Genomic DNA, 51,087 nt, shown 5'->3' on the forward strand with positions numbered 1-51,087 from the left:
GCGCCGCATCGAGTCCTCCGGCGTCGCCGACCTGTCCATCGAGATCACCGAAGAACTGCGTGGGGAGATCCGTCGCCATGTCCAGCACTGACACCACGCTGCACCGCCCCGACAGCGACAGTGCCGACGTCGGCGCCGGCCTGGATGTGCTGGACAGGGTCGCCGCCCGGCGCGTCCCGATCGCCCGGATCGTGCGGGAGCGGGCGCTTCCCCCGTTGATCGTCGTCGGTCTGGTGCTCGGCCTGTGGCAGCTTGTCTTCGTCCTCGGGCTAACCACCGCCGACAAGCTGCCCGGTCCCGCCATGGTTTGGCACTCACTGGCCGAACTCTGCCGCCAGGGAACGCTGTTGCCGATCATCTGGACCAGTGTGTGGCGCGGCCTGTCCGGCTTCCTGCTCGCCGTCCTCATCGGCACCCCGATCGGGCTGGTGATCGCCCGGGTCAAGCCGATGCGCACCGCGATCGGCCCGGTGCTGCAGGGCCTGCAATCGCTGCCCTCGGTCGCGTGGGTGCCCGCGGCCGTCATCTGGCTCGGCACCGACAACGCGGCGATCTATGCCGTGATCCTCCTCGGCTCGGTCCCATCCGTCGCCAACGGACTGGTCGCGGGCATCGATCAGGTGCCGCCGCTGTTCCTGCGGGCCGGGCGCACCATGGGTGCCACCGGCCTGGCCGGTACCCGGCACGTGCTCAGCCCCGCCGCGCTGCCCGGCTACCTGGCCGGACTCAAGCAGGGCTGGGCGTTCTCCTGGCGCTCCCTGATGGCGGCCGAACTCATCGCGTCTTCCCCGGAGCTGGGTCTCGGCCGCTACCTGCAGAGCCGACGCGAGGCCGCCGACATGCCCGGCGTCCTGCTCGGTATCCTCCTCGTTCTCGTGGTTGGTATTGCCATCGAACTAGCCTTCATGGCTCCGATCGAGCGCCGCCTGTTGCGCCACCGCGGTGCGCAGGACACCGACCGCTGACGGCGAAGCAGAGCTTTCCGAGCACCTCAGACGCTCTGTTCAGGCGGCACGTTGGTACACGTGGGGGAGCCGCCGAGTCGGTCGGTTCGGCGTATGTCGAGGCGAGCGATCTGCTCCGGGGATGCGACTGTGAGGCAAGTCACTCTCGAAGCCCCGTTGCCGGGTGCCTCTCACGCGCCTCTCACGGATTGGGCGTCCCGAAATGCCATCAGGCGTCATGCGGCCTGGATGTGACAGGCCCTGACCTGCGGGTTCTGGACTGAATGGATAGGTCGTCACGACCTTTCGACCGCTGGGGGTCTTCGCAGGTTCAAATCCTGTCGTCCCAACTTGCATAATCGCAGGTCGTAGGCCGTTTCCGCTTCTGGCGGGAGCGGCCTTTCTGTTGCTTGGCCAGTTGGTGGTCGCATGGTGGCCGCAGGTATCTCTGGAGCGGCGCGCGCAGCGGTTCAAGCCGTCGCTGATGCCACGTCGTCCCAGCGGGTGGCGTCGCGCAGGACGGCTGTGCTGATCCGGCCGCGGCGTGGGTCTCGGTAGGGGCGGGCGCCGGGGTCGCCGCGAGTGGCCCGGAGTTGGCCGGCGATCAGTGGCCGCAGTGGCTCGATGACGGGGATGGGCCGTGCGGTAGTGCCCTTGGTGTGGTTGTCGATGAGGCCGCCCGGGCCGGGGGTGGTCTGCTGGTGGCAGGTCAGGGTCCAGTGGGCGGTGCCGATATCGGCGGCCCGCACTCCGGCGACTTCGCACACGACACACGAGGGTCGACCCGGTTCCCCATGCGTTCCCCACCAGCCGGTACTGCGGCGGTGGCACACGTGTCGCGGAGATTCCACCACATCGCGCGGCCCCAGGGGCGTCCCACTTTCTAGGGTCGTCGGAGACCTGTCGATACCTCTTGGAAGCATCGAATAATCGGTTCACCGCATGCCTTGTGCCGGGGAATCGAACCCGGAGCTGGGGCGTGCCGGCGTCAGGCCGATGCCTTCCAGGAAGAAGAGGTTGCTCAGCGATGACCGATACGATCGACCAGGAATACGATGTCGTGGTCGTGGGTGGCGGCCCCGGCGGCTCCACCGTTTCCACCCTGGTGGCCATGCAGGGACACCGGGTGCTTCTGTTGGAGAAGGACCAGTTCCCGCGGCATCAGATCGGCGAGTCGCTGCTCCCCTCGACCGTGCACGGGATCTGCGAGCTGCTCGGCGTGGGCGAGGAAATCGCGGCAGCCGGCTTCCAGAAGAAGCACGGCGGAATCTTCCGTTGGGGTCTCAACCCGGAGCCGTGGACCTTCGATTTCGCGATTTCCGAGAAGTTCTCCGGTCCTACTTCGTACGCGTATCAGGTCGAGCGGATGAAGTTCGACAAGATCCTGCTGGACAACGCCCGCCGCAAGGGGGTCGACGTCCGCGAGCGCCACACCGTCGTCGACGTCCTGGAGGAGGAGGGGCGGGTCTGCGGGGTGCGGTACACCGACCCCGAGGGCGTCCGCAAAAAGGTCCGGGCCAAGTTCGTCGTCGACGCCTCGGGTAACCTCAGCCGGATCCACACCCGGGTCGGCGGGGAGCGGATCTACTCGGAGCACTTCCAGAACATCGCGCTGTTCGGCTACTACAAGGGCGGCAAGCGCCAGCCCGAGCCGAAGCGCGGGAACATCACCTGCGCCTCCTTCGGCCGCGGGTGGTTCTGGCACATCCCGCTCTCGGACGAACTGACCAGCGTGGGCGCGGTGTTGCGCCGCGAGGAGGCCGCCGGGCTGATCCAGGGCGACCGCGAGGAGGCGCTGACCAGCCTGATCGCCGAGTGCCCGCTGATCGAGGACTACCTCGACGGCGCCAGCCGGGTGACCGACGGTCCGTACGGGGAGATCCGGGTCCGCAAGGACTACTCGTACATCCAGGAGGCGTTCTGGCGGCCGGGCATGATCCTGGTCGGCGACGCGGCCTGCTTCATCGACCCGCTGTTCTCCTCGGGCGTGCACCTCGCCACCTACAGCGGTCTGCTGGCGGCCCGGTCCATCAACACCGCGATGCTGGGGGAGATTTCGGAGGAGACCTGCCTCCGGGAGTACGAGGAGCGCTACCGCCGCGAGTACGGCCTGTTCCACGACTTCCTGCTGGAGTTCTACGACGTGGAGCGGGACGAGCGGGCCTACTTCGAGCAGGCCAAGCAGATCACCAAGGACTCCAGCACCGAGGAGAAGTCCTTCGTCACCCTGGTCGGCGGCGGCGCCTCGGACGAGAAGGGTCTGCTGGCGGCCGGCGCCATGGTGTCCGAAAGCCGGAAGGCGGACCTGCTGGGCCGGCTGCCGGAGGTGCACCGGGAGGGCTCGCGGATTCAGACGCAGGCAATGTTCGGCGAGAGCATCGGCGACCAGCCGCTGCGCGAGGGCAGCCTGGTCGAGTCGCCGGACGGCATGCACTGGGCCGTGTTCGATCCGTCGGCCGTCTGAAGGGGCCGCCGTGACTGAGCACCAGGTGGAGTGGATGTTCCTCGGGCTCGGCGCGGTGCTCGCGCTCGGCAGGCTCTTCGGAACCGCGGCCCGGCGGCTGGGGCAGCCCGAGGTCGTCGGCGAGATCGTCGCCGGCATCCTGATCGGCCCCACCCTGTTCGGTGGGGCCCTGTCGAAGGTGCTGCTGCCGACGGACATCCGCCCGATGCTGTCCGGGCTGGCCAACCTGGGCCTCGCGCTGTTCATGTTCGTGATCGGGTACGAGCTCCGGTACACGATGCTGCGGGAGTCCACCAGGGTGGCCGTCCGGGTCTCGGTCTCCTCGATGGTGCTCCCGTTCGTGCTGGGCGCGGTGCTCGCGCTCCAGCTCGCCGGGGACCACCCGTCCAAGAGCCGGACGGGCTTCGTGATCTTCATGGCCGCGGCCATGTCGGTGACCGCGTTCCCGGTCCTGGCCAGGATCCTCAGCGACCGCGGCATGGACCGGACCCGGCTCGGCACCGTCGCGCTGGCCAGCGCGGCCATCTGCGACCTCGCGGCCTGGGGGCTGCTCGCTCTGGCCGCCTTCGCCGCCGGCGGCGCCGGACCCCAGCGGCTGCTGTTCGTGCCGGTCTACCTGGGGGCCGTGTTCTTCGTCGTCCGTCCGCTGCTGGGCCGGCTCTTCGCGAGCGCCGACGCCAAGGGCGCCTCCGCCACCCAGGTCTGTGTGCTGCTGTGCTGCCTGCTGCTGTCCTGCTGGGCCACCGAGTGGATGGGGATCCACTTCATCTTCGGTGCGTTCCTGCTGGGCGCCGTGGCGCCCCGCGGCACCCGGCGGGATCTCGGCGCCGAGATCAGCGGCCAGGTCCAGACCTTCGGCAGGCTGCTGCTGCTCCCCGCGTACTTCGTGCTCGCGGGGACGAAGGTCGACCTCTCCTCGATGGGCCTGTCCGGCCTAGGCGAGCTCGTGCTGATCCTGCTCACCGCCGTGACCGGGAAGTTCATCGGGGCCTACGCGGGCGCCCGCTCCAGCGCGGTGCCGCCGCTGCAGTCGACGGCGCTGGCGGCGCTGATGAACACGCGCGGTCTCACCGAGCTGGTCTTCCTCACGGCGGGGCTCCAGTTGGGCGTGATCGACGTGCCCATCTACTCGCTGATGGTGGTGATGGCGCTGGTGACGACGGGTCTGGCGAACCCGGTGCTGCGGCTGCTGGAGCGCCACGCGGGGGGCGGCAGCCAGCTGCTCGGCAGCCTCACCTGAGAGCACGAACCGTATGACGGCTGAGGGCCGGCCCGGTGATCCACCGGGCCGGCCCTCAGCCGTTGTGCCGTTGTCGCTACTCCATCGCGCCCAGGACCAGCGCCAGCAGCGCCATCCGGACGACGACCCCGTTCGCCGACTCCTGCCAGAGCCGCGACCAGCGGGTGCGGTCGACGTCCGGCGGGAGCTCGTCCATGCGCGGCAGCGAGTGGAGCAGGATCGCGTCGCTCTTCGCGCGGCTCGCTAGCAGCTCGCGGGTGATCCGGTAGTTCGCCGGGGTGGTGGCCTTCGGGGCCCCGTCCACCTCGTGGTAGGCGAGGGTGTAGTCGGGCTGCACGACCGGCTCGACGAGGATCACGTCCGCCTCGGCGATCGCCTCCTCCACGTGCTCCGCCTCGGACACCAGGAGCCCGTCACGGGCGAAGGCCTCCTTGTAGCGCTCCGGCATCCGCATGTCGGGCGAGTCGGGGAAGAGCGCGCCGGCCGGCGGGGCGACCAGGGTGAGCGGGCAGTCGAACTGCGCGAGCGCGTGCCCGAGCGAGTGCATGGTGCGCATCCGCATGTCGCCGACCGCGAGCCAGCGCAGCCCGTCGAGGCGGCCGCGCTCGCGCTGCACCGTGTAGAGGTCGGTGAGCACCTGGGTCGGGTGCTCGCCCCAGCCGTCGCCGGCGTTGATCACCGGAACGCTGGACCACTGCGCGGCCTCGCGCGGCGCGCCCTCCTGGAAGTGGCGCATCACGATGACGTCGCCGTAGTTCTCCAGCATCCGTACGGTGTCGGCCAGGCTCTCCTGGTAGTAGTCGCCGGCCCGGGTGCTGCGGGCGTTGCTGAAGCCGGTGACCGCGCCGCCGAGCCGGTGCATCGCCGCCTCGTGCGAGAGCCGGGTGCGGGTGCTCGGCTGGTAGAAGGCCGTCACGAGGGTCTTGTGCCGCAGCAGGTCGGTGTTGCGGCGGTTGCGGGCGTGCGGCGCCAGCTGGTCCGCCACCTCGAAGATCCGCTGGATCTCCTGGCGGTCGAAGTCCTCGAGCGACAGGATGTCGCGTCCCTGAAAACTGCGCATCGGCGCAACTCCTCTGTCTCTGATGGGGGTTGAAGGTGGAGCGAAGGGGGCCCGGAACGTTCCGGGGGAACGTTCCGGGCCCTGGTGGGTGGGTTCAGGCGCCGAGTTCCCGGGACTGCCCGGCCCAGCGGACCACGAGCGGCATGGCCAGGCCGGCGGCGACGAAGAGGCCGCCCATGACCAGCCAGCCGGGGGCGCCCCAGGTCAGGCAGAGCAGGCCGAGCAGACCGGGGGCGACGGTGTAGCAGAGGCCCATGCCGATGCCGAACACGCCGGAGTACTGTCCCTGCGCGTGCGCGGGGGCCAGTCGGAACCGCAGCTCCATCGACCCGGCGGCGTGCCACAGCGAACCGACCGTGTGGACGGCGACGCCGGCCATCATGACCGCCGTGGCGGCCCAACCGGGCAGCCCCGAGGCCGTCGCGATGACCGCCATTCCGACCAGGAACGCCAGTCCGGCGCGCCGGGTGGCCCGGCCGGCGACCTCGCCGCCCTTGATCCCGCGACTGGTGCGGATCTGGAGGAAGACCACCATCACAGTGTTGACGGCGAGCGCGACGCCGGTGAACCAGCGCGGTGCATGGGTGTGCAGGACCACCCAGAGCGGCAGGGCGTACGTCACCACCTCGCCCTGGATCCACAGGAGGCCGTCCAGGACGACGAACGCCATGTACGGCTTGTCCTTCAGCGCCAGCCACCGGTCCGACTCGGCTGTTGCCGACAGCGGCTCCAGCTTGGGCAGCCGGAGCATGACGGCCACGCAGACGACGAAGGTCAGGGCGTTGGCCAGGATCAGCGCCCGGTAGGCGGAGGCGGAGTCGAGCTGGATCACCACACCGGCGGCCAGCGCGCCGAAGGTACTGGCCAGGAAGGCGATCGAGCGCAGGTAGGAGCGGAACTTCGGCACCTCGTCCCCGCCGAAGCGGCGAATCATCGGGCCACGCGCCGCGCCCCCCGAGGCGCCGGCCAGGTCGGTCACCGCCACCGCCACCATGAACGCCACGAAGGAGTGGGCGAACAGCAGCGACACCATGGCCATGGCCTGGATCAGTAGGGTGGTCCGGAAGACGCCGTTCGGGCCCCGGCGGTCGGCGAGGTGGCCGACGGGCGGGCCGGCCAGCAGGCCGACCACTCCGGCGACCCCGAGGCCGAGGCCGACCTGTCCGATGGACAGGCCGATCACCTTCATCGCGTACAGCGGGGCCGTCGCGAGAAAGGCCGCGGTGCCGAGCTGGTTGACGAAGCCGCCGAGGGCGAGTCGGCGCTGGGGGGCGGATTCGAGGATCAGCCCCCGTCGCACCAGCCAGGACCGACGGTCCGGGGCGGCGGCCTCCTGGAGGTCGTCGTCGGGGGAGAGGGTGCTGGGCTGGTTCACCTGGTTCACCTGGTTCTTGTCGTGCTCGATCACGGCTGGGTCGGGGCGGACGGCGCAGCGGTGTGCTTCGGGGCGAGCCGCGCGTTGAGCGCCTCGGCGATTACGGCGAGGGGCTTCGCCGCGGCCGCCTCCCCGATCACCGCCAGAGGTGCCATGTCGAGCAACTGGTAGTGGCCGCAGTCGATCTGTACTTCGTCGATCCGGCCGTCGACGTAGCGGCCCCAGGTGCTCTCCGCCGACACGGCCTCCTCCTTGTCCGCCGTGGCCCGCACGAACAGAAGGTCGCCGCGGTACACCTCGGGCACGTGGCGCGGCCTGACCTGCTGGTGGTACCGCAGGGCGTTCACCACCATCGGCTGCTCGTCGCCGTCGAGGGCGTTGAGCACCGGCACGCCGTCCGGCCCGCCGGCGGCCAGCTCCGCGATCTCGGCGGCCACCGTCTCCGGGTCGCCCGCCGCGTAATGCAGGACCTCCGGGGGCACCGGCGTGCCGACCCGGTTCCAGTCCGGCACCATGTCGGTGTCGAGGATGCCGACCAGGGTCACCTCCTCGCCCGCGGCCTGCAGTTGCACCGCCGCCTCGTGCGCCATGACACCGCCGAGGGACCAGCCCATCAGCCGGTACGGGCCGTGCGGCTGGACCGAGCGGATGTGGGCGACGTACTCGCGGGCCATGCCGCGCAGGCTGTCCGGGCGGCGGGACATCATGGCGAGGCCCAGCGACTGGATGCCGTAGAGCGGGATCTCGGGGTGCAGGTGGCGGAGCAGACCGCTGTAGACCCAGGCGAGACCGCTGCCCGGGTGCAGGCAGAACAGCGGGGCCTCGGACCCGGTGGTCCGCATCGGGTACACCACCTCGAAGGCGTTGCGGATGCCGCCGGTGACCAGGTACCGGGCCATCGACCCGGGCGTCGGTGCCTCGAAGAGCGCCCGCACCGAGACCTCGCAGTCGAAGGCCGTCCGGATCCGGTGGACCAGCTGGGTGGCGAGCAGCGAGTGCCCGCCCAGGTCGAAGAAGTTGTCCTCGACGCCCACCCGGTCCACGCCCAGCTCCCGGGCGAACAGCTCGCAGAGCAGCTGCTCCTGCGCGTTGCGCGGGGCGTTCTGCGCGGAGCCGGCGGACGCGGTGGAGCGGCCGAACTCCGGTTCCGGCAGGGCATTCTGGTCCAGCTTGCCGTTGGACATCAGCGGCAGCCGGTCGAGCACCAGCACCGCCGCCGGCACCATGTGGGCGGGCAGCCGCTGCGCCGCGAACCGGCGCAGTGCGGCGGGCAGCGCGGCGCCGTCGGCCTCCGGCTGCGGCACCACGTAGGCCACCAGTCGGGTGTCGCCCGGACCCTCCTCACGGGCCGTCACGGCGGCCTGCCGTACGCCCTCGAAGGCCGCCAGGACGCCGCGGACCTCGTCGAGCTCGACCCGGAAGCCGCGCACCTTGACCTGGTCGTCGGCGCGGCCCAGGTAGTGCAGCTGCCCGTCCGCCGACCAGCGGACCAGGTCGCCGGTGCGGTACATCCGGGCGCCGGGCTCGAACGGGCAGGCCGTGAAGCGCTCCGCCGTCAGGTCCGGTCGGCCGACGTAGCCGCGCGCCAGACCGGCGCCCGCCACGTACAGCTCGCCGGGCGCGCCGATCGGCACCGGCTGGAGGCGCTCGTCCAGGACGTACACCCGGGTGTTCGCCAGCGGGCCGCCGATCGGCGCCGGGCCGGTCGCGACCGACGCGGCGGTCAGTTCGGCGGTCAGGACGCCGACGGTGGTCTCGGTCGGCCCGTAGTGGTTGAAGACCCGGCGGTCTCCGGCGGCCGCGACCAGCTCGCGCAGCCATCCGGCGGTGGCGGCCTCCCCGCCGAGCACCAGCGAACGGGCGGGGAGCACCCGCTCCACCCCGTCCACCGAGAGCGCCGCCAGGTGCGAGGGCACGGCCTTCAGGTAGTCGATGCCCTGCTCGGCGAGGCAGTCGGCGACCGCCCCCGGGTCCATCGCGGCATCGGCGTCGAGCAGGTGCAGTTCGCCGCCGGTGGCGAGGGAGGTGAAGAGCGTGGTGTTGCCGAGGTCGGTCACCTGCGCCTGCAGCAGCGCGTAGCGACCGCCCGGACGGCCCAGGGCGAGCCGCTCGGCGGCCGAGCCGACGTAGTTCGCCAGCGCGGCGTGGGTGACGGCGACGCCCTTGGGGCGCCCGGTCGAGCCCGAGGTGTAGATCACGTAGGCGAGGGACTGGGGCGGCACCTCCCGCTCCGGCCGCCCCTCCTGACGGTCGGCCGGTTCGGCGCGGAGGTCCGGGTCGTCGAGGGCGAGCACCGCCACCCCGTCCGCCCAGGGAGCGTCGAGCTGGTCGCGCGCACCGAGGACCGTGGTCACACCGCTGTCGCCGAGCATGTAGGAGATCCGGTCGGCCGGGAACGCCGGGTCGATCGGCAGGTAGGCGGCGCCGGCCTTCCACACCGCGAGGATGGCGGCGACGGTGTCCGCGCCGCGCGGCAGGCCGATGCCCACCACCGACTCCGCGCCGACCCCCCGGTCGATCATCCGGTGCGCCAACCGGTCAGACAGGGCGTCGAGTTCGGCATACGACAGTCGCACCTCGCCCGCGACGAGCGCGGTGGCCGCCGGGGTCGTCCGGGCGGTCTCGGTGAACCGGTCGACCAGCGTCCCGGCCGGGACCGGCGCGGCGGTGTCGTTCCAGTCGGCGAGCAGCTGCCGGCGCTCCGCCGGGTCGAGCACCTCCACCGACCCGAGCCGGGTGCCCGGCTCGGCCGCCATCGCGGTGAGGACGCGGACGAACCGCTCGACCAGCCGCTGGACGGTCGCCCCGTCGTACAGGTCCGTGGCGAACCGGACGAAGGCGCGCAGATCGGCCGGCGCCCGATCGGCGTCCACCGCCGCCTGCAAGGTGATGGACAGATCGAACTTCTCCATCAGCGGCGCGGTCGGGACCTCCTCGGTCCGCAGGCCGGGCAGCGCGGCCCGGTCCTCGCCGGTGTCGAGGCCCGCCTGGAGCATGATCTGGAAGAGCGGGTTGCGGGCGGCACTGCGCGGCGGGTTGACGGCCTCCACCACCCGTTCGAACGGCACGTCCTGGTGGGCGTAGGCCGTCAGGCTCGCCGCCCGCACCCGGGCCAGCAGCTCACGGAAGGTCGGGTCGCCGCCGGTGTCCGTACGCAGCACCAGGGTGTTGACGAAGAACCCGACCAGGTCCTGCAGTTGCTCGTCGCCACGGCCCGCCGTCGGGGTCCCGATCGGAATGTCCGTACCGGCACCCAGACGGGTCAGCACCACGGCCAGCGCCGCGTGCGCCACCATCGACAGGGTGGTGCCGGTCTCCCGGGCGAGTGCCATGAGGTCCCGGTGCAGTCGGGCGCCGAGGTCGACGGTGAAGACCTCGGCCTCGCCGCTGGCCACGGCGGGGCGGGGACGGTCCGTCGGGCAGTCGAGTTCGGCGGGCAGGTCGGCCAGCGTCTCGCGCCAGAAGGCGAGTTGGGTGTTGATCAGCGAGTCGGTGTCGTCCTCGGTGCCCAGCAGCTCGTGCTGCCAGAGCGCGTAGTCGGAGTAGCGCACCGGCAGCGGTGTGAACTCCGGTGCCTCCCCGGCCAGTCGGGCGCCGTAGGCGGCCGCCAGGTCGCGGCGGAACGGAGCCATCGACTCGCCGTCCGTGCCCACGTGGTGGAAGAGCACCAACAGGACCTGCCCGCCCTTGGCGAGGTCGATCAGGGAGACCCGCAGCGGCGTCTCCTCGGCCAGGTCGAAGACGTGAGCGGTGAGCTCCTTCAGGACGCCGTCGAGGCTCTCCTCGGTGGCTTCGACCGCGTGGACCGTCACCGGCCCGGCCGGCCGGACCACCTGGACCGGCCGCCCGTCCTCCTCCCGGAGCACGGTGCGCAGCGGCTCGTGACGGGCCACCACATCCGCGAGCGCCTGCTCCAGGACCTCGTGGTCCAGCGTCCCGTCGGTGACCCGGAACGCGAAGGAGACGTTGTAGGCCGTGCTCGCGCCCTCCAACTGCCCTAGGAACCACAGACGCTGCTGCGCGAACGACATCGGCGCACTGTCACCGTCGCGCTCCACCGCCACCAGCGGGGCCACCGTCCGAGCGGACTTCCCCGCCGCGGCCAACCGCACCGCCAGCTCCGCGACCGTCGGTGCCTCGAAGACCGCCCGCACCGACAGCTCGACCGCGAAGACGGTCCGGATCCGGTGCACCAGGCGGGTGGCGAGCAGCGAATGCCCGCCCAGGTCGAAGAAGTGGTCGTCGATGCCGACCTTCTCCACCCGCAGCAGCTCGGCGAGGAGCGCGCAGAGGGTCTCCTCCTCGGGCGTGCGCGGTCCGCGACCGGCGGCCGCCCCGGCGGCGAGGTCCGGCGCGGGGAGCGCCCGGTAGTCGACCTTGCCGTTCGCCGTCAGCGGCAGGGCGTCGAGGAGCAGCGTGGCGCTCGGCACCATGTAGTCGGGCAGGCTCGCGCGCAGGTGCCGGTCGAGGGCGTCGAGTTCGAGGCCCTGATCGGCCACCACGTAGGCCACCAGGCGCTTGTCACCCGGCCGGTCCTCCCGGGCCCGGGCGACGGCCTGGCGCACGCCGGGGAACCGGGCCAGCACCGACTCGACCTCCGGCAGCTCGATGCGGAAGCCGCGGATCTTCACCTGGGTGTCGGAGCGCCCGACGAAGTCCAGCAGCCCGTCCTTCGTCCACCGCACTCGGTCACCGGTGCGGTACATCCGGGTACCCGCCGGACCGAACGGGTCGGCGACGAACCGCTCCGCCGTCAGGTCGGGCCGGTTCAGGTAACCGCGGGCCACACCGGTACCGGCGAGGTACAGGTCACCCACCACACCTCCCGGGACCAGCCCCAGCGCGTCGTCCAGCACGTACGCGGCCATGCCGTCCAGCAGCCGGCCGATCGGCACCGACACCGGCACCTGCTCCGGGTCCTCCCAGAGGGCGGTGGCGGCGAACAGGGTTGTCTCGGTCGGGCCGTAGGCGGTGCGGACCCGCGTTCCGGGGCAGGCTTCGAGCACCCGTCGGACCGCGACCGGCGAGGCCACGTCACCACCGGTGAAGACCTCGCTCACACCGGTGAAGACCTCCGGGTTCTCCTCCGCGATGACGCGGAACAGCCCGGCGGAGACGTCCAGCGCGGTGATCCGCTCGGTCGTGATCAGCTCGGCGATCTCGGTGACCGTCAGGTCGGTGCTGGGGGCGATGACCGCGGTGCCGCCGTGCAGCAACGGGTACCAGAGCATGTAGGTGGAGGGGTCGAACTCGTAGGGGGTCACCATCAGGACCCGATCATGCCGTCCCACGTCGAAGAGCGAGTCGCTCAGCAGGTCGAACACGTTCTGGTGGGTGACGGCGACGCCCTTGGGGCGCCCGGTCGAGCCGGAGGTGTAGATCACGTAGGCCAGCTCGTCGCGGCGGCCGGCGATCCCCGGCTCCGTGGTGGCGGCGCCGTCGTCCTCGTCCGCCGCGACCATGGCGGGTGCGTCCGGCAGGCCGCGCTCGCGCATCTCGGCGTCGGTGACGAGCACCGCAGTGCCGGACTCGGCGATGATGCCGGCCATCCGGTCGAGTGGGAAGGCGGACTGCAGCGGCAGGTAGCAGGAACCGGCCTTGTGGATGGCGACCAGCGCGACCACCAGGTCGACGCTGCGGCCCATGAGCACCGCGACCGTACGGTCGGCGCCGGCGCCTGCGGTCAGCAGGCGGTGCGCGAGGCGGTTGGCCCGGGCGTCCAGCTCGGTGTAGGTGAGGCTGCGGCCCGCGCAGCGCACCGCCACCGCGTCGGGGGTCCGAGCGACCTGGAGGCGGAAGGCCTCCTGCAGCGAGGGCGCCGCCGCGAAGCGGTCCGGCGCGGCCTCCGGTCCGGCGCTCAGCAGCTCCAACTGCCGTCGCTCGTCGGCGCCGAGGAGGTCGACGGTGCCGATCCGCTGCTCGGGGTCGGCCGCACCGGCGGCGAGGACCCGGGTCCAGCGGTCGAACATGGTCCGCGCGGTGGACGTGTCGAGCAGATCCGTGGCGAAGCTCACGAACGCCCGGATCGGGCCGGGCTCGCCGACGGACAGTCGGGCTTCCAGGTCCAGCGCGAAGTCGAACCTGGACAGATCGACGGCGCGGGCGACCGGCTCGGTCCCCAGACCGGGCAGCGCGAGGTCGTCGCCGCTGTCGTTGATGCCGACCTGGAGCATGATCTGGAAGAGCGGGTTGCGGGCGGCGCTGCGGGGCGGGTTGACCGCCTCGACCACGCGCTCGAAGGGCACGTCCTGGTGGGCGTAGGCGGCGAGGCTGGCGGCCCGTACGCGGGCGAGCAGTTCGCGGAAGGTGGGGTCGCCGGCGGTGTCGGTGCGCAGGACGAGGGTGTTGACGAAGAAGCCGACCAAGTCCTGGAGTTGCTCGTCGCCACGGCCTGCGGTGGGGGTGCCGATCGGGATGTCGGTGCCCGCGCCGAGGCGGGTGAGGACGACGGCGAGTGCGGCGTGGGCGACCATCGACAGGGTCGCCCCGGTCCGACGGCACAACTCCAGCAGCTGCGCGTGCAGTTCGGCGTCCAGGTCGACGGTGAAGCCGCTGCCACGGCCGCTGGCCACGGCGGGGCGGGGGCGGTCGGTGGGGTAGTCCAGCTCGGTGGGCAGGTCGGCCAGGGTGTCGCGCCAGAAGGCGAGTTGGGCGTTGGCGAGGGAGTCGGCGTCGGTCACGGTGCCGAGCAGTTCGCGCTGCCAGATGGCGTAATCGGTGTAGCGGACAGGCAGGGGCGTGAACTCCGTTGCCTGTCCGGCCAGTCGGGCGCTGTAGGCGGTGGCCAGGTCGCGACGGAAGGGAGCGATCGACTCGCCGTCGGTGCCGACGTGGTGGAAGAGGGCGAGGAGGACCTGTCCGCCGTCGGGGAGCTCGACCAGGGTGACCCGCATCGGGGTCTCCTCGGCCAAGTCGAAGACGTGGGCGGTGAGTTCCTTCAGGACGTCGTCGAGGGTGTCCTCGGTGGCTTCGATCGTGTGGACGGTCACCGGTTCGGCCGGTTGGACGAGCTGGATCGGCTGTCCGTCCACTTCCCGGAGGACTGTGCGCAGGGGTTCGTGGCGGGCCGACACGTCGGCCAGGGCTGCGGCCAGGACCTCGCGGTCCAGCTTTCCGTCGGTGACCCGGAAGGCGAAGGAGACGTTGTAGGCCGTGCTCAGGCCCTCCAACTGCCCGAGGAACCAGAGACGCTGCTGGGCGAAGGACATCGGCGCGCTGTCGCCGTCCCGCTCCACCGCCACCAAGGGGACCACCGGCCGAGCGGACTCTCCGGCGACGGCCAGCCGCAGTGCCAGCTCCGCCACCGTGGGCGCCTCGAAGACCGCGCGCACCGACAGGTCGAGCGCGAAGACGGTCCGGATCCGGTGGACCAGGCGGGTGGCGAGCAGGGAGTGCCCGCCCAGCGCGAAGAAGTCGTCCTCGGCCCCGACCTGCTCGGTGTCCAGCAGTTCGGCGAAGAGCGCGCAGAGGGTCTCCTCCGTCGCCGTGCGCGGTCCGCGACCGGTGGCCGCCGAGGCGGTGAAGTCCGGTGCGGGGAGCGCCCGGTAGTCGACCTTGCCGTTCGCCGTCAGCGGCAGCCGGTCGAGCACGACCACCGTGGCGGGCACCATGTGCGCCGGGAGCCGGCGAACGAGGTGTTCCCGCACCTCGGCCGCGAGCGAATCGCCCGCGCCGTCCGCCGCCGCGACGACGTACGCCACCAGCCGCTTGTCGCCGGGCTGGTCCTCGCGCGCCATCACCGCGGCCTGGGCGACCGCGTCATGGGACTCGACCGCCGCCTGCACCTCGCCGAGTTCGATCCGGAAGCCGCGGATCTTCACCTGCTGGTCGGCCCGGCCGAGGAAGGTGAGCGTTCCGTCGGCGTTCCACCGCGCCAGGTCGCCGGTCCGGTACATCCGCCGGCCACCGGTCTCGAACGGGCAGGCGACGAACCGCTCCGCCGTCAGGTCCGGGCGGCCGTGGTAGCCGCGCGCCAGCTGCGCCCCGGCGAGGTACAGCTCCCCGACGACGCCGGTGGGAACGGGGCGCAGGCCCCCGTCCAGCACGTAGGCGCGGGTGTTCCAGACGGGACGGCCGATCGGCGGGTCCTCCCGCTCGCCGGAGGTCACGTAGGTCGCGGTCGAGTTCACGGTGACCTCGGTCGGCCCGTACGTGTTCGACAGCCGGACGCGGTCGCCGTGCCGCTCCTGCCACAGGGCCAGCGAGTGCCGGCGCATCGTGTCGCCGCCCACGTTGACCACCCGGAGCTTCGCCGGCCAGTCGATCGCGTCGCCGGCCGCCACCAGCTCGTGCCAGTAGCCGGTCGGCACGCCGATCATGGTCAGCTCGGCGCCGACCGGGGTGCGCATCAGCTCGGGCAGCCGGCCGGAGGGGTCGCGCGGGACGAGCAGCGAGCCGCCCGCCAGCAGGACGGGGTAGATGTCCTCCACGTGCGGGTCCCAGCTCACCGAGGCGAACTGCACCAGCCGGTCCGCAGGGCCCAGCCCGAAGAAGTCCTTCACCCAGAGGACCTGGTTGACCATCGCGGAGTGCGGGATCACCGTGCCCTTGGGGCGGCCGGTGGAGCCCGAGGTGTAGATCACGTAGGCGGCGTGCCCGGGCCGCAGCGGGGCGAGGCGGTCGGCGTCCGTCACCGGACGGGCGTCGCGGGCGCGCAGGTCCTCGGCGGTCGCGGGGTCGTCGAGCACCAGGAGCGGCAGGCCGGGGGTGAGCGCCTTCGCGGCCTCGCGGACGGTGACCGCGCAGACCGGTGCGCAGTCCTCGATCATGAAGGCGGTCCGGGCAGCCGGGTAGTCGGCGTCCAGCGGCAGGTAGGCCGCTCCGGTCTTGAGCACGGCGAGCAGGGCGGCGATCAGCTCGGGCCCGCGCGGCACGCAGATCGCGACGGTCCGGTCCGGCCCCGCGCCACGGGAGACCAGCAGCCGGGCCAGGCGGTTCGCCCGCTCGTCCAGTTCCGCGAAGCTGACGGCGAGGCCCTCGTCCACCAGGGCGACGGCGCCCGGCGTCCGCTCCACCCGCGCCGCGAACAGCTCGGGCACCAGCGGGCTGTTCAGCGCCTGCGGCGCCGTCGTGGCGTTCCACTCCGTGAGGGTGCGGCGCAGCTCGGCGCCGTCGGCGAGGCTGAAGGCGCTGATCCGCTGCTCCCCGTCGGCGGCGGCCTGCAGCGCCCGTTCGAGGTAGCCGGTGAACCGCCGGACGGTGGACTCGTCGAAGAGGTCCGTCAGGTAGCTGGCCTCGACGCGCAGCGGCCCGGCGGCCCCGTCCCGGCCGACCACGGAGTAGAGGTCGAAGGAGAGGTCGAACTTCTGCATCGGCGGGTACCCGCGGACCGGCTCGGTGCGGAGGCCGGGCAGGGCGAGGTCGTCGACGCTGTCGTTGATGACCTGGATCATCAGCTGGAAGAGCGGGTTGCGGGAGGCGCTGCGGGGCGGGTTGACCGCCTCGACCACGCGCTCGAAGGGCACGTCCTGGTGGGCGTAGGCGGCGAGGCTGGCGGCCCGTACGCGGGCGAGGAGCTCGCGGAAGGTGGGGTCGCCGCTGGTGTCGGTGCGCAGGACGAGGGTGTTGGCGAAGAACCCGATCAGGTCGTTGAGTTGCTCGTCGCCACGGCCTGCGGTGGGGGTGCCGATCGGGATGTCGGTGCCCGCGCCGAGGCGGGTGAGGACGACGGCGAGTGCGGCGTGCGCGACCATCGACAGGGTCGCGCCGGTGCGTCGGCACAACTCCAGGAGCCGGGCGTGCAGTTCGGCGTCGAAATCGACCACGAAGGCGTGGCCGCTGCCGCTGGGAGTGGTGGGGTGGGGACGGTCGGTCGGGTAGTCCAGCTCGGTGGGAAGATCGGCCAGCGTCTGCTGCCAGAAGGCGAGTTGGGTGTTGACCAGGGAGTCGGCGTCCTCCTCGGAGCCGAGCAGTTCGCGCTGCCAGACCGCGTAATCGGAGTAGCGGACGGGCAGGGGCGTGAACTCCGGTGCCCGCCCGGCGAGTCGGGCGCCGTAGGCGGCAGCGAGGTCGAGGCGGAAGGGAGCGATCGACTCGCCGTCGGTGCCGACGTGGTGGAAGAGGGCGACGAGGATCTGTCCGCCCTCGGCGAGTTCGATCAGGGTGACCCGCAGCGGGGCTTCCTCGGCCAAGTCGAAGACACGGCCGGTGAGTTCCTTCACGACCGCCTCGGCGGTGGCCTCGGTGGCTTCGGCCGTGTGGACGGGGACGGGGCCGGCCGGGCGGACGACCTGGACGGGCCGCCCGTCCTCCTCGCGCAGGACGGTACGCAGCGGCTCGTGGCGGGCCACCACGTCCGCGAGCGCCTGCTCCAGGACCTCGCGGTCGAGGGCGCCGCCGGTGATGCGGAAGCCGAAGGAACCGTTGTAGGCGGTGCTGGCGCCTTCGAGCCGGCTGAGGAACCAGAGGCGCTGCTGGGCGAAGGACATCGGTGCGGTGTCCCCGTCGCGCTCGGCCCGCACCAGCGCGACCGTCGGCCGTTCGGGCTCCTGGTCCGCGGAGATCCGCTCGGCCAGCTCGGCCACCGTCGGGGCCTTGAAGACCGTCTCCACCGGGATCTGGATGCCGAGGACGGTGCGGATGCGGTGGACCAGGCGGGTGGCCAACAGCGAGTGCCCGCCCAACTCGAAGAAGTGGTCGTCGACGCCGACCTCCTCCACGCGCAGCGACTCGGCGAACAGGGCGCACAGCTTCTCTTCGAAGGGCGTGCGCGGGGCCCGCCCGGTGCCGGCCACCGTCTCCGGCGCGGGGAGCGCCTTGTGGTCGACCTTGCTGTTGGCCGTGAGCGGGAGCTGCTCCAGGAGCACGGTGGCGCTCGGCGCCATGTAGTCGGGGAGGTGGCTGCGCAGGTGCCGGTCCAGGGCCTCCAGGTCGAGGCCCGCGTCGGCCACCAGGTACGCGACCAGGCGCTTGTCACCCGGCTCGTCCTCCCGGGCGACGACCGCCACCTGGCGCACCCCGGGGAACCGGGACAGCACGGACTCGATCTCCGACAGCTCGATCCGGAAGCCGCGGATCTTCACCTGGGCGTCGGAGCGCCCCGCGAAGTCCAGCAGCCCGTCCTTCGTCCACCGCGCCCGGTCGCCGGTGCGGTACATCCGGGTGCCCGCCGGGCCGTACGGGTCGGCGACGAACCGCTCCGCCGTCAGGCCCGGCCGGTTCACGTAGCCGCGCGCCAGGCCCGCGCCCGCGACGTAGAGGTCGCCCACGACGCCGGCCGGCGCCAACTCCAGTGCGTCGTCCAGCACGTAGGCCGTCATGCCGTCCAGCGGCCGGCCGATCGGCACCGGGGCGGGGACGGTCGCGGCGTCGCGCCACGGGGCCGAGGTCGCGTACAGGGTGGTCTCGGTCGGGCCGTAGGTGCTGCGCACCAGCAGGCCCGGGCAGGCTTCGAGCACTCGACGGACGGCGACCGGCGAGACCACGTCACCACCGGTGCCGACTGCCCGGAGACCGACGAAGCACGCCGGATCCTCCTCGGCCATCACCCGGAACAGGCCGGCGGTGATCTCGGCGCCGGTGATCCGCTCCTCCCGCATGAGCCGGCCCAGGCGCTCCACCGTGAGGTCCGCCTGCGGGGCGATGACCGCGGTGCCGCCGTGCAGCAGGGGGTACCAGAAGGAATAGGTCGACGGGTCGAACTCGTACGGGGCGAGCAGCAGGACGCGGTCGTGGGCGCCCGGTGCGAAGACCGAGTCGCTGACGAGTTCGAAGACGTCCTGGTGGGTGACGGCCACGCCCTTGGGGCGGCCGGTCGAACCCGAGGTGTACATCACGTACGCCAGCTGCTCGCGGAGCCCGGGGACCTGGGGGTCGGTGGTCGGCAGGTCGGCGTACTCGGACTCCTCGACGAGCACCAGGGCTTCCGCGTCCGGCAGTTCGCGCTGCTGGCGCATGACGAGGTCGGTCAGCAGGATCCGCGCGCCGCACTCGTCCACGCCCATCTGCATGCGGTCCGGCGGGGAGGCGTGGTGGAGCGGAACGTAGTAGGAGCCCGCCTTGAGGACGGCGGTCAGCGCGACCAGCAGGTCCACCGACCGGTCGAGCAAGGTGGCGACCGGGCGCTCCGGGCCGGCGCCCGCAGCCAGCAGGCGGTGCGCGAGGCGGTTGGAGCGGGCGTCGAGCTCCGCGTAGGTGAGGCGGCGGTCGGCGCAGCGCACCGCCACCGCGTCGGGGGTCCGCTCCGCCTGCCGGCGGAAGGCCTCCTGCAGCGAGGGCTCGGTGAACTGAGCGCGGTCGGGGGCGTTGCCCGCGCCCAGCCGGAGCAGGGCGGCGCGGGCCTCGGGCCCGAGGACGTCGATGGCGTGGAGGCGCTGGTCGGGGTCGGTGGCGACGGCGTCGAGGGTGCGCAGGAGCCGGTCGAGGAAGTCCCGCATGGTCGACTCGTCGAACAGGTCGTCCTGGAACTCCACCGTGACGTGCAGGGAGCCGGGACGGTCCTCGCTCGTCGGGACCTGGAGGGTGAGCGCGAAGTCGACCTGCCCGAGCGGCCGGAGCGGCTCGGCCTCCTCCGGAACGTCGAGGAGGATCTGGAAGAGGGGGTGGCGGGAGGCGCTGCGGGGTGGGTCGACCGCCTCGACCACGCGCTCGAACGGGACGCCCTGATGGGCGGAGGCGGCCAGGGTCGCCGCCTGCACCCGGGCGAGCAGGTCGCGGAAGGTCGGGTCGCCGCCGGTGTCCGTGCGCAGGACGACGGTGTTGCCGGGCACGGGCATGCCGACCGGGAGGTCGGTGCCGGCCCCCGAGCGGGTCAGCAGCACGGCCAGTGCGGCGTGCGCGACCATCGGCAGGGTCGCGCCGGTGCGGCGGCACAGCTCCAGCAGGCGGGCGTGCGGTTCGGCGTCGAGCTCGGTCGTGAAAGCGCCGGTCCGGCTGCTGGGCACCGCCGGGCGCGACCGGTCGGTCGGGTAGTCCAGCTCCGCCGGAAGGCCCGCCAACGCGCCACGCCAGAAGTCCAGTTGGGCGTCGAGCGCAGGCGAGTCGGTGGTGTCGCCCGCAGCGAACTCCGCCGTACCCCCGGTCAGTAGCGGATACCAGAAGAGCTCGGGTGCGCGGTACAGGTCGGCGGCCGTGACCCGTACGGGGCCATCCGCCGCCGCCTCGGCCGCCCGGTCCGCGGCGAAGCGGAGGATCGCGCCGTCGGTATCGGTGGCGCGGGCCGGCGGGGTCGCGTCTGCACCGTGGAGGAGGCAGATCCGCCGGTCGGCGAGGGCTCCGGGTAGCGCCCGCGTGCCGACGGGACCGGGCTGCTCCGTTGGCTCGGGGGTGACCAGGAGCGACACCGGGACCTCCGGCATGGACCCTGCCGCGAGCGCCGAGTCGGTCAGCAGCGCCACCGCCCCGGTCCCGGCGGCGACCTCCCGCACCCGCGCGGCGGTGGACCACTGCGGCAGCGGGACGTAGCAACCGCCCGCCTTGAGCACCGCGAGCGCCGCCACGGCGAAGTCGAGGCCGGGAGCCGTCAGCACGAGCACCCGGCCACCCGGCTCGACCCCGGCGGCGACGAGGCGCCGGGCCAGCCGGTCGGCGCGCTCGTCCAACTCGCGGTACGTGAGGCCGCCGTCGGCCGACCGAACCGCGACCCGGCCGGGTGCCCGTCGGGCCTGCTCCTGGAAGGACTCCTGGACGGAAGCCACGATCATTGCTCGTCTCTCCTGGGTGTGGGGCGGATCGGCCGGCGCGAGGCGGCGCGTTCTCCGGTGGTCAGCCGGCTTCGTTCAGCCGGCTTCGCTCAGGCGGTCTCGTTCAGGCGGTTTCGTTCAGCTGGGCGGCAAGGCTGCGGGGCCGCATGTCCACCCAGTGCTCGTTGACGTACTCGATACAGGCCGGGCGCTCGGCCGGGCCGAAGCCCACCGCCCAGCCGTCGGGGACGACGGCGAAGTCCGGCCAGAGCGAGTGCTGGCCCTCGTCGTTGACCAGCACCCGGAAGCGGCCGTCGGGGTTGTCGAAGGGGTTGGGCATGATGGATTCCTGTCTTCGATCGGGGAGCTGCCGATCGGCTTGACCTGGTCAGCAACCGATGGGAAGCCGATCCGAAACGCAGGCGGGACAGGATGCTACGGGCGCCCCGGAGCGGAGTCCTGTCGCGATTTCGGGGGACGCCCCTGCTGCGGCCCGCTGTGTTTCGATGGTGGCCACGCAAGGCGCTCAAGGCGCTTGGGAAGAGCGAAACCACTCGGCAGCCGGGACTCATGCAGTGTGCAGCGGTGGGCCCGAGGACCATCTCGACTGACGTCCCCGACCGACGACTTCGACGCCAGTACACCATGGGGGGAATTCCGGCATGCACGTGATGGACCGACAGGCGGGCGCGAGCGCCCCGCCGCCCGCTCTGAGCGGCACCCGAATCACCGGCGTCGGCACCGCGGTGTCACCGACCTCGTACACGCAGCAGGAGCTGCTCGACGAGTTCGCGATCATCGACGAACGAGTCCGGTCGCTCTTCCTCAACAGCGCCATCGAACGGCGCTCACTGGTGCTCCCGCCCAAGGCCGCCGACGGCTCCCGCCAGATCGAGACCCAGGGCGAACTGCTGCGCAAGCACACCGAGACCGGTCTGGCGATGGCCCGGGAGGCGATCGCCGCCTGCCTCGCCGACGCGGGCGCGACCCTGGCCGACGTCGGCTACCTGTGCTGCGTCACCACCACCGGGCTCCTCACGCCGGGATTCTCGGCCCTGCTCATCAAGGACCTCGGCATCGACTGCCACAGCTCGCGCCTCGACGTCGTGGGCATGGGGTGCAACGCCGGCCTGAACGCCCTGACGGCGGTGGCTTCCTGGGCCAACTCCCACCCCGGCCGGCTGGCCCTGATGGTCTGCATCGAGGCGTGCTCGGCCGCCTACGTGATGGACGGCTCGATGCGCACCTCCGTGGTCAACTCCCTCTTCGGGGACGGCTGCGCGGCCATCACCGTGCAAGCCCGCGACTCCGGCGGGGACACCGGACCGGAGCTGCTGCGCTTCTCCAGCCGCATCATGCCCGAGGCCGTCGGCGCCATGCGCTACGACTGGGACGACGACCAAGGGAAGTTCAGCTTCTACCTGGACCAGGACGTGCCGTACGTGGTCGGCGCGAACGCCGAGGCCGCGCTCGACAGGCTGCTGGCGGGCACCGGGCTGAAGCGCGGCGACATCACGCACTGGCTCCTGCACTCGGGCGGCAAGAAGGTCATCGACTCCGTCCGGGTGAACCTCGGGCTGAGCCGGCACGACGTCCGCCACACCACCGGCGTGCTGCGGGACCACGGCAACGTGTCCAGCGGCTCCTTCCTCTTCTCGTACGAGCGGCTGCGCGCGGAGCAGTGCGTGCGGCCCGGCGAGTACGGCGTCCTCATGACCATGGGCCCCGGGTCGACCATCGAAATGGCCCTGGTCCGCTGGTAACGAAGGGAACTTCTCATCATGACTACAAGTGCACAGCTGGAAACGATGGTTGACGACCTCACGAGCACCGTCGACATCGACTGCGCGCTGCCGCTGCACGAGCTCACCGCCCGGGTCGGCGAGGCCTGCGACCAGGCCGAGGCCCGCACGGACGGAGCCGTCGTGGTGCTGCGCCTGCACGGCGCGTCCACCGACGGGCGCGAGTGGCCGGGCGACGTCACCGTCCGCCTGGTCAACCGCTGGGAGCGCGCGCTGCGCCGACTGGAGCGGCTCGACACGGTGGTCATCGCCGCGGCGAGCGGCCCCTGCCAAGGCCCAGCCCTGGACCTGCTGCTCACGGCCGACTACCGGATCGGCGCCGCCGACCTGCAGCTCGTGCTGCCGGTCAACGACGGCCACTTCTGGCCGGGGATGTCCGTCTACCGGCTGGTCCAGCACCTCGGCATGGCCCGGGCCCGGCAGATCGTCCTGTGGGGGACGGACATCTCCGCCCCCAAGGCGGCCGAGCTCGGCCTGATCGACGCCGTGACCGACCACCTCGAGGGCCTGCTGCCCGCCGAGGTCGTGCTGGCCGGACGGGTCTCCGACAAGGAGACGGCGATTCGGCGCCGGCTGCTGCTGGAGGCCGGGACGGTCGACTTCGACGAGGCGCTCGGCACCCATCTCGCGGCCTGTGACCGGGAGTTGCGACGGCTGCAGGAGAACGCCCGGAGCGCCGGCGAGTCGGAGACCACCGGCGCATGAGCACACAAGCGGCCTCGGCCGTCGACAGGGCGGCACCGGACAGCCGACTGGACCGGGCCGCGGCCGAGCTGAGCTCGGCCGTCGCCGCCATCGAAGCCCGGCTGGCCCGGCTGCCGCGCAAGCCGGACCGCGACCCGGCCCAGCGCGCCGCGGCCGACGAACTGCACACCCAGGCGCGCTCCTTGCGGCGGGCCTTCGTGGAGCGGCACGCGGACGCCGTCTACGACCACCTCACCGCCGGCCGGTCGCGCCATCTCCGGCTGGCGGAGCTGCTGTACGCGGCGGCCGACGAGTTCCCCGGGCTGGTGCCCGACCGCGCCGCCATGGCGGCGGAGGCGGAGCTCCTCCAGGCGGACCGCGAGGGCCGGGAGATCGACCAAGGCATCCTGTGCGGTGCCCTGCTGCGCTCCCGGCAGGCGGGCACCCACCTGATCGACGCGATGCTGCGCCCGACCGACGAGGCGTACCGGCTGCTGGACGGGTACCGCGAGACCGGGCACGTTCGGCTGGCCTCGGTGGACCTCGCGCGGCGGGACGGGGTGGCCCGGCTGACCTTCCGCAACGGTGACGTGCTGAATGCCGAGAACAACCAGCTGATCGAGGACCTCGAGACCGCCGTCGACCTGGTGCTGCTCGACGACCGCAGCCGGGTCGGCGTGCTGCGCGGCGGCCAGGTGGACCACCCGCGCTACGCGGGCCGCCGGGTGTTCAGCGCCGGAATCAACCTGAAGGACCTGCGCAACGGGCGGATCTCCTTCGCCGGCTTCCTGATGACCCGCGAGCTCGGGTACGTCCACAAGCTGCTGCGGGGCGCGCTCGTCCGGCCGGAGGCCGCGGCCTGGTCGGACCGCACCGTCCAGAAGGCGTGGATCGGCGCGGTCGACACCTTCGCGATCGGCGGCGGCATGCAGCTGCTGCTCGTGCTCGACCACGTGATCGCCGAGGCCAGCTCGTACGTCAGCCTGCCCGCCGCGGAGGAGGGGATCGTCCCGGGCCTCGGCAATCTGCGCCTCACCCGCGCGGTCGGCGCCCGGGTCGCCCGGCAGGTCATCCTCGGCGGCCGCCGGATCGCCGCCGACGACCCCGCGGCCGCCGCGCTCTTCGACGAGGTCGTTCCCGCGCAGGACATGGACGCCGCCGTCGACCGGGCCGCGGTCGCCCTCACGGCGCCCGCCGTCGCCGCCAACAAGCGGATGCTGGCGCTGGCCGAGGAGCCGCTGGACCTCTACCGGGAATACCTGGCCGAGTTCGCGGTGGCCCAGTCCGTCCGCGCCTACAGCGCGGACGTGCTGGCCAAGGTGGAGCGCCGCTGGCAGGCCGCACAGGCTCGGAGGGCCGCCTCGTGACCGTCACGACCCTCACCGGCCTGCACGGCTCCATCGGTGATCCGCTGCTGGAGTCGATCGGCTTCCTGAACGAGGTGGCGGGCCGGTACCCGGACGCCATCTCGTTCGCCGCCGGGGCCCCGCACCCGCAGTTCTTCCGCGACCTGGACCCGCTCCGCGCCGTCGAACGGTTCCGCACCCACCTGCAGGAGGACCTCGGCCTGTCCCGCGAGGTGGCGGACCGCCGCCTGTACGAGTACGGCCCCAGCCGCGGCATCATCAACGACGTCATCGCCCAGCTGCTGGACCGCGACCACGGCATCACCGTGCCGCCGCGGGCGCTGGTCGTCACCGTCGGCGCCCAGGAAGCGATGTTCCTGACGCTGCGGGCGCTCAGCAGCTCCCCGAACGACGTACTGGCGGTGGCCAACCCGTCCTTCGTCGGCATCCTCGGCGCCGCCCGCCTGCTGGACATGCCGGTGGTCGGCATCGACGAGACCGACGAGGGACCGGATCTGTCAGCCCTCGAGGAGGCGTGCCTGGAGGCCCGGCGCCACGGCCGGCGAATCCGGGCCTGCTACGTCGCCCCCGACTTCGCGAATCCGGGCGGCGGCCGGATGAGCACGGCCGCCCGGCACCGGCTCCTCGAACTCGCCCACTGCCACGACTTCCTGGTCATCGAGGACAACACCTACGGCTTCACCGTCGCGGCCGGCGTCGAGCGTCCCGCGCTCAAGGCGCTGGACCGGCAGCGCCGGGTCGTCCACATCGGCACGTTCGCCAAGACCTGCTTCCCGGGCGCCAGGATCGGCTTCGTCGTCGCCGACCAGCCGGTCGCCTCCGGCGGTCCCGGCGCGGGCCGGCTGCTGGCGGACGAGCTCGCTGGCCTGAAGAGCATGGTCACGGTCAACACTTCGCCGCTCACCCAAGCGGTGATCGCCGGCATGCTGCTCGAGTACGGCGGTTCGCTCGCCGAACCGGCGCGCCGTCAGGCCTCCCTTTATCAGCGGAACCTGACCCGGCTGATGGCTGCGCTCGACCGGGAGGTGGGCCGGGACGCCCTGCCCGGCATCCGGTGGAACCGGCCGGACGGCGGCTTCTTCGTCCGCGTCCACCTCCCCGTGCCGGCGACCGCCGAACTGCTGCACCGGTCCGCCTCCGACTACGGGGTGCTCTGGACACCGATGGCGCAGTTCTACCCGAACGGTGGCGGCGACCGGCAGCTCCGGCTGTCGTGCAGCTACCTGGAACCGGCCCGGATCGACGAGGGCGCGACGCGCCTCGCCGCATTCCTGCGAGAAGGAGTGTGACATGCAGACCCCCTTCGCGCCGCATTCCGAAGGAGCCTCCGACACCGTGGGAACGGCACAGCGGGTCCGCTACGAGAGACGGGGACGCGTCGCCTATGTGACGCTCGACCGGCCGGAAGTCCTGAACGCGATGGACTCGCGAATGCATTCCGAACTCGCTGAAATCTGGGACGACTTCGAATCCGACGACGACATCTGGGTGGGAGTGCTGACCGGAGCCGGCGATCGTGCCTTCTCGGTCGGTCAGGACCTCAAGGAACTCGTCCGGCGGATCGAGGACGGGACGGCCGTCTCCACCTTCGGCAGCCGCGGCCGGCCCGGCTGGCCGCGGCTGACCGAGCGGTTCTCCCTGTCGAAGCCGCTCATCGCCAGGGTGAACGGCTACGCCCTGGGCGGCGGCTTCGAACTGGCCCTGGCCTGCGACATCGTCCTCGCCGCGGAGCATGCCGAGTTCGCGCTGACCGAAGCGCGGCTGGGCCTGATGGCGGGTGCGGGCGGGGTCTTCAGGCTGACTCGGCAGGCGCCGTTCCGAGTGGCCATGGGCCACTTGATGACAGGCCGCAGGATGACGGCGTCCCGCGCCGCCGAACTCGGGCTGGTGAACGAGGTGGTCCCGCTGGACATGCTGGACGAGTGCCTGGACGGCTGGCTCGAGGACATCCTGCGCTGCGCCCCGCTCTCCCTGCGCGCCATCAAGGAGGCGGCGGCCGTCTCGGCCACCATGCCGCTGCCGCAGGCATTCGACACCCGGTACGTCTGGGAGGAGCGGCGCATGCGCAGTCGCGACTCGGAGGAAGGCCCGCGCGCGTTCGTCGAGAAGCGGCCACCGCAGTGGACAGGGGCCTGAGCGCATCCGCATCGTGTGCCGCGAACTGGGGACAGGCCAGAGGAAGTTGTGTGCACTGACGCTGTTGTGCGGCCCCTCGCCGGCGTGATTCAGTAATTCAGGAAGTCAATCGGAGTGCATGCGATCGCAGCTCCGTCGAGAAATCCCGGCCCAGTCCTTCCGATTGGAGCCGCCCCCCTCCATGTCCAGCGATGGCTCGTGCTGTCGGCAGAACGCTGAATTGCGAGTAAAAATGGAAGAATTGGCGATCCGTCCGATATCGGAGCGAGTCGAGGTCGAAGCTCCGGCACCCAGTGGCGGGCCGGCCGATCACGGGGACATCGCACCGCTCCACCTGCTCAAGGCGGAGCACCTGCCGACGTCCGCGAGTGCCATCCGGAGCGCGATGAGCCGGCCCACGGCCGACGCCCTGCGCTCCGTCCTGGACATCGCCCCGCACGGCAGCGCGAGGCAGGTACTGGCCGCCGTCGACGCCGCGCTGAACTGCCTGCCCGCGCCCGGCGGGCAGGCCCGGTACTCCGAGGCGGAGTGGCGGGCGCTGCCCGAGGACCTGTACGAGGAGCACGACCTGTTCTTCGGTGCGGTCCGGGTCACCGGGAACCCGGTGGAGATCCTCACCCGCACGATGCTGGAGTCCCTGCGCAGTCAGCTCAATGACACGGTGTCCGCCGGGCTCGGCCTCGGCGCCGACGCCTGGGAGCAGCTGCTCGCCGCCTACTGGGCCGCCTTCGGAGTGCTGTGGCGGGTCGGCGTGGCCGGTACCGCTTTCGAGTCCACGGCCCGTTTCCATCAGGTCAGCCAGGTGCGGATCGACGGGGTGAGCGTCGACCCCATGGTCCGCTGGCGGTTGGGGCACCAGACGTTCTTCGCACTCATCCAGGCGCTGATCGCCACCGTCGGCTGCCTGGAGGAGGCCCTGGCGGCGGGCGGCGAGGCGGAGGAAGCGGTGGCCGGCCTGCTGCTGGAGGACGCGACCCGCCTGATGGCCGGCTCCGGTGCCGCGATGCGGTACGCCGGTGACTTCACGCGTACCCAGTACGCGGAGGTGGTGCGGCCCGCCATGATGCCGCCGCACATCAACCCCAAGTTCAGCGGACTCCAGCTCCGCGACCACCGGATCCTGCTCAAGCAGCTCAACCGGGTCAAGCGGCTGGTCGAGTCGGCCGGCCCGGCCGTGCACGAGTCGTACCAGCAGCTGCTCGACGCCATGTCGGGCGCCTACGATGCGCACATCACGGTTTGTGCGAGGTTCGGCGGCGACCAGGAGCCCAGCCTCCGGATGCCGGGATCCGACAGCCGGGCGGTCCAGGTGCTGGAGCGGTTCCGGGAGCGGCGCACCGCTTCGATCACGCCGGAACGCGCGGCGGAGCAAGCCAGATGATCCTCGATCAGGTCCATGACGTCGGCAGCGGGCAGGTGTTCCTGCGGCTGCCCGGCTATCTGGAGCACGCCGACACCGTCCTCAAGCTCGAAGGTCTGAATCCGGCCGGCTCCATCAAGCTCAAGACGGCCCGGGAGATGGTGTCCACTGCGCTGGCCGCCGGTGAACTCCGGTCCGGGGGGCACCTGATCGAGTCGACATCCGGCAACCTGGGCGTGGCACTGGCGACGATCTGCGCCGCCGAAGGCATCCGGCTGACCGTCGTCACCGATCCGAACGCCAACAGCCGAAGCGTCCAGTGCATCCGGGCGCTCGGCGCCGACGTGGTGATCGTGACCGAACGCGACGCCAACGGCGGGTTCCTGCAGACGCGGATCGATGACATCAAGCGCCGGCTGCTCGCCGACCCCGAGCTGGTCTGGCTCAACCAGTACTCGAACGCGGCCAACGCGCAGGCCCACCGGCGGACCACCGCGCGGGAGATCACCGATGAGTTCGGCGCCCCCGATTGGCTGTTCGTCGGCGTCGGCTCCTCCGGAACGCTGATGGGTTGCCTGGACCACTTCCGGACGATCGGGGCCGCCACTCGGATCGTCGCCGTGGACGCCGCCGGTTCGGTGACCTTCGGAGGGCCGGCGGGACCGCGCACGATCCCGGGGCTCGGCGCCAGCCGGCGGCCGGAGATCTTCCGCGACGCCGGCGACTTCGAGAAGTGCGTGGTCGCCGAGGCGGACACGGTCCGGGTCTGCCGCGAGGTTGCCCGCCGCTACGGCCTGCTGCTCGGCGGCTCGACCGGCACCGCACTCGCGGCCCTGACCGCCATGCGGCATCGCATCGCACCGCGCAGCCGCGTCGTGGTCGTCTCGCCCGACCTCGGCGAGCGCTACCTGGACACGATCTACGACGACGACTGGGTCGCCCTGCACTTCGGCCCGGAACTGCTCCGGGCTGCCGGGATCGCTGCGGCGGAGTTCGGCGGCTCCGCACCCGAACAACTGTTCACCACCGGCTCGTGACCGGCCCAAGGAGGCCCGCTCTCATGCACCAACTCGAAATCATCGGAAGCGAAGCCGTGGCTGCGGCGCTCGACGGCCGGGAGACCGCGGTACTCGAGTGCGTGCGGGACACCTACCTGTTGCACGAGCGCGGGCGGACGGTCAATCCGGACAGCCACTTCCTCCGCTTCCCCGAGAAGCCGGACTCGCGGATCATCGCGCTGCCCGCCTTCGTCAACGACGACCGGCCCACCGCCGGCATCAAGTGGATCTCCAGCTTTCCCGCCAACGTCGCCCGGGGCAAGCAGCGCGCGTCGGCGATCCTGGTGCTCAACGATTACGAGACGGGCCATCCCGTCGCCGTGCTGGAGAGCGCCGCGATCAGCGCGGCCCGCACCGCGGCCTCGGCGGCGCTCGCCGCGCGGGTCCTGGCCAAGCAGGCACCGGAGACCGTGGGCGTCATCGGGGCCGGTTACATCGCGCGCACCGTCTGCGCCTACCTCGCGGCGAGCGGCACCCCGCTCGACCGAGTGGTCTGCCATGACCAGGACCCGGCCTCCGCGGCCGCGCTGGCCGCCCATCTGAACGGCCGCTCCCCCGGTACCGCCACGACGGGCGCGCTGCAGGACGCGCTGGACGCCGACCTCGTGGTGTTCGCCACGACTGCCCTGGCCCCGTACGTGCCGGTAGCGCACCGCTTCCGGCCGGACCAACTGGCGCTGCACCTGTCGCTGCGCGACCTCGCCCCCGAGACCCTGCTGGCCTCCCACAACATCGTCGACGACGTGGAGCACTGCCTCAAGGCGCAGACGTCACCGCACCTGGCGGAGGGCCTGGTCGGTCACCGCGACTTCGTCAACGGGACCCTCGCCCAGGTCGTCCTCGGGGACGTCGCCCTCGACGCGAACCGGCCCACCGTCTTCTCCCCGTTCGGCCTCGGTGTCCTCGACATCGCCGTCGGCCGACTGGTCCTCGACGAAGCACGCAGCACCGGACGCTCGGTGAGTGCCGAGGGCTTCTTCGGCGATCCGGTCCGGTGGTGAGCGTGAGCGCGGTGGACGACGCCATCGAGACGCGCACCCCCTCGGGGGACCCGGCCTTCACCTACGCCTACCGGCCGGGTCTGCTGCCCGAGCCGCACGGGCGCCTGGACATGTGGCGGTACCGCCGGCTCCTGCCCGGCTGTCCGGAGCAGCCGCGGTTCCCGCTGCCCGTCGGCGGTACCCCTCTGCACCCCTGGCCGGCCGCGGCGGCCGGGGAGCCGCGGTTGTGGATCAAGGACGAGACGACCGGACCGAGCGCCTCCAACAAGGATCGCGCCACCGCACTCGTCATCGACGCGGGTCTGCGCCGCGGCGCAGCCGTGGTCACCACGTCCTCGACCGGGAACGCGGCCATCGCGACCGCGGTCGGCGCGGCCGCGGCCGGCATCGACGCGGTGATCTTCGTGTCGACCGAGTGCCTGCCTGGCAAGGTGCAGCAGATGGTCGCGAGCGGAGCGCACGTCTTCCGGGTGCGCGAGGGCTACCGGGCCGCGTTCGAGCTGTCCCGCGCGGCGGCCGAGCGGTTCGGCTGGATCGACCGGAACACCGGCGCCAACCCGCTCACCATCGAGGCGAAGAAGACCGTCGCCTTCGAGGTGTGGGAGCAACTCGGCAGGCGGGTGCCCGATGCGGTGGCCGTACCGGTGGGTGACGGGCCCACACTCGTCGGCCTGGCCAAGGGCTTTCGCGAGCTCCTGGCCTGCGGCGCCACCGACCGGCTGCCGCGCATCATCGCCGTGCAGGCAGACGTCTGCGCGCCGCTCGCCGCCCGGTGGCGCGGCGAGGCGGCGGGCGCGCTGGACCCGGCCGCCACGGCGGCCGACGGGATCGCCGTCCCGATCCCCTCCATCGGCGACTGGGCGCTGGACGAGGTGCGCATCGCCGACGGCTGCTTCGTCACCGTGACCGAGGAGGAGATCGCGGACGCCGTGCGCGAGTTGCGGGACACGGCCGGGATCCCCAGCGAGCCGGCCGGAGCCGCATCCCTCGCCGGACTCCGGCGCGCACTCGCCGAAGGAACCGTCCCGCCGGATGCGGAGTGCGTCGCCCTGGTCACCGGCGCCGACCTGCCTCCGACCACACAGAGCCGTCCGCGCCGCCCTGGCTCGGTGCACACCATCTCCGCCGCCGACCTCGACGGCCTGGCCGACACCCTCGCCGAGCTGGACCTGCCTCGGACGGCGCCCCTCGACGTGGCAGTGGCGTAGCAAGGATCCCGACGGCGTTGTCACGTTACCGGGGGTGTGGGTGGTTGATGGTGTCTCAGGGTGTGGTTGTGCCTGGTGCGGCCTCGACCGCTACGAGTGACCCGGCCGGCTCGGCTCGGTGCGCTGTTGGCCCAGCCGCGTTGCACGGTGGGCCGGTTCGAGGTAGGTCCAGCCCGTGGGCCCGGAAGCCACGGCTACGGCTTCCGGGCCCACGGTGGCCGGCTTGACGAGGGGAATTTTCGTATCAGGCGGCCAGTTGCCGCTTTCCGAGGGTCTGCTGCGTGGCCCCCTCCTCGGTCAGCCGGCCCAGCAGCGCGGCTCGCGTGAGCTCGGCCTTGTTGCCGACACCCAGCTTGGTACGGACGCGCTTGACGTAGGTGTCGACGGTGTGGGAGCTGATGCCGAGCCGCGTCGCGATCTGACCATGGGTGAGGCCCAGGGCGATCTGGCTCAGCACCTGCTGTTCCCTTTCGGAGAGATCGCAGGAAGAGCGCCGCTCGGCCTCCCCGGTGGTCGTCGGCGCAGTAGCGGTGGGGCGCGAGGTCGGGTTGGAGGCATTGGCCACCGTGTGGACCGCGTTGACGATCCGTTCGCCGGACTCCTGCCTGTTCACCACTCCTGCCGCGCCGGCACCGAGGAAGCGGGCGCCTTCGGCCGCCGTCCCATTGTCCAGCACTAGGACGGAAGTCAGTTTGGCCATGTCGGTGATGCGGGCGAGACATTCCTCCGGACTCAGCGCATCGACGTCGACAAGTACGGCGTCAGCGAATTGCCATGATTCGTCATCGCGTGACGCCTTTGCAGAAATGATCCGTATTCCGGCGTCATTGAGCGTCTTGATCAGTCCGACCTCGTACATCGGCGACTTGATAAGAATGCCGGCGCGAATCATTTCATTCCCCCAAATGTGCCAATTTTCCAAGACGGATTTAATTCTCGGAAGTCGGCTGGTTTGCACTTGCTTTTCCGTTGCTTTTGTGATTGCATTGCCGAGTCGAATTCGGTGGCGGCAGGAGTGGCTGCGTGCCTGGTCATCAGCTCTGCAGTCGATGCTAACCCGGCTGGCGGTCCGCTTGGACATTCACGTGTGTCCCGGCTTCAGGGGACTTGGCATGCGCAGAGCGGGGAGTGGCTGACCATCAGCGGCGTCGCCCCGGCTAAAGTCTCTTGTGCGCCTCAGTTCGCCCGCATTGTATCCAATACTCCGATTGTAGATCGTGATCACGTAGCGAGACTGCATATCGGGCAGTTTGTCACGTGATTGGTCGGGTCGGTGGATCACGTCCGAAAGGTCCAATTGCTCCGTGCGGTCCAGGCGCCGGTCGATCTCGATGCCCAGGTCGTTGGCGCTCAGTGGAAACTCCTCGGGTCCTGTGGAGCTATCGCATCATCGCCCAGCACAGCGGCAGGGCCCTCGACGTCGCCGATGCCTCGGCGGACAACAGCTCGCCGGGGTCTCCGGGATCGCGCACGCCGCGGAGAGCGCACTGTCCCGACTGAGCCCGGACATCGACGGTGCCCAGGACGTGGGGCCCTGGCCCGACCGGCTCGCCGCGGTTGCCGCACCGCAGATGACCGGAAGGGTGTGGACGATGCGCGAGGTGTACGGCTCGCGTATCGCCGCAATGGTCGCATGGAATGGCGTGGAAAAATTGCCGGAGTCGACCGCTGGCCACGCCGGGGGGATGAGGCGCTCCGGGGGCCGGTCAGTGCCACCATGGAGGGTGTGGGGCAAGTCACTCTCGAATGCCCCACTGCTCACCCCTCTCACGCGCCTCTCACTGATGGGGCGTCATGAGGCGTCATCAGGCGTCACGCGTGGCGGACGAGGTGGGCCCTGACCTTGCGCGATCTTGGTGGCTAATTACAAGTTCTTTGTGATGACTCCGAGTTGGGATGCTTTGGGGCGGCCTGGGGAGCGGTGTGGGACTTGCTCCTTGGGCCAGGGGTGGCGGCGTGGGCACGGTGCAGTGGATCATGAGCGCTGGTGATCTCTCGGGCCTCGTCTTGGATCGGAGCATGTCGTGTCGGTGCAACCGCAGCCCTGGCCCCAGCCTGATCCGCAGATCGCGGCGGCGATCCGGGCGATGTTGCGCTTGCCGAAAATGTCATCCGGCCTGTTCAGGCTGCATGTTGGTACTCATGGAGGAGGCCGCCGAGTCGGTCGGTTCGGCGTATGTCGAGGTGGGTGATTTGCTCCGGGTTGTCGATCGGCCGGGGAAGCGCGCAGAGGGGGCGGGCGTTCGCGATCCCCTGGTGCGGCCTGTGGGAGTTGTAGAACTTCTCGAACTCCCGTAGGGCGTGGAGTAGATGCCGCTCGTTCCAGATCAGGGTCCGGTCCAGTAGCTCTCGGCGGCAGGTCTGTATCCATCGCTCCATGAGGGAGTTCATGCGGGGGATCCGGACGCCGCTGAGCACGACCTGGATCCCCGCGTCGGCGAGGACGGCGTCGAACAGTTCGGGGAACTTCCCATCCCGGTCCCGGATCATGTAGCGCGCCCGAGAGCCGGCGTCCTCGAGGTCCATGACGAGGTTCTTCGCGGCCTGCGTCGCCCTGGACGTGGTCGGATGTGCGGTGGCGCCGAGGATCCGGATTCGTCGGTTGGTGTGCCCGATGACCGCGAGCACGTACAGGCGGGCTCCGGACAGGGTGACCGTTTCGAAGAAGTCGCAGGCGAGGAGTGCGTCCGCTTGGGAGCGCAGGAAGTTGGACCAAGTGCTGGAGGTCCGCTCGGGTGCCGGGGGTATACCGGCCTCCTTTAGGATTTCCCACACCGTGGACGCGGCTACCTTTACCCCGAGGACGAGCAGCTCGCCGTGCAGCCGCCGGTATCCCCACTCCGGATTCTCTGCGGCCAGGCGCAGTACCAGGGCGCGGATGGAGCGCACGGTGCGCGGTCGGCCTGGGCGCTTCGGCCGGGACCGGACGGCGTGACGGCGGGCGACCAGGTCGCGGTGCCAGCGCAGTACGGTGTCGGGCCGCACCAGCAACCGCATCCGACGCAGCACCTGCGTCGGCAGGCCCTGCAGCAGCGCGGCCAGGAATGCCCGGTCGCTTGCTGCGAAGCGGACCCGCTGTCCGCTCAGCTGCCGCTCCAGAACGCTGATCTGATGGCGAAGAGCCAGGATCTCCACGTCCTTCTCACGGTCGCTCATCGGCAGCAGCCGCAGCAACGCGAACGCGTTCGTCACACCCAGGTACGCCAGTCGTAGCAGCACGGTCGATCATCATGTCGCGGAGCTCGTCGGCTCCGCCAGAGCGCCTATCCGACTGACGAGGGCGGCACTTGTGCACCCTGCCTCCCACCAGGCCGGATGAGGTTCTCGGCAAGGGCAGGGTCGGCCGCGGCCGGCGGCCAGCTGTCGGTGGGACCAGGTGGTGACGTGCCGGTCGCGCAAGCCGGTCAGGGGGAGTGGCCAGAAGGCCGGTATGAGGTCGTGGTGGACGTGGCGGTGGTAGCCGGCATAGGTGGTGGCCTTGAGGATCTCGCGCTTGGAGAGCAGCCACTCCCTCAGGTAGTCGGCGACGGGCAGGGTCTCGTCCGCTGTGACGCCGGTGTGCTCGGCCGTCAGGAAGTTCTGCAGGGCGGCCAGGGCTGCGCTCTGGTCGGGGAAGCCACCGCGGCGGCGGGTCTCGCGCTTGCCGGATGGTGAGGGCAGGCCCACGGCGTAGGACCAACTGCCGTGGTCGGGCAGGGTGTTCAGTTTCTGGCAGCGGGCTCCGTATTGGCGGCCGTTGGTGTCACGGCAGCCGCAGCGCCGGTAGACGCGTCCGCGTGCGGGATCGGCCAGGTTCACGGGAATCGACTCCTTGTGTGATCGGGCTGCGCCCAGCTTCACGGCGGGCTGGCCTGGCGCGGCAGGGGGGCGGATCATGGCGTCAGGGAGGCGAATCCGGCGATCACGTTGGCCTGTGAGCTGCGGCGATCCCCTTGGAAAGCGCACAAGGGGAGGGGAATGTCGATTCGGTGGTGATTATCGGAGGCGTGCAGAGTCGGCTTCGGGGCGGCGAAGAATGAGGGCGATGGGTCGGACGGTGATGGCCTGGAATCCTGTTCACTGCATCCGCGCGCCGGATAGGCGATGCCTGGAGTGGCGACTGAAGTTGTCGAATAGGGCTGCCATGACGTTGGCGCGCTCGTCGTTCCAGCGAGGAGCAACGAGGCAAGGTTGCGTGCGGCCGGAGCACCCTCGCGTCGGCGGGGAGGACATGCCGGTCAGGACGGAGAGCGGGGTGAGGTCGCCGACTTCGCCATCATCGTCAACAGCCTGGGGCACGGGGCGATCGGGTTCCTCACTCCCTGGGGCAAGGCCGCCAGCACGGACCTTCAGTGCGCCACGGGTACCCGGGTCACCAAGATCACGGGCGGGTTCGTCGATCACGACAACCAGGTTGCGCGGGTCACCATCAGCCGCTCCTGACCCTTCGTACCACGAGAGCGGGCGATGGGGATGCTGCCCCCCGCCGGGTGGACCTTGACGCCCTGGACTGCACGTGCGGCCCGGTGCTCCCGAGCAGCTGCTTTTCGACGGCGAGTTCGGGAACCGGGCTGAGAGCGACATCGGCTCAGCCGAGGCAAGCGCGGTAGACGGCCGTGTTCTCCTCGATCTCGCGAGCCAGGTCGAAGCGGGTGTGCAGGGCCTGGCGGGCACGCTCGGCGATGGACCTCCGGTCGGTGGCGAGCATGGTGAGGATCCCGGCGGCCACGGCTCGCCATGAGCCGACGTCCTGGACGAGGACGGCCTCCTTGCCGTCCTCCAGCATCTCGGGAACGGCCCCGACGGCGGTGGCAACCATGTTCCGGCCGCCATGGCCTCCAGCACCGCGTTGGGGCAGCCGTCGTGCAGCGAGGAGAGGACGAAGACGTCCATGCCGCGCAAGTGCCGCAGCGCGTCCTCGCGGGGGACGGGGCCGGTGAAGGTGGTGCGCTCGGCGATGCCGAGGAAGGAAACCAGCTCCGGCAGCGCGGCGTCGTCGTCGTTGATCTCGCCGGCCAGCAGCAGGCGGGCGTCCGGGTGCTGTTCCAGCACCGTGGGGAAGGCCCGGACCAGCAGGTCGACGCCCTTCTTGGAGCGCAGTTTGCCGAGCGTGCCGATGACGGGTGCGCCGGGGGTCCGGACGACGCCCAACCGGTAGTGGTCGGTGGTGATGCTGTTGAGCACCACGGTGGTGCGCGACCCGCAGCCGGTCAGGATGTCGGCCCGGCGGGCCGCCTCGCTGCTCACCGCGATGATCCGGGTGGCGCGGTCCAGCGCCCATTGGAGCCGGGGCAGGGCCTTGCTGCCGAAGACGTCGCCGTAGATGTCGTTGCCCCGGATGCCCACCACCAGCCGCACCCCGCATTCGGCCGCGGCCCACGCCGCCTGGTAGCCGGCCTTACCGACGTAGAAGCCGTGCAGCAAGGCATGGCGATGGCGCCGGGTCAGCTCCACCAAGGCCTGCTGGACGGCCAGTTCACATGCCGCGCCCGCTGGCAGGGCCGCGCTGGGGCGCAGTTCGTAGAAGCGGACCCCGCCGTCCGTCTCGACGGGTTCGGTGGGGACCGGGTCGGCGCCGGGCGGGGCGGGGAGGGCGGGGCACAGGGCGACGACGTCCACGGCGAACCGGCCGTCCCGATCCAGGCCGCGGGCCAGGCGCAGCACGCTGGTGGCGACTCCACCGCCCTGGTGGGCCTGGCCCTGCAGGACGAGGGCGATACGGGGTCGGGGGTCGGTCATCGCTTGCTCCCGGAGGTGGTTGGCAGCTTGTCGACGCCTTCGAGCCAGGCGTGGTGGCGGGCGAGCCCCTCGGCGAGGGGGACCCGGGGACGCCAGTTGAGCACCATGGCGGCGCGATCGGTGTCGGCGAGGGTGACGGTGACGTCGCCGGGCCGGGCCGGGGCGTACTCGACCCGTACCGGGCGTCCGGTGACCTGTTCGACGCAGGCCAGTACCTCGCTGACCGTGGTGCTGTGGCCGCCGCCGACGTTGACGGGGCGTGCCGGTGCGGGGGCGGTGGCGGCGGCCAGGGTTGCGGCGACGGTGTCCGCCACGTAGGTGAAGTCCCGGGCCTGGCTTCCGTCGCCGAACACCTGCAGTACGTCGCCGCGGTGCGCGGCGCGCAGCGCCCTGGAGATCAGCATGTCCGGGCGTTGGCGGGGGCCGTAGACGGTGAAGTAGCGCAGGGCGGCCACGGACGTGGGGGAGCCGGGTCGGGCGGCGTAGGCGAGGCACAGCTGCTCGGCCGCCAGTTTGGTCACCCCGTACGACGAGGCCGGCCGCGGTGGGTGGTCCTCGCGGTGCGGGGGGCGTGCGCCGTCGCCGTACACGCTGGAGGAGGAGGCGACGACCATGAGCCGTACCTCGGCCGTGCATCAGGCTTCGGCGAGCCGCTGGGTGGCGAGGACGTTGTTCCGGGCGTAGTCGGCGAAACGTTCGCCCCAGGAGTCGCGCACGCCAGGGGCGGCCGCCAGGTGGAAAACCGTGTCGATGCCCGTGAGTAGTGGCAGCAGCGCGGTCTCGGCGAGGTCCGCCTCGGCGAAGGCGAAGGCGTCGTGGGCCAGGCAGTGGGTGAGGTTGTTCCAGGCCCGGTGTGCCTGGTGGGGAGAGCGCAGGTCGCCGCTGACCACGGTGGCGTCGGCGGCGAGCAGGGCCTCGGCCAGATGGGAACCGATGAAGCCGGCGACTCCGGTGACCATCACCCGCCTCCCGGCAAGGGAGGCAGCGTCCGGTGTGACCATGGCATCCGGCTCCTGGCCTGACAGTTGCACGAAGGCTCCACCTCTCGTTTGGGACTGCAGAGCTGACGAACCGACGTCTTGCCTGCTGGGCTTCCACGTCCTCCAGGCTCAGCAGCCGGTGATGCGGTCGAGGGCATCGGAGGGTACGGGTACGGCATCGAGCGGCCGAGCAGCATGGCGACCGCCACCAGTCGGTGGACCACCAGGTGCCTCAGTCGACCGTTGCCACCCGGCACGGCCTCCGCCGGGCGGATGTCGGCTGCGAAGGCCAGGCCGAAGGGGAAGGGGCACGTCGCACTCATGCTCCCTCCCTCGTCGCGAGCCGAGCGGTATGGCGATCAGGAACGGGGCCGACCGTTGATCCGACGACGGCTCGTGGACACGGCTGCCGATCCACTCCCGGAACGTCGATACCGAGCGCGGGAATCAGGCCGCCGGGCCGAACCCGACCTGGCTGCGCGAAACCTGCCCAAACCCAACTGGCGGCATGCGCAGTTCACACATTCGGGTTGATGGTCGTCAATCCGCTTGACGCGGTTCGGTGCTACGAAACGGTTCCGCGGGCGACTGGGAACCAAGTGTTCTCGAAGTGGTCGCATCTGGGGGCCGAGGGGTCCCGCAATGGGCATTTCGTGCCTCGAAATTGACTACCAACGGTGACCAAGGTCGAATCGTAGTCATCGATCTTTCGATACCCCATGGCGCAATCCGGCCATTTTTTGGGGCAGTTGGGCAACCGCCTCCGAATCTGCCAAGACGTCAGCCGACTTCGTGGCCTCGCGGCGGAGGCTCGCGCGGCACCTCCCGGACGCCTCCGCAGGCCTGCTCGGGAACCTGCCTGCGACCCCCCTGATCATCTACGCACGGTGACCATCGCCGCGACAGTGCGAGTGGGAGAATCGGCCGACGACCACGAGCGCGCGGATGCCGCAGGGCGCTGGCAGGTGAGTTCCGACACAAGGGGGGCCGGCCCACTGCTGGGCGCTCGACGGCCCGGCGAGATCGGGCCCTTCGGAGCGTACGGAGCGGCGACCAGGCCGACTCGGCGACCGGCCGCCGCTCCGAGCCCGGCGAGCAGGAAGAGGGGACCGCGGATGCCGGGTCATGGCCCGGGGATCCGCGCGTCGCGGATCAGTCGCAGCGATCTGGCCGATCCCGAGGTCAGCGCGCTCGCGATCCCCGTCACTGATGGCCCCGTCGTCACGGGTGCCCTGGTTCTGACGCACCGGCGTCGTGGCCGCTCGGAGCGGCTGAGTCTGGACCGGGCGGCGGCCCGGCTCCTCGCGCACATCCAGGAGGGGCGGACGTGACGTCCGCATCGGTTCACGGATATCCGTGAATGCGGGCGCTCGTGCCGTGTCGGGAACGAGCATCCCGGCATGACTTCGAACACGCTGACCACGGCCGAGCCGACGCCTCCGTCGTCCACCGGCGAGATGGTCTCCCGGCTGCTGCACACCCTCGGCCCCCCGATCCGGCTCGGGGGGCCGAGGACATCACCGTCGTCGGGGCCGATCCCCTGGTGCCCTCGGTGCACCGTCTCGCCGGTGCCATGGCTGCCGCGATCGGGGTCTTCGGGCGGCAGACGGCGGCGGTCGGTGAACAGCGCGGTCACCCGCACCAGAGGGTTCGGGTGCAGGCCGGAGCCGCGATCGACCAGCTCATGGCGACGCATCACACGACGCTGTCGGGGCGCCCGCTCGGTGATCTGCTCGACGATCCGACCCTGCTCGCAACGGGCCGTCCCCATTCCTCTCGCCGAGACCGCCCTGGTCGCCCGCCCGTTGCTGCACCGCGTCGGCCTCCCCGTCCCCGGCGGCCCGCTCAGCTACGCCATCGCCCCTGACCTGACGATCCGCTACGCCCGTCCGGCTGCCTCCTCCGTCGGCTCGGCCGGTTGCCTGGGCGACGACGACACCCTGCTGGTCACCGGCACCCTGCGCCGCGTCCTCCACCTCGCCGCCACTCGGCTGTGGTCCTGGCGCGACGAAGACGGCGACGAAACCTACTGGGCGCGCCACCTGGCCCGGTCCGTCAAAGCCACCGCCCTCTGGCCCGCCCTCACCGCCGAGCCCTGATCCCTCGTCCCATCGCCTCCGCCGCCGACCGGTCCGACCTGGTCGGTGACGGAGCAGCGCGGTATCCGTACGGTTCGACGCCCCGATCCCCAGTAGCCCCCGGAAGATAGGGTTCCGTCCATGGAGTTCCAGGTCCTCGGCCCCGTGTCGGTCAGCGGGAACGACGGGCCGTTGCCGCTCGGGCCCGCCAAGCGGCGCAGCCTGCTCGCGATGCTGTTGCTGCGGGCCAATGTCGCGGTCTCCGTCGACACACTCACCGAGGCGCTATGGGACGACGAACCCCCCCTGCACGCCCGCACCGTGATCCAGGGCCATGTCTCGCGCCTGCGGGCACTGTTGGTGGGCGTCGACGCATCGGCGTATGGCGTCGAGCTGAGCACGCGCGGCGCCGCGTACCACCTGGAACTTCCGGAGACGTTGCTCGACGCCCACCGCTTCGAGGGTCTTGTGGCGCTCGCCCGCCGCGCCACCGACCCCGGTGACAGGGCCGCGCTGCTCACCGAGGCGCTCGCCCTGTGGCAGGGCCCCGCGCTGGCCGGCGCCTACCCGTCGCCGCTGCTTCGCTCCGCCGCGCACACCTTGGACGAGGCGCGGCTCGCCGCGGTCGAGCTGCTCGCCGACACGTACGTCGTGGGCGGTGAACACGAGCGCGCCGTCCAGCTGTTGCGGCCGGAGACCGGGGCCCATCCGCTTCGCGAGCCGCTGGCCGCCCGGCTGGTCGAGGCGCTGCACCACGCGGGGCGTTCCTCGGAGGCCCTGGACGCCTACCACCGCGCCCGCCAGGTCCTCGCCGACGAGCTCGGCGTCGGTCCGGGCGCCGAGCTGACCGCCGCCTTCACCCTAGCCCTCGGCCCCGACAGTGCCCCCGCGGTCCAGGTCGATACGCCCCAACCAGCCCTGGAACCAGTGCAGTTCCGGCCCAACCTGCTGCCCCGTACCCCGCGCGGATTCCACGGCCGCACCGCCGAGAGCGCCGCGCTGACCGCGGCCGTGGCCGGACCTGACGGGCCGGTCGTCGTGGTCACCGGGCCCGCCGGGGTCGGCAAGACCGCACTGGCCGTGCACTGGGCGGCCGGCCGGCGCGCCGACTTCCCCGATGGGACGCTCTACGCCGATCTGCGCGGGTTCAGCGACACCACGGACCCCGAACCGGGCGAGCTGCTGCGGGAGTTCCTCGTCGCTCTCGGCGTTCCACCGCGCCGGATGCCCGAGTCGGCGGACGCCGCCGGTGCCCTGTTCCGCTCGCTCACCGCCGAACTGCGCCTGCTCGTCGTCCTCGACAACGCCCGTACCTCCGCCCAGGTACGCCCGCTGCTGCCCACGGGACCCGGCTGCGTCACCGTCGTCACCAGCCGTGCCCGCCTCGCCGGTCTCGTCGCCTCCGACGCCGCCCGCATCCTCGCCCTCGACGTCCTCGCCACCGACGACAGCGTGGCCCTGCTCACCCGTGTCCTCGGCGAGCGCCGCACCGCCGCCGAGCCCCAAGCGGCCCGCCGTACGGCCGAGTTGTGTGGTGGGCTGCCGCTCGCGCTGCGGGTCGCCGCCGCTCGGCTCGTGGAACTCCCCGCCCTCGGCCTCGCCTCCCTCGCCGACCGGCTCGCCGACGAGCGCCAGCGGCTCGCGCTGCTCGCCGTCGAGGACATCGGCGTCGCCTCCGCGCTGCGGCTCACCACCGCCCACCTCCCCGCCGACGCAGCGCAGCTGTTCACCGCGCTCGGCCATCACCCGGGCACACACGTCGACCGGTTCAGCGCCGCCGCGCTCGCCGGCACGACCCCGCCGGATGCGGCCCGCGCCCTCGACCGCCTGGTCGCCGCGCACCTGCTCACCGAGACCGCCCCCGGCTGCTACGTTCTGCACGATCTGGTCCGGCTCTACGCGCGTGGCCAGAGCCATGACCCGGCCGCCCGCACCGCGGCCCGGCTGCGCCTGTACGACCACTGCGTGGCGACCGCGCTGTCCGCGTCCGAGGCCGCGGAACCTGGTGGGGAGCCCGCCTTCAGACAGCCCGATGACTTTCAACAGCCGCCCGCAGTACGGGACTTCACCAGCCGCGAGGAGGCGCTCGGCTGGTTCGCCGCCGAGCGCGACGACATCGCTCTGATCGCCGCTGCGGCCCGCGCCGAGGACCGGCCCGAGCGGGCCTGGCGGATCGCCGTGACCCAGTGGCCGCTCGTGGTCTGGCGGGTCCTCGCCGACTGGGCGCCCACCCTGGAGGCCGCCCTCGCCGACGCCCGCGCCTGCGCCGACCCCTATGGAGAGGCCCGCGTCCTGACCCTGCTCGGCTGGGTGCTCGCCGAGGAGGGCCGCACCGCCGAGGCCGTCCGGCACCTGTGCGTCGCGCCCGAACTTGCGGCCCGCGCAGGCGACGTACTCGGTGAGGCCACCGCCCTGGTCAACCTCGCCGCGGCTCTCCCCGACGACGAAGCCGGCGCCGCCGAAACGGCCTGCACTCGAGCCCTCGCCCTCGCCACCGAGGCCGACGACGCGCACACCCGGATGCTCGCGCTCCAGCACCTGGCCCGCATCCACCTCGGCGCGGGCCGCCACCGACAGGCTTACGAGGCGGCCGAGGTGGCGCTCGGCCTCGGCCCCGAGCACGAGGCGGTCGCCCGGCGCGTGCTCCTGCGTACCTGGCAGGGTGAGGCGCTGGCCGGGCTCGGTGACACCATGGCCGGGCGGCGCTGCCTCGCACAGGCCGCGCTTGAGGCCGAGCAGACCGGCTACGACGTGGGCGCCGTCACCGCGCTCGACGCCCTGCTGCACATCGCCGACCAGGACGAACTGCCCGAACTGCGGCGCCGGCGCGCGGCGGCACACTCCAGGATCCGGGAGCGTTAGCCGGGCGTTAGCGCCGCCGCCGCGCTCGTTAGTGATCTGCCAGCGCGCCGCAACACCCTGGTTCGTGTAAGGGGAAACGACCTCGTGCAGGATCGCGACCCACGAACGAGAACCGGGGGAACCAGCCATGCGCACCACCACCCGTCCCGCCCTGCTCGCCGTCGGCGCCGTCGCGACGCTCGCCCTGTCCCTGACCGCTTGCAACGACGGCAGCGGCACGCAGGACAGCGCCGTCGGCACCAGCGCATCATCAGCCGCCCCGTCGGGTGCCACCTCGGCCCCGGCCTCGGCGCCGGCCGCGCACTCGGCCTCGGCGCCGGCCGCGGGCTCGGCCTCGGCGCCGGCCGCGGGCTCGGCCTCGGCGCCGTCCGGGGGCAGGACGAGCACGAGCGGTGGTGGCAGCTCGTCCTCCGGCACTGGCGGGGGCGGCGTCATCGCGGCCTGCACGACCAAGAACACCTCGGTGACGTTCCTCCAGTCCTCGGGCCACGCCAGTGACGCGCAGGCCGCCGCCGCCACCCTCAAGATCACCAACAGCTCGGGTGCCCCCTGCACCATCGTCGGCCCGACGACCGTGGTCGCCGACGACGACCAGGGCAAGGCGAGCCCGGTCTCGGGGGACAACTCCAAGGACGGCTCGGACGCGGTCGACGTCCCGGCGGGCGCCGCGGTGGTGGCGGACGTGCTGTACAACGACGTGAACAGCGAGGGCACCAAGTCGGCCCGTTACACCTGCCCGGTGCAGGCGTCCCACGTCAAGGTCGCGCTGCCCAAGGATGTGGGCACCACGGTGAACGTGATGAAGGCGAACGGATCGCCGGGCGGCGTCTTCAGCGTCTGCGGCACCGACTTCAAGGTCGGAGCCTTCGCGGCACGGTAGAGCTTGGCGCGGCCCCGTGCGTTCGCACAATCCTGGACATGACGGCGTGGATCAGGAGCAGGTTCAGGTACTGCCGTCGGCGGTGTGAACGGTTGAGCTGCCCCAGGGCCGGCAGCGGAGTGAAAACGCGATCTTATGCGTGGCGGAATCATGCCCCCAGGTCACGATCGCGATCCGCAGTTCCTCGCGGGTGGCCCACACCAGGCGGTCGAGGACGTTCTTCTGCAGCAGACTGAGGAACGACTCCATAGCCGCGTTGCCGCACGGACAAGCAGGCCACCGCTTGACGGCCCACTGCCCTGTCCCTTGGGTCAGAAATGGCCACAGTCAATGAGAAAGGGACATCCGCAATGCGAGCCTGCACGCCGGCTGTAGGCCCTCGATTGGAATCCCGTTCCGTGATGACGGCCTGCGTGTACTCGGTGCGTCTCACCCAGGGGCCACAGCAACGTGCCTCACGATCTTGTCTCTTCGCCGGGCCGGTGACATCTGCAGGGGGCCGGGGTCGGCTTGCTCGTCGGGTGGTGGGGGAAGATCGGCGGGCCGTGTCGGCGAGATCGGCCGGCGACGTACAACGAGGACAAGGCGGGCGGGATGAGCGAGCACGGCCGACGGCGGCGTCACCGTACGGTGGACCGGGTCGTGTGGATCCTGGAGGTTGCCGCGCGGGCGCCGGGCGGGGTGAACGTGGCCGAGTTGGCGCGGACGGTCGGGGCGCCGGCGAGTTCGGTGCAGGATCTGGTCAACGGACTTGTCGCGACGGGTTTTCTGCTGGAACAGCGCCGGCGCTTCCGGCTCGGGCCCGCCCCGCACGTCCTCAACCTCATCGCCGGCCGGGTCGTCCCGCGGATCAGCCAGGCCGAGCTCAACGAACTGAGCCGCGTCGCGGGTACCCCGGTGCTGCTCACGGTGCGGGCCGGGCTCGACGCCGTGCACCTCGCGCGCGGCGGCGAGGACGAGATTCCCCGCCTCGTGCCGCTCGCCGACGAGCACATGGCCCGGCCGCTCCTGCGCACCGCCGCGGGCCGTCTGCTGCTGGCCTTCACCGACGAGGCGGAGCGCCGTGGGCTGCTCGACGAGCTCGCCCGCCACGACTTCGAGGCGGTCGCCGAGTTCCGCCGCGCTCTTCCGGGGATCCGCGCGTCGCGGATCAGTCGCAGCGAGGGTCTGGCCGATCCCGAGGTCAGCGCGCTCGCGATCCCCGTCACTGATGGCCCCGTCGTCACGGGTGCCCTGGTTCTGACGCACCGGCGTCGTGGCCGCTCGGAGCGGCTGAGTCTGGACCGGGCGGCGGCCCGGCTCCTCGCGCACATCCAGGAGGGGCGGACGTGACGTCCGCATCGGTTCACGGATATCCGTGAATGCGGGCGCTCGTGCCGTGTCGGGAACGAGCATCCCGGCATGACTTCGAACACGCTGACCACGGCCGAGCCGACGCCTCCGTCGTCCACCGGCGAGATGGTCTCCCGGCTGCTGCACACCCTCGGCCCCCCGATCCGGCTCGGGGGGCCGAGGACATCACCGTCGTCGGGGCCGATCCCCTGGTGCCCTCGGTGCACCGTCTCGCCGGTGCCATGGCTGCCGCGATCGGGGTCTTCGGGCGGCAGACGGCGGCGGTCGGTGAACAGCGCGGTCACCCGCACCAGAGGGTTCGGGTGCAGGCCGGAGCCGCGATCGACCAGCTCATGGCGACGCATCACACGACGCTGTCGGGGCGCCCGCTCGGTGATCTGCTCGACGATCCGACCCTGCTCGGCAACAACGACTTCTACCGGGCGCGCGACGGCCGGTGGATGTTCATCATCACCACCTATCCGCATCTGCGGGACGCGGTCCACTCCGTGCTGAGGTGCGGGCTCGACAAGGTGGGGATCGCGCTGGCCGCGGCCGACTGGGATGCCTTCACGCTGGAGGAGGCCATCTGCGCGCGGGGCGGCGTCGCCTGCGTGGTGCGCAGCCGGGACGAGTGGCTCGCGCACCCCGCGGGGCGCCATGTCGCGCAGCGCCCGGTCGTCGAGATCGAACGCGTCGGTGACGGACCGGTCCGGCCTCTGGAGCCGATCGGTGCGGCCGAGGCGCTTGCGGGCGTACGGGTGCTCGATCTCACCCATGTCATCGCAGGTCCCGTCGCGGCGCGGCTCCTCGCCCAGTTCGGCGCCGACGTGCTGCACGTGTCGCGTCCCGACCGCCCCGACCCGATCCCGATGATCGCGATGACCGGCGGCGGCAAGCGCAACGCCTACTGCGACCTGCGCGACGATCACGACCGTGCGGCCTTCCACGACGCGCTCCAGGACGCGGACGTCTTCGTCCACGCCTACCGGGGACTTGCCCGGCACGGGGCGTCGACCGAGGAACTCGTCCGGCGCCGCCCCGGACTCATCACCCTCGAATACCACGCCTGGGGCGCCGACGGCCCCTGGGGCGAACGCGGCGGGTTCGACCAACTTGCCTGCTCGGCAACCGGATTCGCCGTCGAGGAGTGGACCGAGCGGCCGTCGCTGCCGCCGACGTACCTGCTCAATGACTACCTCGCCGCCTACCTCGGGGCTGCCGCCGTCGCAACGGTCCTGCGCCGACGTGCGGCGGAGGGCGGCTCGTGGCGGATCCGCGTGACCTTGGCCGGGGTGTGTCACTGGGTGCAGGAACTCGGTCTGCTTGCGCGGGAGGACGTACTCGGCCTGCCCCGGCCCGGGCGCGCGCCGCGCTGTCGACCACGGGGACCGACTTCGGCCCGCTCACCGAACCGGCGACACCGTTCGCGTACAGCGGGCGCACGGTCCCCCAGCCCGGCTGGCGGTCCCCGCTCGGGTCTGCTGCGCTCCAGTGGAGCTAGGCCACTTCTACGGCACCTTTCCAGACTGCCGGCGAGCCGCCGACGGTGACGATCCGAAGTGACGCCGGCGGGATTCGACGCTCAGGAGCAACGGCACGCACATCGTCGTCTCTGGCGACGACAACGGCAGCGACCAGCCCTGGCAACCGAAACCGCTGCCCCGTGCCGACCAATGCGGCGAGTTCCACCGCATCTGCCCCTTCGGCACCACGTGTCCGCCGCCGCCCGTACCGCACCACCGTTCATCCACCGCACCCGATACCCCAGGAGGCACAGGAAGACGTCCGAGAAGCCGAGCGGCCCGTCCGGCCGAGGACTCCTCGCCGGAGTCCGCGTCATCGAACTGGCCAGCGTGATCATGGCTCCGTACGCCGCGCAGCAACTCGGCGACTTGGGCGCCGACGTGATCAAAGTCGAGTCGCCCACCGGTGACATGACGCGCCACTACCCGCCACAGCGCCACCCCGGCATGGGCGGCGCGGCACTCAACCTGAACCGCAACAAGCGCAGCGCCGCCATCGACCTCAAGGCCCCGTCCGGCCGCGACGCCCTGCTCGCCCTGCTGCGCACCGCCGACGTCCTCATCACCAACCTGCGCCCGCAGGCCCTGGAGAAGCTCCGCCTCGGCTACCACGACATCGCGGCCGTCAACCCCGGCCTGGTCTATGCCAACGCCCAGGGCTTCCGCAGCGACAGCCGCTACGGCACCCACGCCGCGTACGACGACATCATCCAGGCGGCCAGCGGCCTGGTCTGGCTCAACCACCAGGTCTCCGGCCAACCCCACTACGTTCCCACCGTGCTGGCCGACAAGATCTGCGGCATGCAGATCGCCCAGTCGGTACTGGCCGCGCTGCACTACCGGGAGCACGGCGGCACCGGACAACACATCGAGGTCCCGATGGCCGACACCATGCTCGCCTTCAACCTGGTCGAGCACCTGGGCGCGGCCGCCCTGGAAAAGGCGTTCGGCTCGCCGCGCTCGCTCAGCCCGCACCGCCGCGCCCTGCGCACCGCCGACGGCTGGATGTGCATCCTGTCGCAGAGCGACCGCAACTGGCGGGACTTCACCGCCTTCGTCGCCCGTCCCGAGCTGACCGCCGACCCGCGCTTCGCCACCGGCCCCGACCGGGCCCGCAACGCCGACGCGTTCTATCCGCTGCTCGCGGAGCTGACGCCACAGCATATTAGCGCCGAGTGGCAGGAGTTCTGCGACCGGGCGGGCATCGCAGCGCCCCCGTGCTCGACCTGGCCTCCGTTGCCACCACCGCCTACGCCCGCGAGGGCGGCCTGCTGCGCGAGGCCGACCACCCCACCGAGGGCCGCTACCGGGTCATCGGCCTCCCGGTCCACTACTCGGCCGACCCGGAGCCGGAACTACGGCCCCGCCCGGCCATCGGCCAGCACACCGAGGAGGTCCTCCGCGAAGCCGGCTTCGACCCTTCCCTGCTGCACCCCACAGGCTGACCGAATTCCCGTACCGAAAAGAAACCAACCGCTCATTCACCAGCCCAGGAGCGAATGAACCATGTCGCCTTCAACGCCTTCACCGATGGCATTCCCCGACGGCATCCTGCCCGAATCGGCCTGCCGACTCCGTACCGAGGTCCGCGCTTTTCTCGACGAGGAGCGCGCCCGCGGTACCGTACTCGGCCGCCCCGACTCCTGGCTGGCCGGCTGGGACCCCGACTTCAGCCGCCGCCTAGCGGAGCGCGGCTGGGTCGGCATGGCCCTGCCCGTCGAGTACGGCGGCGCCGGACGCGGCTTCCTGGAGCGCTACGTCGTGATCGAGGAACTGCTCGCCGCCGGCGCCCCGGTCAGCGCCCACTGGGTCTCCGATCGGCAAGCCGGCCCGTCCATCCTCCAGCACGGCACCGAGGAGCAATGCCGCTGAGGGTTCAGGGCGGCGCCACCAGCGGCGCTTGGGAGCGGACATTGCTCCCCGGCCCGTACCCTGCGGCACCGCGGGCAGCGGTCCTCCGCCTCAGGCCTCGGGCCGGATAATGGGTGGAGGTTCGATGTTGGTGATGACAGGGTGAGGCGCATGCCGTCGCCTGCCGTCGAACAGCTGCTCAGTGAGCTGCACGCCTCTCTGAAGCTGCGCAAGCGTCCGGAGGACGTGGCCCAGCTCATCCAAGACCTGTACGCGGCCCAGGGAACTCACCTCGACCCGGCCACCGAGGCAGCTCTCACCAAAGCCACTGAGCACTCACTGCGCAGGCTGTGGCACGGCTACACCTCCATGCTGGAGGGCTTCGCCCGACCTGTCGGCGCACAGCGCCAGCTCGCCCGCGCGGCACGCCTGTTCACGAGCGTGCCGGACCTCCCGGACGGCGCTGGGGATGATCCCGAGCAGATCGAGGCGGTAATCCGCCGCGCGGGGGAGGAGATCCGTCGCGCCTATGGGCACAACGACTTCGGCAGGGACCGTCTCGACCGAGCCGAGCGCGCGGAGGCCGGACTGGGCGAGATATCCAAGCGCCAGTACAACAAGCGCTTCCGGCTGTTGTGCCGGATGGAGGCCAAAATGAGCCGGCTCATCCACGAGCAGCGCCGTCGCGAGGTCACCATCACCGGTAAGGGCGCACTCGCCCACACGCTGCCGTACGAACTGTTCGCCGCCGACCCGGACACCGCGGCCTTCGTCGCGTACGTCACCGCACGAAGCTACATGAGGAGCATCTTCACTAACGGCAAGCAGAGGCAGGTGTACGACGAAGTCGCTGACGCCCTGTTCCGGCGACTTCAGGCACACCCCGAGCAGACCCGTTGGTACGCGATCGCGCATGTGCATCCGACGGCCGAAGTACTCGAGAGATTGTCCGACGAGGACCTCACTCAGCTGTTGGCACACTGGACCCGCTTTCTACGGGAGGTGGCCGAGCTGCTGGAGGACGCCTGGGGGCGCTGCCCTCTGGAGCGCGACACCATGATCGTGCGCCGGGGCAACGACTCGTCGACGTGGAACCAGGCCGCGCAGGCGTGGAACACAGCGCGGGCGCACTGGTTGGCGCTGCTGACCGAGCTGGGTCGGGTGGAGGTCCTGGACCGGATCTGCCCCGGCAAGGTGCCCCGCCTGATGGCGGCCGATGTGGCGTACTGGCACCGCATGAGCGGTGGCGGGCTGCATCCGGACACTTACGTTTGGGCAGAGCTGCCGCTGCCCTGGGAAGTACTGCGGGGCGAGAAGGAGTGCCCGCGCTCGCTGGTCGAGGCGGCCTGCGCGCGACACGGCGTGGACCCGGTGGCCGGTGCCTGGACCGCCCCCAGGCCAGCAGCCAAGGCCGTCGCCTTCCGTCGGACGCCCGAGCTTGTGCATGGGGTTGCCGTCGCCGATCCCCTCATGGCGAGCGCCCTCCGGTCGGCTGGGATCTTCTCGGGCAAAGGCAAGCGCGCCGCCGCGCAGGAGTGGCTGTAGCGCCGGCCCGGCCGCCCGTGCCCGCTGTTTCGCGTTCCGCGACAAACCAGTTGACCCACGCGTTGGCTCCCGCAATGATCACTCGGCGACGAGGAAGCTCTGCGGAGGAGCGCCCGGCTCTGATCCCGGGTGGACGCAGGTTCGAATCCTGCCCTCGTCGCCCTCTCGATCCTCGCCGGAGCCGCTACGAATGTGGCGAGCTGATCGAGCACAAGGAACTGCCGGCCTGATGAACACTCCTGAATCGCTGCGGGTTCTGTAGAGACTCTAGGTTGTGGCTGTGACCTGCAGGTTTGGTTGTTGTTGGCTGTAGTACGCGGCTTCGTACTCGACGGGTGGAGTGTGGCCGAGCTCACTGTGGAGCCTGGTCGAGTTGAACCAGTCGACGTACTCGGCGGTGGCGATCTCGACGTCGGTCAGGGTCCGCCAGGGCCCTTGGCGCTTGATGAGCTCGGTTTTGTAGAGACCGATGGTCGATTCCATCAGGGCGTTGTCCAAGGCATCGCCGACCGAGCCGATGCTCGCGGCGATCTTCTCTTTCGCCAGGTGGGTGGCCAGGCGGAACGACGTGTACTGCGAGCCGGCATCGGAGTGGTGAATCAACTCCCTTGGCTGGACCGGGAATCCGGTGCGGTCCCGCTGCCAAAGGCCCATCTCGAGCGCGGACAGGATCAGCGGGGTCTGCTTGTTGGTGGCCACCGACCAGCCGACGATCCGCCGGGAGAAGGTGTCGACGACGAAGGCGACATAGACGGTGCCCGCCCAGGCCGCCACGTGCGTGAAGTCCGCGACCCACACCCGGTTGGGAGCGCTCGCGACGAAGTCGCGCTTCAGCAGGTCGGGCGCCCGGTCGACACTCTTGTCCGACACTGTGGTGACGATCTTCTTGCCTCGCACCGCTCCTGACAGCCCTTCGGCTTTCATGAGGCGGGAGACCGTGCACTGGGCGACGGTGTGGCCGCGTCGCTGGAGTTCGGCCCAGACTTTGCGGTAGCCG

Annotated in this window: 31 protein-coding genes, 1 tRNA gene and 3 pseudogenes; 23 read left to right on the forward strand and 12 right to left on the reverse strand. The window is 71.4% G+C overall.

Going from position 1 to position 51,087, the window contains the following annotated elements:
* Positions 1-91: pseudogene (locus tag ACH4J0_RS36670) on the forward strand (ABC transporter ATP-binding protein); the annotation flags it as partial.
* Positions 78-965, forward strand: a complete 888-nt coding sequence (locus ACH4J0_RS36675; protein WP_396245511.1) for an ABC transporter permease — start codon at positions 78-80, stop codon at positions 963-965. The pseudogene ACH4J0_RS36670 and the gene ACH4J0_RS36675, both read left to right, overlap by 14 nt.
* Positions 966-1,414: 449 nt before the next feature.
* On the opposite strand, the gene ACH4J0_RS36680 is transcribed toward ACH4J0_RS36675, so the two are convergent.
* Positions 1,415-1,711, reverse strand: a complete 297-nt coding sequence (locus ACH4J0_RS36680) for a hypothetical protein (RefSeq protein WP_396245512.1) — start codon at positions 1,709-1,711, stop codon at positions 1,415-1,417.
* A 260-nt stretch (positions 1,712-1,971) separates the two neighbouring features.
* Here ACH4J0_RS36680 and ACH4J0_RS36685 point away from each other — a divergent pair, with 260 nt between their 5' ends.
* Together ACH4J0_RS36685 and ACH4J0_RS36690 are read left to right on the forward strand one after the other, a co-directional pair.
* Entirely contained in the window at positions 1,972-3,408 is a 1,437-nt protein-coding gene (locus ACH4J0_RS36685; RefSeq protein WP_396245513.1) for a tryptophan 7-halogenase, read from the forward strand.
* Between the two features lie 10 nt (positions 3,409-3,418).
* Positions 3,419-4,648 carry a cation:proton antiporter gene (locus ACH4J0_RS36690; protein WP_396245514.1) on the forward strand — a complete coding sequence of 410 codons (1,230 nt, stop codon included), beginning with the start codon at positions 3,419-3,421 and terminating at the stop codon, positions 4,646-4,648.
* Between the two features lie 76 nt (positions 4,649-4,724).
* On the opposite strand, the gene pyrB is transcribed toward ACH4J0_RS36690, so the two are convergent.
* From pyrB to ACH4J0_RS36710, 4 genes are all read right to left on the reverse strand, one after another.
* Positions 4,725-5,708, reverse strand: coding sequence for an aspartate carbamoyltransferase (pyrB, locus tag ACH4J0_RS36695; protein ID WP_396245515.1), 984 nt, complete (start codon positions 5,706-5,708; stop codon positions 4,725-4,727).
* Positions 5,709-5,802: 94 nt separating this feature from the next.
* A complete protein-coding gene (locus ACH4J0_RS36700; RefSeq protein ID WP_396245516.1) occupies positions 5,803-7,116 on the reverse strand; it encodes an MFS transporter in 1,314 nt (437 codons plus the stop codon).
* Entirely contained in the window at positions 7,113-20,723 is a 13,611-nt protein-coding gene (locus tag ACH4J0_RS36705) for an amino acid adenylation domain-containing protein (protein ID WP_396245517.1), read from the reverse strand. The genes ACH4J0_RS36700 and ACH4J0_RS36705 overlap by 4 nt, the downstream gene beginning before the upstream one ends.
* 103 nt (positions 20,724-20,826) lie before the next feature.
* A complete protein-coding gene (locus tag ACH4J0_RS36710; protein ID WP_396245518.1) occupies positions 20,827-21,042 on the reverse strand; it encodes an MbtH family protein in 216 nt (71 codons plus the stop codon).
* Between the two features lie 331 nt (positions 21,043-21,373).
* On the opposite strand from ACH4J0_RS36710, the gene dpgA reads away from it, so the two are divergent.
* The 9 genes from dpgA (at position 21,374) to ACH4J0_RS36755 (ending at position 31,318) form a co-directional block, all read left to right on the forward strand.
* Complete coding sequence (dpgA, locus tag ACH4J0_RS36715; RefSeq protein ID WP_396245541.1) at positions 21,374-22,465, forward strand: 3,5-dihydroxyphenylacetyl-CoA synthase DpgA; 1,092 nt, start codon at positions 21,374-21,376, stop codon at positions 22,463-22,465.
* A gap of 18 nt (positions 22,466-22,483) precedes the next feature.
* Entirely contained in the window at positions 22,484-23,209 is a 726-nt protein-coding gene (dpgB, locus tag ACH4J0_RS36720) for an enoyl-CoA-hydratase DpgB (protein WP_396245519.1), read from the forward strand.
* Positions 23,206-24,555, forward strand: a complete 1,350-nt coding sequence (gene dpgC / locus ACH4J0_RS36725; protein ID WP_396245520.1) for a (3,5-dihydroxyphenyl)acetyl-CoA 1,2-dioxygenase DpgC — start codon at positions 23,206-23,208, stop codon at positions 24,553-24,555. The genes dpgB and dpgC overlap by 4 nt, the downstream gene beginning before the upstream one ends.
* Complete coding sequence (locus ACH4J0_RS36730; protein ID WP_396245521.1) at positions 24,552-25,844, forward strand: PLP-dependent aminotransferase family protein; 1,293 nt, start codon at positions 24,552-24,554, stop codon at positions 25,842-25,844. Before dpgC ends, ACH4J0_RS36730 begins: the two co-directional genes overlap by 4 nt.
* Position 25,845: 1 nt before the next feature.
* Positions 25,846-26,691, forward strand: a complete 846-nt coding sequence (gene dpgD / locus ACH4J0_RS36735) for an enoyl-CoA-hydratase DpgD (protein WP_396245522.1) — start codon at positions 25,846-25,848, stop codon at positions 26,689-26,691.
* Between the two features lie 385 nt (positions 26,692-27,076).
* Positions 27,077-28,072: a hypothetical protein gene (locus ACH4J0_RS36740; protein ID WP_396245523.1), complete on the forward strand. Its 996-nt coding sequence runs from the start codon at positions 27,077-27,079 to the stop codon at positions 28,070-28,072.
* Positions 28,069-29,088, forward strand: a complete 1,020-nt coding sequence (sbnA, locus tag ACH4J0_RS36745; RefSeq protein WP_396245524.1) for a 2,3-diaminopropionate biosynthesis protein SbnA — start codon at positions 28,069-28,071, stop codon at positions 29,086-29,088. The genes ACH4J0_RS36740 and sbnA overlap by 4 nt, the downstream gene beginning before the upstream one ends.
* Before the next feature lie 23 nt (positions 29,089-29,111).
* Positions 29,112-30,110, forward strand: a complete 999-nt coding sequence (gene sbnB / locus ACH4J0_RS36750) for a 2,3-diaminopropionate biosynthesis protein SbnB (RefSeq protein ID WP_396245525.1) — start codon at positions 29,112-29,114, stop codon at positions 30,108-30,110.
* A gap of 2 nt (positions 30,111-30,112) precedes the next feature.
* On the forward strand, positions 30,113-31,318 hold the full coding sequence (locus ACH4J0_RS36755) for a pyridoxal-phosphate dependent enzyme (protein WP_396245526.1): 1,206 nt from the start codon (positions 30,113-30,115) through the stop codon (positions 31,316-31,318).
* A gap of 244 nt (positions 31,319-31,562) precedes the next feature.
* Here ACH4J0_RS36755 and ACH4J0_RS36760 read toward each other — a convergent pair whose 3' ends face one another.
* The 5 genes and pseudogenes from ACH4J0_RS36760 to ACH4J0_RS36780 form a co-directional block, all read right to left on the reverse strand.
* Positions 31,563-32,177: a LuxR C-terminal-related transcriptional regulator gene (locus ACH4J0_RS36760; protein WP_396245527.1), complete on the reverse strand. Its 615-nt coding sequence runs from the start codon at positions 32,175-32,177 to the stop codon at positions 31,563-31,565.
* Positions 32,178-33,439: 1,262 nt separating this feature from the next.
* Positions 33,440-34,537: an integrase core domain-containing protein gene (locus ACH4J0_RS36765; RefSeq protein WP_396245528.1), complete on the reverse strand. Its 1,098-nt coding sequence runs from the start codon at positions 34,535-34,537 to the stop codon at positions 33,440-33,442.
* 9 nt (positions 34,538-34,546) lie between these two features.
* A complete protein-coding gene (locus tag ACH4J0_RS36770) occupies positions 34,547-35,116 on the reverse strand; it encodes a hypothetical protein (RefSeq protein WP_396245529.1) in 570 nt (189 codons plus the stop codon).
* 258 nt (positions 35,117-35,374) lie between these two features.
* Positions 35,375-37,036, reverse strand: a complete 1,662-nt coding sequence (locus ACH4J0_RS36775; RefSeq protein WP_396245530.1) for a glycosyltransferase — start codon at positions 37,034-37,036, stop codon at positions 35,375-35,377.
* A pseudogene (locus tag ACH4J0_RS36780) lies at positions 37,033-38,037 on the reverse strand (NAD-dependent epimerase/dehydratase family protein). Before ACH4J0_RS36780 ends, ACH4J0_RS36775 begins: the two are co-directional and overlap by 4 nt.
* Before the next feature lie 1,094 nt (positions 38,038-39,131).
* Here ACH4J0_RS36780 and ACH4J0_RS36785 point away from each other — a divergent pair.
* The 4 genes from ACH4J0_RS36785 to ACH4J0_RS36800 all read left to right on the forward strand — a co-directional run bounded on the left by ACH4J0_RS36785 (position 39,132) and on the right by ACH4J0_RS36800 (position 43,836).
* Positions 39,132-39,347 carry a hypothetical protein gene (locus tag ACH4J0_RS36785; protein WP_396245531.1) on the forward strand — a complete coding sequence of 72 codons (216 nt, stop codon included), beginning with the start codon at positions 39,132-39,134 and terminating at the stop codon, positions 39,345-39,347.
* A gap of 393 nt (positions 39,348-39,740) precedes the next feature.
* Positions 39,741-40,115 (forward strand): hypothetical protein, encoded by a 375-nt coding sequence (locus ACH4J0_RS36790; RefSeq protein WP_396245532.1) that lies wholly within the window; start codon positions 39,741-39,743, stop codon positions 40,113-40,115.
* Between the two features lie 120 nt (positions 40,116-40,235).
* Positions 40,236-42,956 (forward strand): BTAD domain-containing putative transcriptional regulator, encoded by a 2,721-nt coding sequence (locus ACH4J0_RS36795; RefSeq protein WP_396245533.1) that lies wholly within the window; start codon positions 40,236-40,238, stop codon positions 42,954-42,956.
* Positions 42,957-43,083: 127 nt separating this feature from the next.
* Positions 43,084-43,836, forward strand: coding sequence for a DUF4232 domain-containing protein (locus ACH4J0_RS36800; protein WP_396245534.1), 753 nt, complete (start codon positions 43,084-43,086; stop codon positions 43,834-43,836).
* Positions 43,837-43,899: 63 nt separating this feature from the next.
* On the opposite strand, the gene ACH4J0_RS36805 is transcribed toward ACH4J0_RS36800, so the two are convergent.
* Complete coding sequence (locus ACH4J0_RS36805; RefSeq protein WP_396245535.1) at positions 43,900-44,085, reverse strand: hypothetical protein; 186 nt, start codon at positions 44,083-44,085, stop codon at positions 43,900-43,902.
* 345 nt (positions 44,086-44,430) lie between these two features.
* On the opposite strand from ACH4J0_RS36805, the gene ACH4J0_RS36810 reads away from it, so the two are divergent.
* From ACH4J0_RS36810 to ACH4J0_RS36835, 6 genes and pseudogenes are all read left to right on the forward strand, one after another.
* Positions 44,431-45,168: a helix-turn-helix domain-containing protein gene (locus ACH4J0_RS36810; protein WP_396245536.1), complete on the forward strand. Its 738-nt coding sequence runs from the start codon at positions 44,431-44,433 to the stop codon at positions 45,166-45,168.
* A 242-nt stretch (positions 45,169-45,410) separates the two neighbouring features.
* A complete protein-coding gene (locus ACH4J0_RS36815) occupies positions 45,411-46,721 on the forward strand; it encodes a CoA transferase (RefSeq protein WP_396245537.1) in 1,311 nt (436 codons plus the stop codon).
* 309 nt (positions 46,722-47,030) lie between these two features.
* Positions 47,031-48,139, forward strand: a pseudogene (locus ACH4J0_RS36820) (CaiB/BaiF CoA transferase family protein).
* Positions 48,140-48,224: 85 nt separating this feature from the next.
* On the forward strand, positions 48,225-48,566 hold the full coding sequence (locus ACH4J0_RS36825; protein WP_396245538.1) for an acyl-CoA dehydrogenase family protein: 342 nt from the start codon (positions 48,225-48,227) through the stop codon (positions 48,564-48,566).
* Between the two features lie 150 nt (positions 48,567-48,716).
* Positions 48,717-50,090 (forward strand): hypothetical protein, encoded by a 1,374-nt coding sequence (locus ACH4J0_RS36830; protein ID WP_396245539.1) that lies wholly within the window; start codon positions 48,717-48,719, stop codon positions 50,088-50,090.
* A gap of 87 nt (positions 50,091-50,177) precedes the next feature.
* Positions 50,178-50,250, forward strand: a tRNA-Gln gene (locus ACH4J0_RS36835).
* Between the two features lie 107 nt (positions 50,251-50,357).
* On the opposite strand, the gene ACH4J0_RS36840 is transcribed toward ACH4J0_RS36835, so the two are convergent.
* Positions 50,358-51,087: IS3 family transposase (locus ACH4J0_RS36840; RefSeq protein WP_396245540.1), on the reverse strand; the 730-nt coding region annotated here is incomplete at its 5' end.

The sequence above is a fragment of the Kitasatospora sp. NPDC017646 genome (assembly GCF_044329365.1).
Classification (GTDB): Bacteria; Actinomycetota; Actinomycetes; order Streptomycetales; family Streptomycetaceae; genus Kitasatospora.

Coding starts and splice junctions, on each gene's coding strand:
- ACH4J0_RS36675 (WP_396245511.1), top strand. CDS start 78: ATGTCCAGCACTGACACCACGCTGCACCGCCCCGACAGCGACAGTGCC.
- ACH4J0_RS36685 (WP_396245513.1), top strand. CDS start 1,972: ATGACCGATACGATCGACCAGGAATACGATGTCGTGGTCGTGGGTGGC.
- pyrB (WP_396245515.1), bottom strand. CDS start 5,708: ATGCGCAGTTTTCAGGGACGCGACATCCTGTCGCTCGAGGACTTCGAC.
- ACH4J0_RS36705 (WP_396245517.1), bottom strand. CDS start 20,723: ATGATCGTGGCTTCCGTCCAGGAGTCCTTCCAGGAGCAGGCCCGACGG.
- ACH4J0_RS36710 (WP_396245518.1), bottom strand. CDS start 21,042: ATGCCCAACCCCTTCGACAACCCCGACGGCCGCTTCCGGGTGCTGGTC.
- dpgA (WP_396245541.1), top strand. CDS start 21,374: ATGGACCGACAGGCGGGCGCGAGCGCCCCGCCGCCCGCTCTGAGCGGC.
- dpgB (WP_396245519.1), top strand. CDS start 22,484: ATGACTACAAGTGCACAGCTGGAAACGATGGTTGACGACCTCACGAGC.
- dpgC (WP_396245520.1), top strand. CDS start 23,206: ATGAGCACACAAGCGGCCTCGGCCGTCGACAGGGCGGCACCGGACAGC.
- dpgD (WP_396245522.1), top strand. CDS start 25,846: ATGCAGACCCCCTTCGCGCCGCATTCCGAAGGAGCCTCCGACACCGTG.
- ACH4J0_RS36740 (WP_396245523.1), top strand. CDS start 27,077: ATGAGCCGGCCCACGGCCGACGCCCTGCGCTCCGTCCTGGACATCGCC.
- sbnA (WP_396245524.1), top strand. CDS start 28,069: ATGATCCTCGATCAGGTCCATGACGTCGGCAGCGGGCAGGTGTTCCTG.
- sbnB (WP_396245525.1), top strand. CDS start 29,112: ATGCACCAACTCGAAATCATCGGAAGCGAAGCCGTGGCTGCGGCGCTC.
- ACH4J0_RS36760 (WP_396245527.1), bottom strand. CDS start 32,177: ATGTACGAGGTCGGACTGATCAAGACGCTCAATGACGCCGGAATACGG.
- ACH4J0_RS36775 (WP_396245530.1), bottom strand. CDS start 37,036: ATGACCGACCCCCGACCCCGTATCGCCCTCGTCCTGCAGGGCCAGGCC.
- ACH4J0_RS36785 (WP_396245531.1), top strand. CDS start 39,132: ATGCCGGGTCATGGCCCGGGGATCCGCGCGTCGCGGATCAGTCGCAGC.
- ACH4J0_RS36795 (WP_396245533.1), top strand. CDS start 40,236: ATGGAGTTCCAGGTCCTCGGCCCCGTGTCGGTCAGCGGGAACGACGGG.
- ACH4J0_RS36800 (WP_396245534.1), top strand. CDS start 43,084: ATGCGCACCACCACCCGTCCCGCCCTGCTCGCCGTCGGCGCCGTCGCG.
- ACH4J0_RS36805 (WP_396245535.1), bottom strand. CDS start 44,085: ATGGAGTCGTTCCTCAGTCTGCTGCAGAAGAACGTCCTCGACCGCCTG.
- ACH4J0_RS36810 (WP_396245536.1), top strand. CDS start 44,431: ATGAGCGAGCACGGCCGACGGCGGCGTCACCGTACGGTGGACCGGGTC.
- ACH4J0_RS36815 (WP_396245537.1), top strand. CDS start 45,411: ATGGCTGCCGCGATCGGGGTCTTCGGGCGGCAGACGGCGGCGGTCGGT.
- ACH4J0_RS36825 (WP_396245538.1), top strand. CDS start 48,225: ATGGCATTCCCCGACGGCATCCTGCCCGAATCGGCCTGCCGACTCCGT.
- ACH4J0_RS36830 (WP_396245539.1), top strand. CDS start 48,717: ATGCCGTCGCCTGCCGTCGAACAGCTGCTCAGTGAGCTGCACGCCTCT.